A 47,175-nucleotide genomic window follows, 5' to 3' on the forward strand; every position below is an offset into this window, starting at 1 on the left:
AAATATATTGTAGTAGAAAAAATATAAGGGCATTGTATACAAACGAAGGTTGGCGCTTCCGGCAGATCAGGCAAAGGCTTATCTCGAAGAAGGAAGAAAGCCTGAGGAGCAGAACCAGATCTTCCGGGAAATCGATTATTTTATAAAGTTCTACCATCCGGTTCCAAGAGTCTATCTGGCTTATGACAGGAGAGGCTATTATGGTATAACAGATTCGGGACTCCGTCTGACGATCGACCAGAATATCCGCAGCAGATACAACGGCAGAGAGTGGGACAAATAAAGAGCAGACAGATGATTCCAGACCGGATCCGGGAAATGGTCCGGGAGGCGGACAGCAGCCAGGACAAATGAGCGGCGGAATGGAGGCTGAAGACCAGGGTGCAACGCTCACGATTAATGGTGGTAACCTTTATGTAAATGCAAATGGTGACGGGTTAGATGCCAACGGAGATATTCTGATCACCGGCGGGAATCTGACGTTGCATGGACCGGAAGATGGAGGCAATGGAACGCTGGATTATGCATCCGAGTGTAAGATTACCGGAGGAACCTTTGCAGCAGTAGGAAGCAACGGTATGATCCAGAATCCAAGTGAAGATTCCGAGCAGCCAGTTATCTGTCAGAGTCTGGATTCACAGGTAGAAAGTGGAACTGTGATTTCCGTAAAAGATGAGGAGGGCAATGTGATCACAGAGATCAAAATCGAGAAAAATGTGCAGTGGTATGCATTCTCTTCTTCGAAATTAAAGGTCGGAAAAACCTATACAATCTGTATCGGAGATCAGGAAACAGAGGTGACTCTGGAGAGTAATTATACAGAGCTTTAAACTTAAAAAATTCTAAACTTGTCGGAAAAGACTGTTTTCTCATGAAGAAATATGTTAAAGTAAGGCTGAAATATGCGTAAAAAGGAACAAACATTAACGAGATGTCGTTTAAGGAAGGAAGAACCATAGACATATGATGAGAGAAGACAGGAAAAGAGCGGAGCAGCGCCAGAAAAAAATGGCGAGGCGCAAGCGGGAAGTACGAAGGATGAAAAGAAAGCTATATAAGGCAGGCATTCTTGCAGCAGCCGGAATTATAGTTTTAGCTGTGATCCTGATGCTTTGTGGAAGCGGCAGTGCAAAGAAATCTGCAAAAAAGACATCCTCTGCCAAGACAAAGACGGAGACAAGTGAAGAGACAGAAACAAAGACACCAGAAGAGATAGAAGCGGAGAAAGTTCAGGAGGTGCTGGATTCTGACCAGTATAAAGACCAGCTGGGCGAATTATATAAGAAAAACCCGGAGACGAAGGAAATCATTTTGAACAGAGAAAAGTATTCCGATGATTTGCTGACATGGCTGTTTGATCATCAGGAAGCACTGCAGTGGGTGATTGATTATCCGGAACAGTCAGCAAGATCAGAGGAAGAACTCAGTTCACAGGGACTTCAGGCAGTTGATCTGAAAGATTACAGAATCCAGAACCATATTCCGGTATATTTCCAGTGGAGCGAAGTATGGGGATATGCATCTTATGGTTCCGAGAATATCGGAATGGGTGGATGCGGACCGACCAGCCTTTCCATGGTGGCGACAGGACTTACGGGTAATACTTCATTTACACCGAAGTATGTGGCAGATATGAGTGTAAATATGGGATATTATGTAGACGATGTTGGAACGGACTGGACACTTATGACTGCAGGAGCTTCAGAGCTTGGAATAAACTCTGCGCAGCTTACCAACTGGTCAGAAGACACTCTCAAATCCGAGCTTTCGGCAGGACATCCGATCATCTGCAGTATGGGACCGGGGGATTTTACAAACCAGGGACATTTTATCGTCCTTTCCGGGCTGACAGAGGATGGGCATGTACTGGTCAATGATCCGAACAGTAAGATCAACAGCCGTAAGAAATGGGATCTGAATACAATTATAAATCAGATGAATGCAGCGTGGTCATTCTGGGTATAAAAATTTGGGAAAAGTGCAGGAGAATTGGAGAAATTCCCTTGCGCTTTTTCTTTATTTATGATATAAATAGATATTGTCGAGAGACAAAATGGGTGGATTCCCGAGTGGCCAAAGGGGACAGACTGTAAATCTGCTGCAATTTGCTTCGGTGGTTCGAATCCACCTCCGCCCATTGATGCGAGGTTGAAAAGACAGTGCAGAGCGCGTATGCTTTTCGCGGAAACCGTTTGAGCATCTCTTGCCGTAGTGGCGGAACTGGCAGACGCCCGGGACTTAAAATCCCGTGGGTAGTGATACCCGTACCGGTTCGATTCCGGTCTACGGCAGTGTTTGAAAAGCAGGAGAAACGTTGAATTTACAGCATTTCTCCTGCTTTTTGTTTAACCGGGATTCTGTTAAATACACACATATATTGTGAGTTGAACAGCGTCAGGTGAGATGCCGGAGATATGGAAGATAGGCAGGGAGAAATCCAGTGGAATGGAGAGAATACCAGATATTTTCGAAGTGAACCGGAATTGCTCCGTCTGATACAATCCGTATTTGCCGGCGTAGAGGCAGAAAAGTAGATACAGAAAGGAATGGAGGCATAAAAATGGGAGCATATCAACTGAAAAATGAAGAACTTACACTGACTGTTATTTCAGCAGGCGCAGAAATGAAATCGCTAAAAGACAATAAGACAGAGCAGGAATATCTGTGGCAGGCAGATCCGGAATTTTGGGGAAGAACGTCACCGGTTCTTTTCCCGATTGTAGGAAATTATGCGCAGAAGCAGTCGGTATACGAAGGAAAGACATATACGCTGTCACAGCATGGTTTTGCAAGAGATATGGAATTTGATCTGGAGAGTCAGACAGAAAATGAAATCTGGTTTATGCTCAAAGATATAGAAACGACATTGGAAAAATATCCATTTCATTTTATCCTGAAAGTAGGATACAGACTTTCCGGACGTCAGGTGGAAATAATGTGGAAAGTAGAAAATACAAATGATAAGAAGATGTATTTTTCGATCGGAGGGCATCCGGCATTTAACTGCCCTTTGAAAGAAGGAGAAAAGCAGGAGGATTATCAGCTGGTATTTGATACAGAAGGACCGCTCACGAGTAGCATCCTGAATGAAGAAGGTGCACTTTGTCCACGGACAAAAGTCTTAAATCTTTCAGGGAAATGTCTGAAGCTTGAGGAACATTTATTTGATGAGGATGCACTTATTATTGAAAATCATCAGGCACAGAGGGCAGGACTGGTGGATCCTTCGGGAAAGGTATATTTGGAAATAGAATTTGATGCACCGCTTTTTGGAATCTGGTCTCCGGCGAAAAAACATGCGCCATTTGTATGTATTGAGCCATGGTATGGAAGAAGTGACAGAGAAGATTTTGACCATACACTGGAAAAGCGTGAGTGGGGAAATGAACTGGAACCGGGAGCAGTTTTTGAAAAGAGCTACAAGATTCTGGTAAAATAGCCAAGAGGGTTGCGTTTCAAAGCCCAGACTGATACAATGGAAAAAATACATGGAATTATAAAAAGGAAGAGGAGAACATAAGATGAACTTTTTGGAAGAACGTATTGTCAAAGATGGAATCGTGAAAGAAGGAAATGTTCTTAAAGTGGACAGTTTTCTGAATCATCAGATGGATATTGAATTATTTGACCAGATCGGAGCGGAATTCAAGAAGAGATTTGCAGATAAGAATATCAACAAGATCCTGACAATCGAAGCTTCTGGTATCGGGATTGCCTGTATTGTAGCCCAGCATTTTCATGTGCCGGTTGTATTTGCGAAAAAGACACAGAGCATCAATCTGGAAGGGGAGATGTATGTAGCAGAAGTCGAATCATTTACCCACAAATGCAAGAACCAGGTAATTGTGGCAAAGAAATTCCTTTCAGAGGAAGATAATGTGCTCATTATTGATGATTTCCTTGCGAATGGATGTGCGCTGCAGGGGCTGATTCAGCTGGTTACAGAGGCAGGTGCAACTGTAGAGGGAATTGGAATTGTAATCGAAAAAGGATTCCAGTCCGGCGGAAGAATCATCCGCAACCTGGGTTATCCGTTGGAATCACTTGCGATTGTAAAAGCTATGAACAGTGAGACGGGTGAGATCACTTTCAGAGAGCAGTAAAAAGTGCAAAAAGACGCATATGCCTGAACAAAAATTTTGTCGGGCATATGCGTCTTTTGCGTATATGATGAGCTAAGTGCAGATTTGTATTTTCACAGTGATCTGCATTTTTGATATACAAAAAGAGAGTGATATTTGTTTTAGCTGATCCACGAGCGGTTATAGAAAAACATGGCAAGTGAAGAGCAAAAGATAACAATATATCCAATCACGCTGAGCAGGTTTAGTCATTTTGCTCCATCCATTCATTTAAAAGCCTGCAATAGCGGTCGGTATCTTCAATGAAGCATACATGACGGCAGTCATCAAAAAGTTCCCAGCGTGAATTCGGGATACTGTCATACATGGTCTTTGCAACCAGTGGAGTGCACAGATCGTTGGTTCCGTTGATGATAAGTGCCGGCTCTTTGATATTTTTCAGTTTGTCACGGTACTCATAGTTGCTGAGATTTCCGATTGGCGTGTATTCATTTGGTCCCCACGCGGTGATATAAGAGTCTGTTCCAATTTTTTTTGGACGGCGCAGGCATTCAGGATCGGTGTCTTTTGGTACGCCGGCGGCATGAAGAAGCATAAAGCGTTCATTGGCTGCGAGATATGCCGGATCGTCAAAATTGCCGGTTGCTTCAGCCTTAGCAATGGCGTCCTGATCTTCCTGGGACATGAATTTGATCATCCGGTGTTGTTCCTGGGCCCACAATTTGGCAGATGGGTGGGTGCTGGAAAGAATAACGGATTTGATCCCTTCTGGTTTGTGATCGCATAAGTATTCGATTGAGAGCATTCCGCCCCAGGACTGTCCGAGAAGATGAAGTTCATCAAGTCCGAGATACTTTCTGAGTTCGATTAGTTCATTCATCCATGTTTTAGAACACCAGAGTTCTGAATGTCCTTCTACATAAGAATTACCGCAGCCGAGCTGGTCGTAGGAAATAATTGCACGACCTTCATCAGCAAGCTGGTCAAGTACTTCAAAGTAGTTATGTGTAGAACCAGGTCCTCCGTGAAGCAGAATGAGTGGTTTTTTATTGCCGGAGCATTCGCCTGCAATACGGTAGTAGGTTTTGTATCCAAGATAAGGCATGTAGCCTTCTGTAATTTTCATATTTAATCCCTCCTATCAGTACACTGAGTTTCTTCATTATAACATCAGAATGAAGTAAGGGAAAGAAAAAGTGGAAAAATAAAAAAATAAAAAAAATTATTGACAAACAGTTGAATGATGAATATAATAATAAGAGTCACGCGGGTGTAGTTCAATGGTAGAACACCAGCCTTCCAAGCTGGATACGTGGGTTCGATTCCCATCACCCGCTTTTGTTATGTTTTAAATCAGGAGCCCGGTCGCCAAAGTGGTGACCGGGCTCTTGATTTATAGAGAAAAATTTAGTCATTTTCGACTGGTACGTTAAAATGTCGGCTCGATTATAAGGGTAAACATTTCGTTCATCCCTTGCGTCCTGCTGCCAGATATGCTATATTCAAGACACAAAGAGGGAAACCGCAAGCGGCTCCCCCCCCCCAATTGTATAGTTGACTGTTATTTATGAACAGCCGTCACTATTTGCGGTAGTGGCGGCTATTTTCGTTTACCCTTGAAAATCTCATGTTGCCTTGTTTGCTGTCATCATGGTAAGATACAGACAGGGAAACCAAAGCCAGGCGGCTACCCTCTGTTATGGAGGGATAAAAAACACTCTCCAGACGAAAGAAAGGAGGGCGATACGATGGTTACATATTCTGATCTGATTCAGTTTAGTATATTCATTGTTGCCCTTGTAGGTCTTTGTTATGAGATTTTCAAGGGTAAAAGAAAATAGCCGCCAACTACTGGGAATAGTTGACGACTGATATTAGTAATAGTTGACACTATTTGCGGGGAGCCGCTTGCGGTTTCCCTCTTTATGTCTTAAATATAGCATATCTGGCAGCAGGACGCAAGGGGTGAACGAAATGTTTACCAGTGTTCAAGCCTATAGAAATAATTAGGATCTGACTATTTCTCAGAATCACGTGCTATTCTTTCATCTACAGCTTTTTTGATATATCCGTTGACTGATTCACCGGCTAGTTGTGCCGCTTCTGCAATAATTTCTTTTTGTCCTTTAGGGAATGTAACGTTTATCCGGGAGTTTATATCGGTAAGATTGTAAGGATGTTTTGGCGATTTGGTACTTTTTTGGTACTTACCTTGATTTTTCATCCCCACCATGCTATACTAACACCCGTTACCAAACCCGAAAAAACCAAGGTCTTACAAGGGTTTCGCCGATTTCCGGCGTAAGGTCATATACTTACAGTATATGCCTTCCGCGGCATTCGTCAGATGTCCATGCAAGCATGGCCGCCAGACTCATTGCTGCGCGAAAATGAATCGAGTGTTCGTGACCTTCCACTCGTAAAACAAAACTAGAGGAGAGAATTTCATATGAAGAACAAGAATGTAGCATTTATGACTCAGGCAGCGATGATCGCTGCAATCTACGTGGTGCTTACTTATGTATTTGCACCATTTTCATTCGGAGAAGTACAGATTCGTATTGCAGAAGCACTTACGATCCTTCCGGTATTTACACCGGCAGCGATTCCGGGACTTTTCGTTGGATGTATTGTTGGAAACATTCTCGGAGGAGCAATCCTGCCGGATATCATTTTCGGAAGCATTGCAACTTTGATCGGAGCATTTTTCACTTATCAGTTTCGTAACAAAAATCGTTTCCTTGCACCGTTACCACCGATTATTGCTAACACAGTGATCGTTCCGTTTGTACTTCGTTACGGATATGGAGTAGAACTTCCGATTCCGTTTATGATGCTGACAGTTGGTGTCGGAGAAGTTGTTGGATGTGGTGTGCTTGGATTAGTCCTTTATACTGCATTGAATCGTTATAGAAATGTAATTTTTAAAACAGCATAAGAAGATGTAAAAAGAGGGCAGACTGAAAAGCTATTCAGCCTGTCCTCTTTTTATACTATTGTCGTGTATACAATCGTAGAATTTTACAAATTTGAGTGGAGATATATTTATGGAAAAGTGGATATGAATCTTCTATAATATAAAAAGAGAAACTGTAACCAGATGAAAGTTTGACAGTAAAGGAAAAAGGGAGAAATATGAAATATACAGTTGTTGTTGCTGATGATGAGGAGGAAATCCGCAGAAGTCTTGTTCGCAGGGTAAAGTGGGAAGAGATTGGTTTTGAAGTAGTCGGGGAAGCTGAAAATGGTGCAGACGCACTGGAACTGGTTGAAAAGCTGGAACCAGATCTGCTCCTTACCGATATCAAGATGCCATTTTTATCGGGGATTGAGCTGGCACGGGCGGTCAGGGAAGTTCGTCCGATGGTACAGATCGCATTTTTAAGTGGATTTGATGATTTTACCTATGCGCAGCAGGCAATTCAATATAATATTGTAAGCTATATGCTGAAGCCGATTTCAGCAAAAGAGATCGAGGCGGAACTGATAAAGATTAAAAAATCCATAGATCAGCGTGTGGAAGAATTTACAAAAGAAAGAAAAGAGAAACTGGACAGCCGCAAGACGGAATTTCTTATTCCGCTTTTGCTCGACAGTTTTCAGAATGAACGGGTGTCCGAAGAGACACTTCTTGAGCGGGCAGAGGCATGTGAGCTGATCCGTAATCCAAAGCCGGATAATATGCAGTACGTGGTGCTTGTAACCGGAATCCGTGATGCAAATGGAAAGGATCAGACAAGCTATAGCAGTGTAAATGCAGTTGATATGATCCTGAAAAAATATGTTCATTATATAAGCTGCCATCTGGAAGGAAGAGTGGTATCGCTGATCGCGACGACTCCGGGAGGCATGGGTAAATATTTACATATTATTGTAGAAGAAATTGTCCAGAGTGTGGAGCGTATTATGGGATATTGCTGTCAGGTCGGGGTAAGCAGGAGTGTGAATACTCTTGGAAAATGCAGAGAGAGCTATCTGGAGGCAATGAATGCGCTCAGTTATTCCAGAAAGGATAAAAGCAGTGTCTATTTCATTTCCGATGCAGAGCACGGATCGGGATTGGAACAGGGAGAAATACAGGAAATTACAGCAACGATGGAGAATTTTTTACGTGGTGGAATGGCAGAGGATCTGGAGATTTATCTGGATGATCTGGAAAAGAAACTGCGAAATGGAGGCAAGAATACACTGGTACTTAGTACGATACTTCTGACCGAGATCGGGGCGGCAGTATATAAGGTTATTTATATGGCAATCGGGGAATGTGGTGTAGAAGTTCTTCAGAAAAAATATTCCATGCAGCAGATGCGTGAAATGGAACGTATGGCAGAGAATTTTCAGATCATAAAAAGGCTGTGTATGGAGGCTAAAAAAATGCTTATGGATCAGAGAAAGAAGAGCAGTGAGGTGATCTGCGAGCAGGCAGTGCAGATCATACAGGACCGCTATGCCCAGCAGGATCTGTCTGTTATGATCATCAGTGAAGAGATCGGAGTGTCGCCGAATTATCTCAGCAGTCTGATAAAAAAGACGACAGGCAGTTCACTGGTTGAGATCCTGACGAAAAAACGAATTGAAAAGGCAATGGAGCTTCTGCAGTGTACAGGTATGAAGATCGGTGAGATTACAGAGTTGTGTGGCTATAAGGATCAGTATTATTTCAGCCACTGCTTTAAAAAGCTGACGGGAGTATCACCGAACAAATACAGGAGGGAACATGAACAGGCGTAAAAAAGAAGCAGATCAGCACAAGGGATGGAATATATCTATTTCCGGTGTGTTTATTGCAATGGTAATGGGAATCGTCCTGATTTCGGTAGTGGCTGCAACGCTTATTTTTGTTCAGATTTACCGGAATGCAATGGAGCAAAGCGCAGTGACGAGCAGTTCCCAGAGCTGTGAACAGGTACAGAATACGGTTGAGAATTATACACAGGATATGCGGATCATACTGGAACGGATCGTGGCGAGAATGCGTCATGAGAATAATCATTCTGAGGAATATATCCAGAATCTGGTAAATATCCGTTCCGATGTAGTAGCGGTAACAATTTGTGGCGAAGATGGGGAGCTTCTGCGTTACTGGAACAGAGGGCAGAAGCTGAAAGAGAATTATCGTATTGTTCAGAGTACCGAAATGGAAGATGACGATGGCAGGCTGCATATAACCAAACCATATGTGGAATCTTTGTTTGAGGGATATTATCCATGGGTTGTAACCGTTTACCAGAAGATTCAGAAAGAAGACGGAACCAGTATACAGGTAAATATTGACATCCGTTTTTCTGACATTGCCAATTATGTTGATGATGTAGGAATCGGGCAGCACGGCTATGCCTATATTGCGGACAAAAAAGGCAATCTGATCTATCATCCACAGCAGCAGCTCATTTATTCCGGGTTAAAAGAAGAGAAGGGAATGGATTTAAAAGAAGGGACACATATTCAGGAACAGGTGATCTATACTGTGAAAAATCTCGAGAACTGTGACTGGAAAATTGTAGGTGTCTGCTATGTAGATGAAATGATTACGGAGAAGGTAAGCAGTGCGGTATCCAGACTTCTGATCGTTCTGTGTCTGGTTATGGGAGCAGTATTTCTTCTCGGATGGGCTTTTTCAGAACTGTTCTCAGCACCGGTAAGGCAGCTTGCCGATGATATGCACCGGTTTGAAAAAAATGCGGAAAATTTTGTATTTGAGCCGATGGCGGGAACTACAGAGATCACGACTTTATCCAACTCGTTTGAACACATGGTTGCGAAGATCCAGAAGCTGATGGAGCAGGTCAGACAGGAAGAAATCACACTGCGGAAAACAGAGCTTAAAGCGCTTCAGGCGCAGATCAATCCACATTTCCTGTATAATACACTGGATGCGATTGCATGGATGTGTGAAGACGGGAAAAATGAAGATGCAGAAGAGATGGTTACGGCACTTGCAAGGCTGTTCCGTATCAGTATCAGTAAAGGGCATGAGCTGATTCCGATCGAAAAAGAAGTGGAACATGCAAAGAGTTATCTGAAGATTGAAAATTATCGGTATAAGAACAAATTTACCTATTCATTTGAGGTGGAAGAGTCGTGTCTTTCGTATCTTTGTAACAAAATTACTTTGCAGCCAATTATCGAGAATGCAATTTATCATGGTGTAAAGCAGATGATCGATGAGGGTGAGATATGGATCCGTATTTTTGAGGACGGAGAAGATATTATTTTCCAGGTGGAGGATAATGGAATCGGTATGACGGAAGAACAGTGTCAGGAGATTCTGCGCAAAGAGCTGGGAGACCGTACCGGAATCGGAATCAAGAACGTAAATGACCGGATCAAGATTTATTTTGGAAGCAATTATGGACTGAATATCACAAGTGAGCTGGATGAAGGAACCTGTGTGACGATTCGTATGCCGAAGGTCAGGGAGGAAGAATATGAGAAAAAGTAGAAGAAAACCATTTATTGCAATTGGTGCAGGTGTAATCCTACTTGCAATTCTGTTTTTTGTCCTGACGGGTGACGGACTCTGGGAAGGAAGAGAAGGCAGTACAAATAGTGTCATCGAGAAGAAAAAAGTAGTATTTCTGACAAAATCCATGGATTCTTCTTTCTGGCAGTCCGCATATGCGGGAGCCGGTGCGGCAAGTGCGGAATATAATCTGGATCTGGTGTGCGAAGGACCGGATGGAGACGGTGAGGAAGATTATGAGGCGCAGAATGAAATGATAGACCGGGCAATCCGGGAACAGGTAGATGCACTTCTGTTTTCTGCCATTGATTTTGAAAAGAATGCGGAAGCAATCGACCGCGCGGCAAAGGCAGGAATCAGGATTGTGGTTGTGGACAGCCCAGTAAACAGTAAGGCTGTGGAATGCTATATTGGTACAGACAATTATGAAGCCGGATGTATGGCAGGGAAAGAAGTGCTTGGTAATCAGGCGGAAAATCTGAATATCGGGATCGTAAATTTTGATAAGAGTACGGAGAACGGGCAGCTTCGTGAAGAGGGGTTCCGGGATACGGTTCTCAAGGATGACCGGGCAAATATTACGGCGTCCATCAATGTAAAGTCTACGATCACAGATGCAAGAGAGGGCACCGAGAGGATGTTGCTTGACAATCCGCAGATCAATGTGATCGTGACATTTAATGAATGGACAACACTTGGAGTCGGTGATGCGGTAGAAGCGCTTGAAGCCGGAGAGCGGACGCAGGTTGTTGCGTTTGACAGTAACGTAAAATCCATTGGAATGCTGGAAAAAGGAAATGTAGATGCGCTGATCGTCCAGAACCCATATGCGATGGGATACCTGGGGATTGAGCAGATCAATACACTGCTGAATGGACAGAAGCCGGAAAAGAAGGAGACGGCAACCAGCAGTATTCTGGTGACAAGAGAAAATATGTATGATGATAAGAGCCAGAAGGCGTTATTTTCATTTGAAGAAAAGTAACGGGCAGAATGTTCGTAGCTGTTAGGAAGTATAGAAGCTGTAGTCTGAAAAATATTTGGGCTGCAGCTTTTTCATTTCATAGGAAATTCCAAAGGAATTTCCTATGAAATAAAAGGCACTGCGTGCCGGAGATGCGCACTCGCACGAAGATGAAGAATGTCGCAAGCGGTCTACGCTCCGCTTCGGTCGTTGCTTAACGAGCGCCACTGGCGCTCAGCAACGCGCTCGGCGCGAGAATGTGCTGAGGCACATTCTTTCTTATGTTATATAGAGATAATAGGATTGTTCACGGATAAAGAAATCCACCAATGAAAGAAATATCAATAATCAATAGAGAGTATGAGTTTTACCAGAAAATACTTTGAAAAATTTCTTAAATTACCGAAAAGTATCGAAATAAAGAGATGTTTCCGGGAAACTTGTAATTCATGGGTGTCTGTGATATTCTGCATACACGCAGCTCACGTTCTGTAGAGCAGCAAAAGTATCTATTAACCAAAGCGTGTCTTATTTTCGGCAGCTCGTATCAGGGCAAATATCCGATGATAAAACAACAGGACGATAAAAGGATTTTGCTTTACATCTTATGGCCATATGATAAAATAATTTTATAAACAGATTACTGGCACATCTCCTTTTAATGTCTGATTTTAAACGAAAGAAAAGGAGAAATGTGTATGTCAGAAAACAAAATAATGGAAAATGAAACGCAGCAGGAAGATTTTATCATGCATCCAACGGTGGATTTTTGTTTCAAAGAACTGATGGCAAATCCGGAAGTCAGGAAAGGATTTATCGCAGCAGTTTTTGGAATCGATCCTGAGAAAATCGAGGAAACAAAACTTCTGCCGACAATTTTAGAACCAGAATATGCGGATGAAAAATATGGGATTCTGGATGTGCATGTGAGTATGAAAAGCGGGGAGCAGCTAGATTTGGAAATGCAGGTAGTTACAACTTTGTACTGGTTTCAGAGAACGGTATTTTATTTATCGAAAATGGTTACAGGTCAGATGAAAAAAGGTGACAGCTACAGCAAACTTCAGCCATGTATCCATATAGGGATACTGGATTATTGTTTTTTCAAGGATGATGACCGGTTTTATCACCATATTGGGTTATGCGATAAAGAGACAGGAGAAATTAGCACAAATTTATTGCAAATGCATATTTTTGAGTTGCCGAAATTACCACCGGAATCTCGGAATGAAACAGATCTTACGCATTGGATGCGTTTCTTCGGAGGAAAACGAAGGGAGGATTTTGTCAAGATGGCTGAAAAGGACAAATATATTGATGAAGCATATAAAGAGTTGGAGCAGTTGAGTGCGGATGAGAGGAAACGTCTGGAGTATGAGGCAAGAGAAAAAGCATTAAGAGATCATATGATGTTTGTGGAAAGTGCGCATGAAATGGCAAGACAGGCAGTAGAGAAAGAATTTGCAGAAGCAAGGCAGAAGTTTGAAGCAGAGAAGAACAACTTTGAAGCAGAGAAGAGTAACCTGGAAACAGAGAAGAACAACCTGGAAACCGAGAAGAATAATCTGGAAACAGAGAAGAACAACCTGGAAACCGAGAAGAATAATCTGGAAGCAGAGAAGAACAATCTGGAAACAGAGAGAAGCAATCTGGAATTAGAGAAAAGTAATCTTGCAGAGAAAAAACAAGACTTTGAAAATGAAAGGCGTAGCCTTGCAGAAGAAAAACAGGAATTAAAACAAGAGATAGCTGAGGCTGGTGATAACGGAATTCAGAGAATGGCGGAGCTTAATCAGCGACTGATAAAAGGAAAACGTATGGATGATCTGGTAAAAGCATCGGCAGACGAAGCTTATAGACAGCAGCTTTTTGAAGAATTAGGCATTTGAAACATTTATCGAAGGAATTAAGTAAAAATTCGCGACATACCAAAGTAAAAAATACTGCACCGAAGCTCCGGGGCAGTATTTTTTGCGCAAACGTTGAAATTCACAAACCTCTCGTAGTTTTTTACATGGGTATTTTATTCCCTTCTTGTTATACTCATATCATCAAGTAAACGTTATACAAGGAGGAACGAAATTATGAAAAGAAGAATTGTAGCAGCGATGCTCGCAGGTGTGATGGCACTGGGAATGCTTGCAGGATGCGGGGGCTCCGGCAAGAGTGATGGTGGAAGCAGCGATAAGAAATCTTCAGATGCCAATATTGCAGTATTCTATTATACCTATTCTGATACTTACATTGCATCTGTCCGTACAGCACTCGATGCAAAACTTGACGAGATGGGCGTTGAATATCAGGACTATGATGGAAACAGTAACCAGACAACACAGAACGAACAGATTGATACAGCAATCCAGACAGGTGCTACAGCACTGATCGTTAACATCGTTACATCCGGTTCTGTAGATGCTTCTTCACAGATCGTTGAAAAAGCAGAAGCAGCAGGAATCCCGGTTATCTTCTTTAACCGTGCAGTCGAAGATGACAAAACAGAAGGCGATGTACTTGGAAGCTATGACAAGTGTGCATTCGTAGGAACAGACGCTCCGGAAGCAGGACATATGCAGGGCGAAATGATCGGTAACTATGTAGTAGAACATTTTGATGAAATGGATCTCAACGGAGATGGAAAGATCTCTTACGCAATGTTCATGGGACAGCTCGGAAATGCAGAAGCTATTTACCGTACACAGTTTGCTGTAGAAGATGCAGACAAGATCATCACAGACGCTGGCAAACCGGCACTGGAATACTTTGATGCTTCTAACAGTGACAAATACCAGGTTGACCAGGATGGTAACTGGAGTGCAACAGCAGCAAACAACTATATGACAACCAACCTTTCCCAGTACAACGAAGGAAGCAATAACATGATCGAGCTTGTTATCTGCAACAACGACGGTATGGCAGAAGGCGCAATCTCTGCTCTGAATGATAAGGGATACAACCTTGGAACAGGCAAAGACGGAAAGATGATTCCGGTATTTGGTGTTGATGCTACAGATGCAGCAAAACAGCTGATCGGAGATGGCAAGATGACAGCAACTGTTAAACAGGATGCAGATGGTATGGCAGCTTGTATCGCAGACCTTGCTAAGAATGCAGCAGATGGAAAAGATCTGATGGATGGAACAGATTCTTACAATATTTCTGATAAAGTAAGCAACAAGATCTTCATTCCTTACCAGGAATACTCAGGAAAATAAAAATGTAAAAAATAAAGGTGGCGGCCAGGTGGTTGGCCAGCCACCTTTTCTAAAGTTGTGACGCAGCCGGATGGAACTGCATAGTGGCAGGTTCGAAAGGTATGCGAGATTAGAAGATGAGAGACAGGAGGACAGCTATGAAACAGGATGTTTTACTGCAGATGACGGATATCTGTAAAGAATTTCCGGGCGTAAAAGCATTAGATCATGTGTCCCTGACAGTTAAAGCAGGCACTGTCCATGCACTGATGGGTGAAAATGGAGCCGGAAAGTCAACACTGATGAAATGCCTTTTCGGAATTTATGACAAAGACAGTGGCAAGATTGAGCTGGAGGGAAAAGAGATTAATTTCAAGAATTCGAAAGAAGCTCTTGAAAATGGAGTTGCAATGGTTCACCAGGAACTGAACCAGGCGCTCAAAAGAAACGTCATGGATAATCTCTGGCTCGGACGTTACCCGAAGGTGGGCGGCGTCATGGTAAATGAGAAAAAAATCTATGACGACACAAAAAAAGTATTTGAAGAATTGAAAATTGATGTAGATCCGAAAAGGATCATGAGTACGATGCCGGTATCACAGAGACAGATGGTAGAGATTGCAAAAGCAGTATCTGTGAATGCAAAAGTCATCGTATTTGATGAGCCGACTTCTTCCCTTACAGAGCAGGAAGTAGAGCATCTGTTTGATATCATTGAGATGCTGAAAAAGAGAGGATGCGGAATCATTTACATTTCACATAAAATGGCAGAGATCAAACGGATTTCAGATGAAATTACGATCATGCGTGACGGAACCTGGGTAGCAACCGAGAAAGCAGATGATCTGGAGATGGACGATATCATCCGCCTGATGGTTGGACGTGAGCTTACCAATCAGTTCCCGCCAAAGACAAATAAACCGGGCGACGTAGCGCTTGAAGTGGAACACCTTTCCGGAATGTATTCGATCCTGAATGATGTTTCCTTCAAAGCAAGAAAAGGAGAAATTCTTGGAATTGCCGGACTTGACGGAAGTGGACGTACAGAAACTCTGGAGACAATTTTTGGAATTGCAACCAGGAAATCAGGAACGATAAAACTTGACGGAAAACAAGTCAGCAATAAGAATGCACAGGATTCGATCAAGAACGGATTTGCACTTCTGACAGAAGAGAGAAGAGCAACCGGTATCTTCGGCATCCTGAACATTCGTGAAAATACCGTTATCTCCAGCTTAAAGAGACACAAAAAAGGATTTTATCTGAGTGAAAAATCCATGAAAGAAGATACGCAGAAATATATTGATGCGCTGCGGACAAAGACACCGTCGCAGGAGACCAAGATCCGTGCACTTTCCGGTGGAAACCAGCAGAAGGTTATCCTTGGAAGATGGCTTCTTACCGATCCGGAAGTACTGCTTCTGGATGAGCCGACAAGAGGAATCGATGTCGGTGCAAAGTATGAGATCTATCAGCTCATCATCGATCTTGCGAACCGCGGCAAAGTAGTTATTGTAGTTTCTTCAGAAATGCCGGAGCTTCTCGGAATCTGTGACCGTATCATGGTTATGTCCGGTGGAAGACTTGCCGGAGAGATTAACGCTGAAGAGGCAACACAGGAACTGATCATGACTTACGCAGCAAAGTATGTGTAATTTTCAAACAAAAAGAAGGAGGCTTCCCAGATGAAAGCATTTGCAAATATAAAATCACGCTATGCAGAATACAAAGCACTGGATTCCGCAGATAAAGCAAAAGCGTGGAAAGAAGGACTTATCAATAATGCGATTTATCTTCTGATCATTATCGCAGTTATTTACACTTACACACAGAACAGCAGATTCCTGAGCGTGGCATCTATTGTTAACATTATCTCGCTGTCTGCAGCGAACATTCCGATCGCATGTGGTATTGCAGGAACGATCGTACTTACCGGTACAGACCTTTCAGCCGGACGTGTTGTAGGTCTTACAGCATGTATTTCTGCATCACTTTTGCAGTCAGTAACTTATGCAACCAAAATTTTCCCGGATCTTCCGGTTCTTCCGATACCACTGGTTATTCTGATCGTAATCGTAGTCGGAGGTATTGTTGGATGGGTAAATGGATTCTTCGTAGCGAAATTCCACTTACATCCATTCATTGTAACACTGGCAACACAGCTGATCGTATACGGAATTCTTCTGATGTACATTATGCTGAACGGTAACAACGGACAGCCACTTTCCGGACTGGACAAATCCTTCAAGGATTTTGTAACAGGAAGTTTCTTAAAGATTCGTGGCGTTCCGATCCCGAACTATGTATGGTACGCTTGTGTCGTAGTTGTATTCATGTGGTTCATGTGGAATAAGACAACATTTGGAAAGAATATGTTCGCAGTTGGTTCCAACCCGGAAGCTGCCAATGTATCTGGTGTAAATGTTATGAGAACAACCATTCTGGTACATACACTTGCAGGATGTATGTATGGTATCACTGGATTCATTGAATCTGCACGTATCGGTTCCAACCAGGCAAATACAGGTCTGAACTACGAGTGTGATGCGATTGCTGCCTGTGTAATCGGTGGTGTATCTTTTGTAGGTGGTACCGGTAAGATCAGCGGCGTTGTTTTAGGAGTGTTCATTCTGAGAATCATCTTCGTTGCACTGCAGTTCCTGGCAGTAAGCCAGAATATGCAGTATGTGATCAAAGGTCTGATTATTCTGATCGCATGTGCAATTGATATGAGAAAATATCTGGTAAGAAAATAAAAAGAAAAGGCTGGGAAATGTTATGGACGAGAATAAGATGCCGGAGAATGACGGATGGAAGAAAAATGCAAGACTGGCGATTTATGCAATGGCCGGGTTTTATCTGCTGACACTGGCATACCAGATGTTCAGGGCGATTTCCACAAGTCATGGCAATGAGCAGCTGATTATGATCGTGGCGACGATTCTGTTTCTGATCGTAGGCGTTGGGTTGATCGGGTTTGGAACTATAAATGTCTACAAAAATATGAAAAAGAATCAGAGTACAGATAAAGATCGTAATGAGGAATAGCTCATAACGAGGACGAGACCTCAAAACAAAAAGACAGGAGAATAATAGCACCCCCCTGTCTTTTTGTGTCTATAAAGAGGAATAAAAACATTGGAGGAAAAGATGAAAACAAGAAAAAGGTATGTCCGTGCCGGGGCTGCCTGCCTTGCGGCATTGCTCACGGTACAAGGAATGACATTGCCTGTGGCGGCAGGTGAAGAGGTGAAAGTAAGATCCAATTCACAGACACAGATGAGTTCAGATCCGGAAGCGGTTTACGTAAGCAATTATGGGAAATCGACGGATCAGAGAACGATCAATTTTGACAGTAATTGGAAATTCAATCTGGGAGATGTGGAAAATGCGCAGACAGCAAATTTCGACGACTCGAAATGGCGCCAGGTTTCGCTTCCGCATGACTACAGCATTGAACAGGATTATTCAAAATCTATGGAAGCAGAAAGTGGATATCTTCCAGGGGGAACAGGATGGTACCGGAAAAGTTTTACTATAGATAAAGCTGCGGAAGGAAAAGAGATCCGTGTTGATTTTAGCGGTGTTTATATGAATGCATCTGTATGGGTAAATGGAGAAAAGCTTGGAACACATCCATACGGATATACACCATTTTCATTTGACATAACAGACTATGTGAAATATGGTGAGGAAAATACAATTGCAGTAAAGGTGGAGAACAAGACGCCTTCAAGCAGATGGTATTCCGGAAGTGGTATTTACAGAAGTGTAAATCTGACCATGACAGAAAAGGTTCATGTGGATCTTGAGGGGACGCAGATTACGACTGAGAACCTGAAAGCAGAACAGGGTGGAACTGTCAATATGGATGTTCGCACACAGGTTGTGAATGATTCTGAAAATGAACAGACAGTAACCTTGACGCATACAGTATTTCCGAAAGGCAATGAAAGTGCAGCGATCGGAACAGTGACAACCGAAGCTAAAACGGTTGCATCCGGAGAAAGTGATGAAATCGAAATAACACTTGCGGCACAAAGTCCGGCGCTCTGGAGTGTGGACAGTCCGACACTTTATACTGTAAGAACAGAAGTAAAGCTTGGAGAAAATACAGTAGATGTTTACGATACAGAATATGGTTTCCGGTATTTTGATTTTGATAACAATACAGGATTTTCGCTGAACGGACAGAACACAAAACTAAAAGGTGTATGTATGCATCATGATCAGGGAGCACTTGGTGCAAAGGCAAATGCCCGCGCAATTGCAAGACAGATTGAGATCCTGAAGCAGATGGGGTGTAACACGATTCGAGTGACACATAACCCTGCAGCTGATGAGCTGATCCAAGCATGCAATGAGCAGGGGATGTTGGTGATCGATGAAGCTTTCGATACCTGGCTTTATGCAAAAAATGGAAACAGTAATGACTATGCAAAATGGTTCAATCAGACAATCGACGGGGAAAATCAGATTTTAGGTGCAGGGGACGGTATGACCTGGGCACAGTTTGACCTGACAGCAATGGTGAAGAGAGGATACAATGCACCATCAATCATTATGTGGTCTCTTGGAAATGAGGTTATGGAAGGAATCAGCGGTGGCGTTTCAAATTATCCGGCAACTGCACAGAAGCTGGTGAACTGGGTAAAAGAGCTGGATGCAACAAGACCGATGACAACCGGAGATAACAAGCTGAAAGCCAACTGGAGTGAAGCAGAAAGTATTGGCAATACATTAAATGCAGCAGGCGGAACCGTTGGATTTAACTATTGCGCAGGCTGGCAGTATGACAACTGGCATAAATCGCATCCAGAATGGCTGATGTACGGTTCTGAGACTGCTTCTGCGATCAACAGCCGTGGAATCTATAATCGGATCAACGGTGGAAGCCAGACTTCCGACAAGCAGCTTACATCCTATGATAATTCTGCTGTAGGCTGGGGCAGTGTAGCAAGTGATGCATGGTATACAACGATTACAAGAGATTACCTTGCAGGGGAATATGTCTGGACCGGATTTGATTATATCGGTGAGCCGACACCTTGGAATGGAACCGGAGCAGGATCAGTAGGAAGCTGGCCGGCACCGAAAAACTCTTACTTTGGTATCGTGGATACCGCAGGCTTTGCGAAAGACAGCTATTACTTCTATCAGAGCCAGTGGAATGATCAGGTGCACACTTTACATGTACTTCCGGCATGGAATGAAAATGTAGTCTATAAAGACAACAGTGGAAAGGTTCCGGTAGTTGTATATTCGGATGCAGCATCGGTCGAGTTGTTCTTTACACCTGCAGGTGGAGAAAGACAGTCTCTTGGAAAGAAAGCATTTACACAGAAAACAACAGCGGCAGGTTATACCTATCAGATTTACGAGGGAGAAGATAAGAACGGAACCGAGCATAAGAATCTTTATCTTACCTGGAAGGTTCCGTATGCGGATGGAACACTGGAGGCCGTTGCATATGACGCAGATGGAAATATCATTGAAAATACAGACGGACGTTCCAGCGTGACAACGACTGGCGAAGCTGCAAAATTGCAGATGTCAGCAGACAGAACCGAGATCGCTGCGGATGGAAAAGATTTATCTTATGTGACAGTTGATGTGACAGACCAGAATGGAAATGTTGTTCCGGATGCAGAAAACCGTGTTACATTTAACGTAGAAGGTGATGGAGTTCTGGTTGGTGTAGATAACGGAAGCTCTCCGGATCACGATTCTTATCTTGCAGATAACAGAAAAGCATTCAGTGGGAAAGTTCTGGCGATTGTACAGTCTACGAAAACGGGCGGTTCATTTACCGTGACAGCGACCGCTGATGGGCTGGAAAGTGCAGTGGCAACTGTTACAACTTATTCTGTAGCAGATGGCACACCGGAAGAAGAAAAAGAGATTGACAGTTTTTGGATGTCAAAGACCTATTATGTCAAGACTGGAAATATCCCGGTACTTCCGACAACGATTGAAACCCGTTATACCGATGGAAGCAAAGAAAGTAAAGCAGTGACATGGGATGCGATCGGAGAGGAGCTGGTACAGCAGTCAGGAAACTTTAATGTGCAGGGGCAGATTGAAGGACATCAGGTAACGGTCAATGTAAATGTTATTGATGAAGTTGGAGGACTTCTGAATTACTCAACCTCAACACCAGTTGGAACTGTACCGATTCTTCCGGAATCCAGGCCGGCGGTTCTTACAGACGGAACCATTCTGACCGCTTCATTTGGAGTAAACTGGGATGACATATCGGCGGATCAGTTTGCAGAAGAAGGAATTGTTACGGTAAACGGAACAGCAGATGTACTCGGTGATGAGATTCCGGTAAGTGCGACAATCCGCGTACAGACAGAACAGATCACGATTGGAAGCAGTGTCTCAGGAAAGGTAATGAACCTGACGCAAAGTATTCCGGAAGGCGAGCAGTCGGATACACTTTCTGCAATTGTGGACGGATCAACAACAATCAGTGATAACACAAGCGGAGGAGCAAACCCGACTGCATGGAGCAACTGGCAGAGTTCTCAGAACGGTAATAATAAAGCGGAGATCACATTTGAATATGCAACCCAGCAGAGACTTGGACAAATTGTGATGCATTTTGCAAAAGACAGCGGAAGTATGCGTTATCCGGATGCAGGAACAACAGAGATTCTGGTTTCAGAGGATGGAACCAACTGGAACAAACTTGTGGTAACGGAGACAATCGGGGAAGAAAGTGGACGGGTAAAACCATATACTTATGATTTTACACCGACGACAGCGACCTTTATCAAATTTAAACTTACGAACGCAAGTGCAACGACAGGAACCAGATGGAAACCATGTACTGCACTTACGGAGATCGAGCTGAAGGTGGCACAGGGAACCTTTGTATCAAATACGACAGCAAACCTAGAAGAAGTGATTGTAAATGGCAATCCGGTACCGGAAAGTGCACTGGCACAGGGAAGCTATTCTACACCTGCTATTTTTGCAGAGGTAGAGGCAAAAGCAGCCGATAATGCGTCAGTGACTATTCTTCCGACTTTCAACAATATCAAGAAGATCATTGTAGAGTCAGAGGATCACAATACAAGAAATGTATTTGAAATCCGTCTTGGAGAAGAAACTGAAGAGACACCAGAATCCGGTGACAGAGATTATCCGGTTGGAAGGCTCACTGCATTTGCAGAAAGTGAGTATAATGGCAGTGGAACAGAAGGACCGGCAGAGTACGTTTTGGATGAAGATGAAGGAACGCACTGGCATACAAACTGGCGTACAAATGAAGCACAGGATGTAGAAAAACGCTGGATTGGACTGGAACTGGAAGAACCGGCAGTTCTGGATGCACTTCGCTATTATCCGCGTGGCGGCAACATGAATGGATTTGTCAGTGAGTATAAAGTACAGTACAAGCTGAATCAGGAAGATGAATGGACCGATATTGCAGGCGGTACCTGGGACAGGACGCTTGAATGGAAAATAGCAGAATTTGACGAACCGGTAGAAGCAAAATACGTGAGACTGGTGGGAATCCATACTTATGCAGAATCTGGAAATGATGCACACATGGCAGTTGCAGAACTTCGGGTCCGTGAGGCAGACAAGCGTGTAGATATTTCGGCAGAAGACAGCCAGATCACGGTGTCTGTTCCAGAACAGATAGAGGTTGCGAAAGCAGACGAACAGAATCCGGTATATCCACAGGTAGAGGTTAAGAAAACGGTAGACGGCGCAGAAGAGACTTTGAGGTACGGAGTGGATTATCTGCTGTCCTATGAAAATAATACAGCTTTCGGAACAGGTAAGGTGATTATTACCGGAATTGTAAATTATCGTGGAGCTGTAGAATGTACATTTGAAATTGTGAAGAAAGATCCGCAGCTGAGTGCTGTGTATATCCAGAGCCAACCTGGAAAAGTAGTTTACAAAGCAGGAGAAAGCTTCGACCCGACCGGCCTTTCGCTGAAACTGGTATACGATGATGATTCAGAGGAAGAACTGGTATATGGCGAAGAGACGGCAGGACTGTTTGTTTTTGAGCCAGGTCTGGAGACTGCACTTACAGAAGAAGTAAAAGAGGTTACTGTGACTTATGGTGGAAAATCAGCAGTTGTGTTTATCGGAGTAGAAACACCGGAAACACCAGGACCTGAAAATCCGGGAAAACCAAATCCGGGAAAACCAAATCCGGAAGCTCCGAAACCAGGAAGTGGGTCTAGCAGTGGAAATGGAACAGGAAGTGGATCAAATTCTAATAACGGAAGCAATGGTGGTAATAATATAGTAAATAACATCACAAATAATAACAACAATAACAATAGCAATTCTTCCAATAAGAATTCCGGAAAAGTGCAGACAGGAGACAGAAATAATCTTGTATTCCCTGTAATCGGAATGGCAGTAGCAGTTCTGGTAATTGCCACTGTTTTAATAATCAGAAAAAAGAAACGTCTTTAAAAATGTAGAAGACATTTAAAGGACTCCCGGCAAGGTAAAGTTTGCCGGGAGTTCTTATTATTTTAAAGGAACTTTCTATGAGATAAAAGGTACTGCGTACCGGAGATGTGCACTTTTTTTGTCCCCCATATCCCCCAATCTCAAAAAATTCTTAAGAAAGTCCAGCCCTATCTCTTAAAAAATCTCTGTTAATCTTGTATAGTATAGAGGAGGTGAAAAAAAGATGGCAAAAATATTAGTATGTGATGATGATAAAGACATTGTAGAAGCAATAGATATTTACCTGACGCAGGAAGGATACGAAGTCCTGAAGGCGTATGATGGCGATGAAGCGATCAGGGTACTGAAAAATAATGAAGTTGATCTTCTGATCATGGATGTGATGATGCCGCGGCTGGACGGAATCCGGGCGACACTCAAGATCCGGGAAAACATGAGCCTCCCGATCATTATTTTATCCGCCAAATCAGAGGATGCAGACAAGATTTTAGGACTGAATATCGGTGCAGATGATTACATGACCAAACCGTTCAATCCGTTGGAGCTGGTAGCAAGGGTAAAATCCCAGCTCAGACGTTACACCCAGCTTGGAAGTACGGCGAGATCTGACAACCAGAATGAGTTCCGGACCGGGGGACTTGTGATCAGGGATGATCTGAAAGAAGTAACTGTGGATGGCGAAAAAGTGAAGCTGACACCGATTGAATACAATATATTACTGTTACTCGTTAAAAATCAGGGGAAGGTGTTCTCTATCAATCAGATTTACGAAAATATCTGGAATGAAGAAGCGATCGGAGCGGACAATACCGTTGCCGTACATATCCGCCATATCCGGGAGAAAATCGAAATCAATCCGAAAGAGCCACGTTACCTGAAGGTAGTATGGGGTGTCGGATATAAGGTAGAGAAGATCGGTTAGGAGGTCTTATGAATAACAAATGGTATCAGAGCGCACCATGTAAAGGAATCCTGATCATACTGGAACATATTTTAGCGGTGGTGATGATTACATGTCTGGTTTTTACATTCAGTTATCCGGGCGATGATCTGGCAGGAATCCTGTTTGAAAAGCCACATAAGAAGTATGATCAGTCAAAAGGGTTTACCGACAAGCTGATGAGTGCTGCAAATGATATTACGGCTGCGGAAGGATACGACAGCCATTTTGAGACAGAAGGAAAATATGATGAAAACAGAATTGTAGATCTGAAAGAATATGATTCAGATTGTAAGATTTCAAATGAAAATGTAAATGGGCTTGCATACCGTCTGGGTGATCTTGTGAATTACTGGGAAAACGATCAGGAGATGTACTACGCAGACGGAACCAAAATGGCAGATGGAGACAATGATGAGGAGATCATCGTCTGCCAGAAGGATGACGGAACTCATCACTATTACTATGAAAAAGAGTTTCGTCGAGAATTTAAAAACGGAAATCTTCAGTTTGGTAACATGGATGAGGCAAAAGACGAATATTCACTGGAGAGCACCGGAGAAGTGATTGATTCTATGATCAATGGCTGGGTAGACAGCTCCGCAAGTATTTACCGCAATATTCTGGACAGTGAAAACCGTCAGGTCTACACAAAGTGCTGGCGGTATGACGGAGAAAAAGTTTCCGAAAAATGTGCACCGGTGGGAGCTGAGAATCTCCTGGAGATTGTGAACAAGGATTCCAGATGGAACGGCAAACTAAGTGATGCGATGTCCATGCTTGGAAATACTGTGGACAGTATACGAGCTGAGTTTTCAATCTGGCAATATGTGACCGAAGAATATAAAGAAGGGAATACCAATCTCGCTTACATGATTGTTGATCTGGATAATAAAAAAGTTTATACCAACCGGCTGGCATATCAGAAGTTTGATGAGTGGGAAAAGAATCTGGACAATCTGAAAAAACTGGGAGTGTATGCAGTTGCCACACCAAAGCTTACTGAGTACCGGAGTAATATTGATATGGACGGATCACAGTGGAAATCACTGATCGGTGGCAATATGTGGACGGATAATTATGAATGTGTGTTCGCGGTAGATACTTCCTATCCGATCCAGGATGATTTTTATCAGGAGAGCAAGATTTATCAGGAGTATGCACCGCAGGTAAGATTTACCTTCTGGATTGCGATTGCAACCGGATTTGCAATGCTTGTAATTCTGGCATGGCTGACAATTGTTGCAGGCAGATCAAACCGGGAAGAAGGCATTGTGTTGAATCGGATCGACAAAATGAAGACAGAAATCTTTATTCTTTTGTCGGTTGCAGTTATGGTGACATGCATTTACGGGGAAATCAGTTTAAGTTATAGTCTGCTGAACGGAGTCCGGTTTAGCGGAGATGGTTTCAATGACACATCGGTACTGATTTTTGGAGGAATTGTTGCGGTAAGCTTTTGCATGACAGGACTTACTTTATGGCTTGGAATGGTAAGAAGGATCAAGGCAAAGACTTTGTGGAAGAACAGTATTTTATGTCTGATCATCAAATACGTCCGGATTGGGATCCGGCATCTGGGGGAGGTCTGGAAAGCTGCGATTTTGTTTGGAGTACTGGTTGTAGTCCACTGGATCGCGATCGCCATGTGGGAGCCGGGAATCTGGCTGTTCGTAATGCTTGCGGCAGAGGCAGGGGCATTTTTCTACCTGATGCGAAGAGCCATCGGAAGAGCGCGGATCATCAAAGGGGTAAAAGCAATCGCAGACGGTCAGGTTGACTATCAGATTCCGTTAAATGGACTCAAAGGCGGACAGCTTGAAGCAGCAGTCAGCATCAATAAGATTGGAGATGGACTGGACCGGGCGGTAGAAGAGAGCGTAAAAAATGAACGCCTCAAAACGGATCTGATCACAAATGTATCCCATGATATCAAAACGCCGCTTACATCAATCATTAATTATGTGGAACTTTTAAAGAGAGAGGATTTTGAGGATCCGAAGATCCGGAATTATCTTCAGGTTCTGGAAGAAAAATCATATCGTCTGAAGACACTTACCGAGGATGTAGTAGAAGCTTCCAAGGTAAGCAGCGGAAATATCAGTCTGGAAATGATGAACCTTAATCTGGTTGAGCTGGTCAACCAGACCTGCGCCGAATTTGAAGAAAAATTTGAAGCAAGGAATCTGAAAATGATCATGAATCTTCCGGCTGAACCGGCAACAATCTACGCAGACGGCAGACGAATGTGGAGAGTTCTTGCAAATGTATTTAACAATGCGGCAAAATATGCAATGGAGGGAAGCCGTGTCTATGTGGATCTGGTTCAGACAGGTGAGGAAGTACAGCTTACGATCAAGAATGTATCAGAGCAGCCGCTGAATATTTCGGCAGATGAGCTGACAGAAAGATTTATTCGCGGAGATGTATCCAGAAGCACGGAAGGAAGCGGGCTTGGTCTTTCGATTGCACAGAATCTGACAAAGCTTCAAGGGGGAAAATTCGAGTTATATCTCGACGGAGATCTGTTCAAGGTACTGATCTGTTTCCCGGTTCCAAAAGAAACGGAAGATGTCTATCAGGAAGTCGAACAGTAACAGGTAAATATGGGGCGTAAGGGAAATTTCCCTTGCGCTCTATTTTATTTCGCTTTACAATAAAAACTGGATTCGTACATATAACCTAAAATGTAAGGGGAAATTAAAATGGAATCATTGAATAATATCTTAAAAAAGAGTTTAAATAAAGAATTTTTATCAGCAATAATCAGCAACCCACGTGAAAAAGGCGGAATTGTAAAGATTAAGATCCGCCCTGTGGAGCATAAAGACAATATTTTGTATCAGTGCGAAGAACACCGGAACAACCAGGTATTTCACCACAATCTGAATGAAGAAGAAGCGGCAGGATATATTGAAAATGCCATGCAGGAATTCAAACAGATGCAGATGGAGACCAGAAAATTCCGCTATCAGGTTCTGGTCAGCAAAAAAGGGAAAATGACGATTCAGAGACGGCTTCAGACCGGGAGGTTTAAAGAGATTGATCTGTCACACAACCGGAAGAAGCATTATATCCTGGAGGAAGGAAAAGCAGTTCCATTTTTACAGGATCTGGGAGTTATGACAAAAGATGGGGAAATCGTGCGGACAAAGTTTGATAAGTTCCGCCAGATCAACCGTTTCCTGGAGTTTATCGAGGATGTACTTCCGGAGCTTCCGAAGGACAGGGAAGTAACGATTCTGGATTTTGGATGCGGCAAATCCTATCTGACATTTGCAATTTATTATTATTTGCATGAGTTAAAGGGTTATGATATCCGGATCATCGGACTGGATCTGAAGACGGATGTCATTTATGCATGCAACCAGCTTGCAAAAAAATATGGCTATAGAAAACTGAAGTTTATGGAAGGAAATATTGCAGATTACACCGGCTCTGATGAAGTGGATATGGTCGTGACGCTGCATGCCTGCGATACCGCTACCGATTTTGCACTAGCAAAAGCAGTTGGCTGGAAAGCGAAGGTCATTCTTTCGGTTCCGTGCTGTCAGCATGAAGTGAACCGCCAGATTGCAAATGAAACACTTGCACCGCTGTTTTCTTACGGACTGATCAAAGAGAGAATGGCAGCTCTTGTCACGGATGCTATGCGTGCAGAATATCTCAAGAGGGAGGGATATGACACACAGATCCTGGAGTTTATCGATATGGAGCATACACCGAAGAATATTTTGATACGGGCCATTTACACGGGAAATAAAGGAAAAAATACAGAGACAATCCGCGCATGTGAAGAAATGCTTCACATCGATCCAATGCTGGGGAGATTATTGGATCAGCAGAATGAAGAGGGAGAAAAAGGAGTATAAATTTAGCAGATTAAGATAAAGGGGACTATAATTACAATGTTTAAAAAGATAGCAATAAAGACAGGGGTACTGACTACTGTATTTATTCTTGCAGTTATCGTATCCAGTTATGTGACGAACAGAGGCAACACTGATATGAGTGCAGATATGGGAGGTGCAACACTGCCAAGAATATCCTTTATGACAGAAGGCTATGAAGTGAACTCACTGCCGGGATATAAAAGCGATATGACGCTTACTTCGATGCGTGATACACTGACACCCGTCACAAATAACCAGCTGGATATGAACATTGCAAAATATGATAACCAGATCCAGAAGGTTTACTGGCAGGTATATACACTGAACGGGAAAAAATGTATTCAGGAGGGAACCATTAAAGACGTTCAGGATACAGTAACTTTAAATTTCAGGAATACGAAGATCCTGAAAGAAGAGAGGATTTTGAAAGTAACCTTGTACCTGGATAATCAGAATATTTATTTTTATACCAGGATCAAGAATTCGGCAGATTGCAACTATAAGGCAAGCCTGGATTTTGCAAATAATTTTCACAGTGCGGCGCTTGAAGGTCAGGGCGATAAGATTGAAAGCTATCTGGAGACAGATACAGATTCCGATGCGGACAGTTCCACCTATCAGGAGGTCACACTTGCATCTACACAGGCACAGGTGCTTTGGGGATCACTTGCACCGCAGGTATCCGGAAATGTGTACTGGGAAATTAAGGAATGCAATGAGAATTATACATCGCTTGTCCTCAAATATCAGGTAAAATGTGCCGGGGATACGGATTATGCAGACCGGCTTTACAGTGTAAAGGAATTCTTCCGGATCCGCACCGGCGAAGACGCACAACAGTATCTGCTTGATTATGACCGCACGATGAATCAGAGATTTGATGGTAAGACAACTGCGCTGAACCAGAAAGGTGTTCTTGTTGGGATTGCGCCGACGGAACTGGAGTATGAGACTAATACAGATGGAACCATTGTAGCATTTATAGAGGATAACCAGCTCTGGCATTATGATAAAAAAGCGGATGAAATGTCGCTGGTATTCGGCTTCGCAGATGCGGAAAACATGGATGTGCGTACATTATGCGATCTGCATGATATCCGCCTGATTTCAGTAGATGAAAAAGGCAATACCACATTTACTGTAGTGGGGTATATGAACCGCGGTGTACATGAAGGGCAGGTAGGTGTAGCAGTCTATTATTTTGACGCAGAAAAAAATTCAGTTACGGAAAAAGCGTTTGTCCCTAGTGAAGACGGATATTATCTGATGAAAGAGGATCTGGGTAAATTTGTATATTACAGCAATTCTGATGAAAATCTTTATGTAATGATAGATGGTACGTTGTATCTTGTGAATCTGAAGGACAACACCAGAGAGGTGCTGGTGAAAGATCTGGAGGAAGGGCAGTATCAGGTTTCACCGGATGGGCATCTGCTTGCTTACCAGAGTGAGGGCGGAAAGATCAATGAGTCACAGAAGATCATTGTCCTGAATCTGAAGACAGGAAAATCCTTTGATATTACATCCGAAGGAGATGAATATATCAAACCGATCGGATTTATCCGTAATGATTTTGCCTATGGAACACTCCGCGGAAGCGATGTGGGAACCAATGTATCCGGACAGAATGTATATCCGATGTATAAGGTGGATATTATCACGCAGAAGCAGGTGGTTGCAAAGACCTATGAGGTACAGGATTTTTACATTCTGGATGGCTATGTGGCAGACAATATGATGACACTTAACCGGGTGAACAGAAATGAGAATACCTATATTTCAACGACAGCAGATTACATTACCAACAATCAGGAAAAGGAAGAGAGCAATATCACAGTAGAGACCTACAATGATGATCTGAGGGGAACCCTGGTTCGTCTGACTTATGAAAATGGAATCAAAGACAGCAAAGCAAAAATTTTAAAACCAAAGCAGGTATTGTTTGATAAACCGATGGTTGTCAGCTTTGATAAGCCGAAGGTAAAGAATCAGTATTATGTATATGCACTTGGCAGTCTGCAGGGTGTGTATGAAAAAGCATCTTATGCGATCCAGGAAGCGGAGAAGATAAAAGGCGTGGTCATTTCTTCGTCGCAGGAATATGTGTGGGAGTCCGGAAATACGCCGAATATTTATGAAGTAAATAATATGGATGAGTTCCGGGCAGGAGAAGGTGAGAGTACACTTGCAGCGTGCCTGAACCGGATTCTTAAGCTGGAAGGCGCAGAAGATATAAATGCATCAAAAGAGCTGGAAAATGGAAAGCCGCCGGCAGAAATCCTGACAGAAGCAATCGGTGGAGAAGGGTTTGATCTGACTGGATGTACACCGGAAGAAATCCGCTATACGATCAGCCATGAGACACCGGTGATCGCAATGCTCAGTGCGGATCACGCGGTACTGGTCATCGGATACACGGATGCGAAGTATGCTTATCTGGATCCGGCAGACGGAGAGCGTCATTCCGCAACACCGGATGAGATGAAAGGTCTTGTAAGCGGCAGCGGAAATGTATTTATCGGATATGTAAAGTAAAAAATAACCGGATGGAGGAAGAAAATGAAAGATGAAAAATATTTAGAACTTCTGGCGGAAAAGTACCCGACAGAGCAGGCTGTGTGCCGGGAGATCATCAACCTGAAGGCAATCTTAAGTCTGCCGAAGGGAACCGAGCATTTCATGAGTGACTTGCACGGAGAATATGAAGCATTCTGTCATATATTAAATAACTGTTCCGGCGTGATCCGGGAAAAAGTGGATCTGCTGTTTGGAGATACCTTATCTGATCTGGACAGAGAAGAAATCTGTACCCTGATCTATTATCCGGTTGAGAAGCTTGCGCTGATCAAAAAAGAAGGGAAGAACAATGAAGAATGGTATCGTGTGATCCTGGGAGAACTGATCGAGATTGCAAGATTATTTTCTTCCAAATACACCCGTTCTAAAGTAAGGAAAGCGATGCCGAAGGAATATGCATATATCCTGGACGAGCTGATCCATGTGCAGAAGGATGAGGATGACAACCAGCTTATCTATCACCGCAATATTTTGGATACACTTCTTGAGCTTCAGAATGCGGATGAGTTTATCGAAGTACTGGCAGGTCTGATCAAACGTCTTGCGGTGGATCATTTACATATTGTCGGGGATATTTTTGACAGAGGTCCGTGTGCCGACCGGATCATGGATCTGCTGATGACGTATCATTCGATCGATATTGAGTGGGGAAATCATGATATTCTCTGGATGGGAGCTGCGGCAGGGAACAGAGCGTGTATTGCCACTGTGATCCGGAACAATCTGAAGTATGATAACATGAAGATCCTGGAGAACAGTTATGGCATCAGCCTTCGGAATCTGACTTTATTTGCAGAGAAGATTTATCCGGGGATTGATCCGATGAAGGCAGCTTTAAAAGAGATTTCTGTACTCCTTTTTAAACTGGAAGGTCAGGTGATCCTGCGTAATCCGGATTATAAGATGGAGGATAAGCTTCTGCTTCACAAGGTGGATGTGGCACGTCAGACGGTGGAAATTGACGGAAGAGAATATGACATTAAAGAAGAGACTTTCCCGACAGTCAATTTTGCGGCAGAAAATTTGGAGGATGTATACCGGCTCACCGAAGAGGAAGAGCAGGTAGTCGAAGGTCTTGAGATGGCATTTGTGAACAGCATCCGTCTGCGCCAGCACATTGATTTTCTATATAAAAAGGGAAGTATGTACCGGATCTTTAACAACAACCTCCTGTATCATGGCTGTGTGCCACTTGATGAGAGTGGTAACTTTGAAGGAGTTGTATTTGGAAAGAAGCGTTATCGTGGAAGGGATTATCTTGACTATGCGGAGCATATTGCGAGAAGAGCCTGGTCAAAAGATGCGAAAGAAAAAGACAAAGACTTTATGTGGTATCTGTGGTGTGGTAGAAAATCACCTTTGTCAGGCAGAAATATCAAGACCTTTGAGCGGACTTATGTGAAGGATGAGGCAACCTGGCATGAAGAGTCGAACCCATATTACAGATTTTATGAAGAAGAAAAGGTCTGCAATATGATTTTACATGAGTTTGGCCTTTATTCTGAACGATCACATATTATCAATGGGCATACCCCGGTCCGGACTTCCAAAGGGGAGCATCCGGTTCGTGCGAACGGAAGACTGATGGTGATCGACGGAGGATTCTGCAAGAGTTATCACAAGACGACCGGTATTGCCGGTTATACACTGATCTTCAATTCCCACGGAATCCGGATCAAGTCACACCAGCCATTCCAGAGTGTATTTGCGGCACTGACGGAAAATAAAGATATTGAGTCAAAATCGGAGCTGGTAGAGACTGAGAAAGAACGTCTGATGGTACGGGATACGGATACAGGAAAGAAGATAAAAGAAGATGTCGAAGCGCTGAAAATGCTGCTTCGGGCTTATCGCGAGGGAGATCTGGAGTAGAGATTTAAAAGAATAAAATAAAAGCTGACATTCTAACTAATTAAAATTAGTATAAATTGTCAGCTTTTTTATACGCATTTTTCAAAAGACAAGTGTTTTAGATGCTTAAAGGGCACGCTATTTTGTCATAACAACAGCACCATCATCTGTGATGCGGACCATGTATTCTACCTGAGCAGAAAGTCCGTCATCTTCAGTATAAACAGTCCAGTCATTATCTTCATCAACGAAGAATTCCGGGCTGCCTTCATTGATCATTGGCTCGATGGTAAAGATCATACCCGGAACCAGAAGCATTTCACTTCCTTTTGGTGTTACATAGCTTACCCAAGGTTCTTCGTGGAATTCAAGACCAACACCATGTCCGCCAATCTCCTCTACAACAGAGTAGCCGTTTTCTTTTGCGTGGGTGTTGATCGCATCTGCGATATCTCCGAGATGATTCCATGGTTTTGCCTGCGCAAGTCCAAGTTCGACACATTCCTGTGTGACACGGACCAGTCTTTCAGCACGTTCGCTGACCTTGCCGATTATGAACATACGGGATGCATCTGAGAAATATCCGTCCAGAATGGTAGATACATCTACATTGATGATATCGCCTTCTTCCAGGATGATATTTTCATCCGGAATACCATGGCAGATCTCGTTGTTGATCGAGGTACATACACTCTTCGGGAATCCCTGATAATTAAGCGGTGCCGGAATTCCGCCGTGTTCGGTTGTATAATCATAAACTAATTTATCAATTTCGGCTGTACTCATGCCTGCGTGGATATGGGCTGCTACATGATCAAGTACGGCAGTATTGAGATCTGCACTTTTCTGGATTCCTTCAATCTGAGGAATGGTCTTGAGCATATCTCTTGTCGGAACGATTTCTCCTTTATCTGCATGATATGCGATCTTTTCTTCGATCATAAGATGGCATTTTTTGTATTTTTTTCCGCTGCCACACCAGCACAATTCATTTCTTTCCATGAGAATACCTGACTTTCTTTTATAAATTTTTACGTGCAGAGTCTGATGTGATCACAAAAACCAGATGTATGCCTGCACTAACTGTTTCACTTCTATAATATATCCATTTCAGGTCAAAAAGTCAATCTGTGCAGGACGTATTTCGCCAGATGCAGTCCAAAATGACAGAACTGGATGTGGTATGTATCCGTTTTGAAGCAGAACTATTGCTTGTATAGGACTCTGGAATCGGTTATAATACAAAGGGATTATAACTGAAAATAACAGACTGATATTGGAAAGACGAACAGGGAAAGGATGGACAATTATGTTTAGAATTGGAATGCTTACCAGTGGTGGAGATTGTCAGGCACTGAACGCGGCAATGCGCGGTGTCGTAAAAGGACTTTGTTCAAAACGGAATGATGTGGAAATTTATGGATTTCAGGATGGATATAAAGGACTTATTTATTCAAATTTTGAGATGCTGACAGCAAAAGATTTTTCGGGAATTCTTACGATGGGTGGAACGATTCTCGGAACTTCCAGACAGCCATTTAAACTGATGCGCGTACCAGGACCAGACGGGATAGATAAGGTCGAAGCAATGAAACATACTTACCATAAGCTGAATCTGAACTGTCTGGTAGTCCTGGGAGGTAATGGAACACATAAGACTGCGAATCTGTTAAGAGAAGAAGGACTGAATGTGATCACACTTCCAAAGACGATCGACAATGATCTGTGGGGAACGGATATGACATTTGGTTTCCAGAGTGCGGTAGATATTGCAACGGAGGCGATTGACAGGATCCACACAACAGCAACCTCACACAGCCGTGTGTTTATTGTTGAGGTTATGGGACATAAAGTAGGATGGGTGACACTTCATGCCGGAATCGCAGGCGGAGCAGATATCATCCTGCTTCCGGAGATACCTTATGATGTAGACAATGTAGTTCGTGCGATCAAGAGCCGTACAGAAGCAGGAAAGCATTTTACGATCATTGCGGTTGCAGAAGGTGCGATCACAAAAGAAGATGCAGCCCTTCCGAAGAAAAAATTAAAAGAAAAACAGGAAAAGAAGGACTATCCGTCTGTAGCATATGAGCTGGCAGAGAAGATCCAGAACCGTATGGATCAGGAAGTTCGTATTACTGTGCCGGGACATACACAGAGAGGTGGAAGTCCGTGCCCGTATGACCGTGTGCTTGCAACCAGACTGGGAGCAGCAGCAGCGGATCTGATCTTAAAAGAGGACTACGGATATATGGTAGGAATTAAAAACGGCAGCATCCGCAAGGTTCCGCTTGGTGAAGTTGCCGGTAAGCTGAAGATGGTAGACCCGAAGGCGGATATCATCAAAGAAGCCAAGATTGTCGGAATCAGTTTTGGTGATGAGTAAAGGAGTAATTTAACATGTCATATACTGCCCTGTATCGTAAATTCCGTCCTGCGGAATTTGAAGATGTAAAAGGACAAGATCATATTATCACAACACTGAAGAATCAGATAAAGGCAGATAGAATTGGACATGCATATCTGTTCTGTGGCACAAGAGGAACCGGAAAGACTACTGTAGCGAAGATTTTTGCAAAAGCAGTCAACTGTGAACATCCGGTAGACGGAAGTCCCTGCGGGGAATGTGCCATGTGTAAAAATATTGCAGCCGGTATTTCCATGAACGTCATTGAAATCGATGCGGCTTCCAACAACGGTGTAGACAATATCCGTGAGATCAGGGAAGAGGTATCCTACCGTCCGACAGAGGGACGATATAAGGTGTATATCATCGATGAAGTGCATATGCTTTCTATAGGTGCGTTTAATGCCCTGTTAAAGACGCTGGAAGAACCACCGGAATATGTGATCTTTATCCTTGCAACGACAGAGGCACACAAGATTCCGATCACGATTTTATCCAGATGCCAGCGCTACGATTTCAAGCGAATTACGATCGATACGATCGCGGCGCGTCTGGATGAACTGATGAAAAAAGAACAGGTTGAGGTGGAAGAAAAAGCGATCCGTTATATTGCGAAAGCGGCGGACGGATCCATGCGAGATGCTTTAAGTCTTCTGGATCAGTGCATTGCATTTTACCTTGGGCAGAAGCTGACCTATGATCATGTCCTTGAGGTTCTTGGCGCTGTGGATACTGATGTGTTCAGCAGACTTCTCAGACAGATCATCAGTCAGGATGTGGGAAAGGTCCTTGCTACGGTGGAAGAGCTTGTGATGCAGGGAAGAGAACTGACACAGCTTGCAGCAGATTTTACCTGGTATCTGCGCAATCTTCTTCTGGTGAAGACTTCGGATAATATGGAAGATGTACTGGATGTATCAACAGAAAATCTGGCACAGCTGAAAGAGGAAGCACAGATGATTGAATCCGGAGTGCTGCTCCGGTATATCCGTATTTTTTCCGAGCTGACAAATCAGCTCAAATACGCAACACAGAAAAGAGTGCTTCTGGAAGTAACACTGATCAAGCTTTGCAAACCGCAGATGGAGAGTACGAAGGACAGTCTTCTGGATCGGATCCGTGCACTGGAAAAACAGGTAGAAGAAGGAAATTTTGCAGCTGCGCAGCCACAGGAGAGGGTTGTTTATGTAAATGGTGAAGCACCAAAGCCACAGTCAAAACCGCAGCTTCCGAAAGCACTGAAGGAAGATGTAAAGCAGGTGGCATCAAATTTCAGGAAGATTGCAAACGAAGCATCAGGAATGCTTAGAGGCTATCTGAAGCAGGCAAGACTCAGCGTGGACAATCAGGACAGACTTCTGATCGTTCTGCCGGATGAGATCAGCGCCAGCGTGGTAGGAAGCGAAGAGCATAAGCAGGAATTAAAAGATCTGATTGAGAAAAAAATCGGCAAGACTGTGGAGATTGATGTGCGTCAGGTGGAAAACGGACGCCATTTTGAAGACAGTTTTGTGGATATAGAAAAAGTGATCAATATGGAGATCACGATTGAAGATGAATAATAATTAGGAGGAGTTATAGTTATGGCAAAAAGAGGAGGATTTCCGGGAGGCGGAATGCCGGGAAATATGGCAAATTTAATGAAGCAGGCTCAGAAGATGCAGAAGCAGATGGAAGAGCAGGCAAAAGAGATGGAAGAGAAAAGTTTTACAGCAACTGCAGGCGGCGGAGCTGTTGAAGTTATTGTAAACGGTAAAAAAGAAATACAGAAAGTAAAACTTCAGGAAGAAGTTGTGGATCCGGATGATGTAGAGATGCTGGAAGACCTGATCATGGCAGCAGTCAATGAAGCACTTCGTCAGGTTGATGAGGCCAATACTTCCGCTATGAGCAAGCTGACTGGCGGACTTGGCGGAATGCCGGGAATGTTCTAGAACGGGAGTGTAAAAGATGGATTATTACAGCAGTCAGATCAGTAAATTGATCGAAGAATTATCAAGACTGCCTGGTATCGGAGCAAAGTCAGCCGGAAGGCTGGCTTTTCATATCATCAATATGCCGAAGGAACAGGTAGAACAGCTTGCAGCGACACTGGTAGATGCAAGAAATAATGTAAGATACTGCAAGGAATGCTGCACGCTTACTGATAAAGAATTATGCCCGATCTGTGCCAGCGAGGAGCGGGATCATAAGACGATCATGGTTGTGGAAAATTCCCGCGATCTTGCAGCTTATGAAAAGACCGGAAAATATAACGGTGTATACCATGTACTTCACGGCGCAATTTCTCCGATGCTGGGGATCGGACCTGGAGATATCCGGTTAAAAGAACTGATGGAGCGTCTGCAGGGAGATGTAGACGAAGTGATCATTGCAACCAATTCCAGTCTGGAAGGGGAGACCACGGCAATGTACATCAGCAAACTGATCAAACCGACAGGAATCAAGGTCAGCCGGATCGCAAGTGGTGTGCCGGTTGGCGGCGATCTGGAATATATTGATGAAGTGACGCTTCTGCGTGCACTGGAAGGACGTACAGCACTTTAGGTAACTTAAGGATTGCGAGGAGTGCCGGAAACGTATGCATTTGAAAGAAGTAAAGATATGAGAAAGAAGAAAGTAACCTCTTCGGATATCGCATATGCGGCAGGTGTGTCGCAGGCAACGGTATCCATGATCCTGAATAAAAAATATAATGTATCATTTTCAAAAGAAACGATTCGTAAAGTGGAACAGATCGCAGAAGAGATGGGATATGAAGTACCGAAAAGAAAGACACGCAGAGAAAGCAGAAAAGAAAAACTGATCGTCGTATTTTGTTCCAACCTCACGAACCCTTATTATGTTATGCTGCTTCAGGGGATTGAATCCCGTGCAAAGGAGCAGGGATATGGACTGTTTGTGTGTAATACCCAGAGGGATCTGAAGATGGAGGAGCGGTATCTCAGGATGATGCATGAGCTGAAACCGCTTGGTATTATCTATACCTGCAATCCAAGCCATTGTTTTATGGATACGATAGAAGAGCTGGCAGAAAAAATTCCGATCGTAATTATCAATAACCAGAATGAGCATCTGAATGTGGATGCAGTGGAACTGGATAATTCCAAACTCGGAAGGATGATGGCAAAGCATCTTCTGGAACTGGGGCATCGGAAAGTGGCATATATTGCACCACCACTTACAACCAGACAAAAGCAGCGCTCAAAAAGGGTGGAAGGATTTCTGAAAGAATTTGATGCCGTTGGATTAAAAGGCAATGTGATCATCAAGGCAGCAAATGAGTCGATCGATATGAACATCCCGAATATCGACTCGGAGTATAAGATCGGATATGATCTGACGAAAGAGCTTTTGAGAGAGCATAATGATATTACTGCAATCGTCGGATTAAATGATATGATCGCATTTGGGATCCTGGATGCACTTCACGAAGAAAAATATAAAGTTCCGGCAGATATTTCCGTAATGGGATGTGATAATACACTGTTTGCGAAGATGCATAAGGTGTCGCTGACAACGATCGAGCATTTTGTCATTTTCAAAGGACGGGATGCCTGTGATATCATTATGAAAAAGATTCTTTCACAGAACAGCCAGTATTCAGAGATCCAGCCGATCAGCACCTATCATGTAGAGTATGAACCCCGTCTGATCGTGCGTGGAACGACGTCCTATGCGAAAACAAAAAAAGGGAAAAATTAGTTTAAATCCAAAAAATATTAGTAATATTTCATAATTTAGGTCTTTAAAAACACTATAAAATAGAGGATTACTCAAAAACAGTATTGAAAAATTACTAATAAAATAGTTAATATTAACATGAAAAATTACTAATAAAAACATATGGCTATTGACCTGCCAGAGTAAATTGCGATATAATTTAACCAAGTCAGGCAATCAGATAAAAAGAGGGATTCCTGATAACGGAAAATACGAATTTTCATGTTCATAAGGAGGAAAACGAAATGAGATTTTTCATCGACACAGCAAATGTGGAAGACATTAAAAAAGCTAACGATATGGGAGTTATCTGCGGAGTTACAACAAACCCGTCACTGATCGCAAAAGAGGGACGTGATTTTAAAGAGGTTATCGCAGAGATCGCATCTATCGTAGACGGACCAATCAGTGGAGAAGTAAAAGCAACAACTACTGATGCAGAAGGTATGATTGCAGAAGGTAGAGAAATCGCTAAGATCCATCCGAACATGGTAGTTAAAATTCCGATGACTGTAGAAGGACTGAAAGCTTGTAAAGCTCTTACAGCTGAAGGAATCAAGACAAATGTAACACTGGTATTCACAGCAAATCAGGCACTTCTTGCAGCAAGAGCAGGGGCTACATATGTATCGCCGTTCCTTGGACGTCTGGATGATATTTCTGTACGTGGAACAGAACTGATCGAAGAAATCGCTGAAATGTTTGCAGCGGCTGGAGATATTAATACACAGATCATCTGTGCGAGCGTCCGTAACCCAATGCATGTTACAGAATGTGCACTTGCAGGTGCTGATATTGCAACTGTTCCTTACAAAGTAATCGAGCAGATGACACATCATCCGCTTACAGATGCTGGTATCGCAAAATTCCAGGCTGATTACAAAGCAGTATTCGGAGAATAAGATTTACAATCAGAATAATTTACTGTCGGAAGAGCATGAATCTGCGCTTCCGACAAAGTGACTAAAAATAAACTATTTCAGGAGGCATATTTTCATGAACAAGTCAGAGCTTATGAAAACTGCAAATGAAATCCGTAAGAGCATCGTGACAGCAGTGCACGCTGCCAAATCCGGACATCCGGGCGGATCTCTGTCAGCAGCAGACATCTACACATATTTATATTTTGAAGAGTTAAATATCGATCCTAAGGATCCTAAGAAAGCAGACCGCGACCGTTTCGTTCTTTCCAAAGGACATACAGCTCCGGGATACTATTCTGCACTGGCACACAGAGGATTCTTTCCGGTAGAAGACCTCAAAACACTTCGTCATACAGGATCTTACCTTCAGGGACATCCAGATATGAAGCACATCCCTGGTGTTGATATGTCAAGCGGATCTCTGGGACAGGGAATCTCAGCTGCTGTTGGTATGGCTATTTCAGCGAAACTCAGCAATGATGACTATCGTGTATACACACTTCTCGGAGATGGAGAAATTCAGGAAGGACAGGTTTGGGAAGCTTCTATGTTAGCAGGATTCAAAAAACTGGACAACCTGGTAGTCATTGTAGATAACAACAACCTTCAGATCGATGGACGTATTGATGAAGTAAACTCACCATACCCGATCGACAAGAAATTTGAAGCATTCAACTTCCATGTAATCAATATCGATGGACATGACTTCGATCAGATTGCAGCTGCTTTCAAAGAAGCAAAAGAGACAAAAGGAATGCCGACAGCTATCATCGCCAAGACTGTAAAAGGTAAAGGCGTTTCCTTCATGGAAGACCAGGCTGGATGGCATGGAAAAGCTCCGAACGATGAAGAATACAAGATCGCTATGGAAGATTTAGAGAAAGCAGGTGAAGCATTATGTCAGAAGTAAAGAAAATCGCAACAAGAGAAAGCTATGGTAATGCTTTAGTTGAGCTTGGAAAACTGCATGACGATGTCGTAGTACTTGATGCTGACCTTGCAGGAGCTACAAAGACAGGAACATTCAAGAAAGCATTCCCGGAAAGATTTATCGACTGTGGTATCGCAGAAGGCAACATGATCGGTGTTGCAGCTGGTATCGCTACAACAGGAAAAGTTCCGTTCGCAAGCTCATTTGCAATGTTCGCAGCAGGACGTGCATTTGAACAGGTTCGTAACTCTGTTGGATATCCGAAGAACAATGTTAAGATCGGTGCTACACATGCAGGTATTTCCGTTGGTGAGGACGGAGCTACACATCAGTGTAACGAAGATATCGCTCTTATGAGAACAATTCCGGGTATGGTAGTGATCAGCCCGGCAGATGATGTAGAAGCAAAAGCAGCAGTATTTGCAGCATACGAACATCAGGGACCGGTTTATATGCGTTTCGGAAGACTTGCAGTACCGGTAATCAATGACAATCCGGATTACAAGTTTGAGATTGGAAAAGGAATCGTGCTTCGCGAAGGTAAAGATGTGACAATCGTTGCAACAGGACTTGAAGTAAGCGAATCACTTGCAGCAGCTGAAAAGCTTGCAGCAGACGGAATCGATGCAAAGGTGATCAATATCCATACAATCAAACCATTAGATGAAGAACTCATCGTTGCAGCAGCAAAAGAGACAGGAAAAGTCGTTACAGTAGAAGAACATTCTGTCATCGGCGGGCTTGGAAGCGCTGTATGTGATACACTTTCTGAAAAACTTCCGACACCTGTTCTGAAGATTGGGGTTATGGATACATTCGGAGAATCTGGCCCGGCAGTAGAACTGATCAAGAAGTACGGACTGGATGCAGACAGCATTTACGAAAAAGTAAAAGCATTTGTAAAATAATAAAAAAGGATTCTGAGAATCCATAATAAAAATGCCAGAACCGGTGTAAACCGGGACTGGCATTTTTGTTATGGATGAAAGTTCTTAATCCGCTGTGGGAGTGAGAAGGATACAGCACCAGACCGGTGGTGCTATAACCGGTTATATTTTGAGAGTGGCATATTTCCCGTTCTAGGAAAATATTTTCCGTATAATACAGCTTACGAGTCCAACTCCGCATAATGGAAGAAGGATTCCTTTCAGACCTCCATACAGCTGCAGACCGCCGGCAAGACCAGTCAGTGGTGATGGAGAAGAAGGAATCAGATTCCAGAACATTCCGGCAGCAACTACAGTTACACCGATGAACAGGAAGGAGAAAAGCCCCCGTCCGGTATCGACACGCTTTGTTCCCCTGTCGCCATAAGCGCAAGGTCCGGTCAGCGCCCACAGGAAGAAAATAATCTCCATAATCAGCAGAAATGCTGCGAAGCCAAGGAAGGCACCGAGCGTATAATTCCTGGCATTTACCGCTGTGGCAAGTGAACCGTATACCGGATAACTGCTCCAGAAATTCTTGAAAATAATAAATGCAATTGCGGCGATCATCAGAAGCGTTACGCCACGGGCTCCGATCTGCAGGAGTTTGCTGGTTACTTTTGCGCCGGTCTGCACGGTCTTTTTCACCGGAGTGGTGATGATCGAAGCGGATGGAGTGGAACGCTTTTTCCCGGAAGCTTTTGAACTGCCGTTTCCAGAGCTTCCGGAAGTACGTTTCCGGGCTTTTTCAGACCGCTTCTTTCGTGAATCCTCCGAAAGATCTTCGGTGAAAGAGTGTCCCTCCTTTTTTACTTCCTCGCTTTTGTTGATTTTATTTACATCTCTTTGAGATTTCTTTTTACGCCTTTTTACGGTATCCCGATCCGGTATGTCGTCCAGATCAATGATATCAAAGTCAGTATCGTCTGACAGGTCTTCATAAATCTGTTTCATGTTACAATCAGCCTCCTCATTTTAGTTTCGCCCTATTTTATACCAGGAATTTGAAAGAAACAATACGAATCACAGAAACATCACAAAATCATAAGGAATTCTTTAGAAAAGAATGAGGTGGAATGAAAGAAATTTTGGTATACTTAAAGAGTGTCGGGAAAAGTATACCGACAGAAAAAGAGGGAAACCCAAATGGAAAGATTACAGCAAACGATTACCGAGTTAAATGATAAATTAAAAAATGAAAATAAAACGCCGGAAGAGCTGGATGAAGAATTTGAGCAGTTTTATGAATGTATCAAAGACATTGCGACACATCCGGTTGTGCTGAGGATGAAGCTTTATCCGCACCACGGAGTGACGAACTGCTATCAGCATTGTCTCCACGTTTCTTATTATAATTATATCTGGTGCAAGGCACTGGGGCTGGATGCAGAATCGGCAGCAAGGGCCGGGATGCTCCACGATCTGTTCCTATATGACTGGCATACCCACGCCAAACGGACAGGAGACCGTTTTCACGGAATGACTCATCCGAAAAGGGCACTACAGAATGCCGAGAAATTTTTTGAGCTGAACAGTACGGAACGGGATATTATCATCAACCATATGTGGCCGGTCACACTTTTTTCTGTGCCGCGGACAAAAGAAGGATGGATTACGACACTTGCTGACAAATATTGCGGCAGTTTTGAGACTGCACAGCGGAAAGAGAGCGATCCGGTAAAGAAAAAACGGGGAATGGACAGGATTGTCGAACGATTTTCCTATTTAGTAGACACAAAGCGATAAAAAGTGTGTTTTCCATATGATACGATAGCCTAAACTACAAAATATGCAGAATGAGGTGAGAGTATTATGGAAAACAAATTTCCAAAAAATGTACGCCAGATAGGAAATGTGAGTGATACTCCGAAGATTTACGTGGAAGATTATGTAGATACATTTCTGAATCAGATTTGTGATAAAGCGGACAATAAACAGGTGGGAGCATTCCTGGTCGGGAAGAAAGAAGAAACAGAAGGGCAGGAATGTATCTATATTTTCGGGGCGATCTGCATGGAGATTTCCGAAGATGAAAATGAGACCATTTCGCAGGAAAATTTTGAGAAAGCAAAGCAGGAAAAACAGGAATATTTTGAAGAAGGCACACTGATTGGCTGGATGCTTTGCAGACCGGGCGTACGAATGCTGATCGACGGAAAAATATTTAAAGCACATGAAAAATATTTTTCCGAAAAAAATACCGTTTTCATATTAAAAGACAATGCGGAAATGGAAGAGCAGTATTATTGCTACAAATATAAAGAACTGATGCAGATTGGCGGGCATTATGTGTATTATGAAAAAAATGCTGCAATGCAGAGCTATATGATCACGGCGCGGAAAAAGATTGGCGTGACTCCCAGCGAAGTTGTGGAAGATAAGGCTGCAAAAGACTTTCGCAATCTTGTGAAAGAAAGAATTGAGGCGCAGGAACAGAAAAAATCTTCCGGACTGACGTATGTGGCAAGCGTGTTTCTGGTGATCGTGGTTCTAATCATGGGCGTAACAACGCTGAATAACTATGGGAAAATGAAAAGCGTTCAGTCGTCGCTGGAATTTATCCGGGATTCGCTCTTGAAACAGGACGGAAATAAAACGCAGAAAACCAATGGTACGGTAAAAGCGGCGGATGATCAGAAAAGCGAGGAATCTGTTCAGTCGGATCAGACAACAAATGATCCACAGACAGAAGTGCAGCAGGAACCGGAAGCACAGCAGGGAGAAGAATCAGACACGTCTTCCGCTGAAGAAGAGAAGACCAGTGAACCGGCAGCAAGCACAATGCAGGAGATGACGGAAGATATTTATATTGTAGAAAAAGGGGACACCCTTGCTAAAATCAGCAAAAAGGTATATGGAGACAGCGGACATGTGGATGCAATCTGCAGAATGAATGGACTGTCGGATGGAAACCTGATTTTTATCGGTCAGAAACTGATTCTGCCTTAGTTTTCTGTACATATGAATAAAAACTGTGGTATACTAACAACAAACTAACGACAGGAAAAGGACAGGTTATGGATGTGATTGTAAAGGTACGCGATCCGGAAGAAAACCTGGAAGAGAAGATAAAAGCGTACAAAGTGAAAAAAAGAATAAAGACGGCAGCAACAGTTCTGGCGTTTGTATTTGCCCTGATCAGCAGTTACCTGCTGGTGGAACTGCAGACCTATACAAACTTACGGACATTGCAAAGCTATAAGAATAAAGAGACAGAATCGGCTGACCTGAAGTATCTGCAATATGCAGACGGAATGCTCAAATACGGACGGGATGGAATTGCCTACATCAACAAAAAAGGTGTAGAGCAGTGGAACCAGTCTTATCAGATCAAGGATCCGGTTATCCGGATTTCGGGAAAAGCAGCTGCGGTTGCAGAGCGCGGCGGAAATGACATCTATGTCATGGATGAAAAGGGTGCAAAAGGAGAAATCCATACGAACTACCCGATCGAACAGATTGCTGTTGCGGAGAATGGAATCGTCAGCACGATTCTGAATAATGAAAATTCGCCAATGGTTGTGTGCTATGATGCGACAGGGAATGTACTGGTAGAGCACCGGGCTTCTCTTACCGGAACCGGATATCCGATCGGAATTGCACTTTCGCCAAATGGGACAAGACTTCAGATTTCTTATTTGTGTGTAGTGGATGGCGTAGAAGCAACCAGAGTCGGTTATCTGAATTTCGACAGTACCGATGAGGCGAACAAAGAATATCAGGTTGCGGATGATATTTACAAAAATATAATCGTTCCGACTTCATTCTTTATAGATGAGAAGAAATCTGTTCTGGTCGGAGATCAGTCATTTATGATCTATAAAGAGACGGATAAGCCAAAGCTTTCAAAGACAGTAAAGCTTGACAAGCAGATTAAAAGCTTTTTCCATGATGATGAGTATCTTGGCTTTATACTGAAAGAAGAAAGCGGAGAATATGAACTGCGTCTGTATGATATGGAAGGAAATCAGAAATTATCCAAGACATTTACCGGAGAATATGGAAATGTAAAGGTTGCAGATGGAAATGTTATCATGTATGACGGAACATCGTGCCTGATTTATTCCGGACTTGGTGTGAAGCAGTTTGAAGGAACGACGGAATATGAGATAAAAGAAGTGATTCCGATCTTTGGAATCAACAAGTACCTGGTGATGAATGCAGACGGACTTGCAGAGGTACGGCTTGTAAAATAGGAGTAGAGTATGGAAGTAAACATTTTATTGGTGATCGTTGGAGGAATTATAGCAATAGGGGCAATCGTGGGATTTGCAAAAGGTGCTGTCCGAATTGCGGTATCGCTTGGGGCGACGATTCTTACACTGGCAGTTGTATATTTTGCGACACCGTATGTGAGCAAAGCGATTTATTCACTTACGCCAATTGACGAGATGGTCGAGCAGCAGTGTATAAAGACGATGACAAAAGCATTTACAGGGGAAGCAGATACAGAGTCCGGGCTTACGGAAGAACAGGTGAGAGGGATTCTTTCGGCAGCGGGCGTTTCCGAGAAGACACTGGAGGCTGCCGGAATTACAGTGGAAGATATTGTAAATGGAAATGTATCCGACGAGATGCTACAGCAGTATGGAATTTCGCCTGATATTTTCAATGGACATGCATCAACTGAAGAAGTCAAGCAGTCGGTCATGGAAGCAGAAGTTCCAAAGCAGATGCAGATAGCAGCAATCGAGGGTGCAGATCTTCCGGATGTATTTAAGAATCTTCTTCTGGAAAATAATAACAGTGAAGTTTATCAGAAGCTTGGGGTAACGACATTTGCGGAATATGTAAGCAAATATTTTGCAAAGCTGGTTATCGAGATTATCGCGTTTCTGATAACATTCCTGTTTGCAACCATTGTGATAAGAGCGGTTGTGTTTGCGCTTGATTTTGTGACAGCACTTCCGGTTCTGGGAATTCTGAACAGACTGGCAGGAGTTCTGGTAGGGTCAACGATTTCATTTATTATAGTAGGGATCCTGTTTATCGTAATTACGCTTCTGTATACAACAACGATAGGAAAGCAGGCAATGGGAATGATCAGAGAAGATCAGATTCTTAGTTTTTTATATGATAATAATATAATTATGAAAATTGCAACAATGTTGAGATAAAAGGCTTGACAATAGAAACTGATAATGGTATTATAAAAATCCGTCACGGAAAAGTGGTGGATTTTTATTTGTAATAAGGGATGTAAGATAGTCCCCTGAAAAATAAAAATAAAAAACCTCAAAAAATGTGTTGACAAAGTGAAATACACATGATAATATATAGAGGTTGTCGCTGATAACAATAAATGAGCGATAAAAAATAATTTAAAAAAGTTGTTGACAAACATGAAACACTTTGATATAATATAAAAGCTGTCGCATGAAACGGCAACAACAAAAAAGAACATTGATAACTGAACAATAGACAACAAACCCTGAAAATTCTTTAAAGAGATTTTTCAAGAACGGACATCGAAAGATGTCAAACCAGAACAGTAAACAGGAACGAAATTGCTAGCAGTGATTTTGAACTGGATACAAACACTTTTAACGAGAGTTTGATCCTGGCTCAGGATGAACGCTGGCGGCGTGCTTAACACATGCAAGTCGAACGAAGCACCTGGATTTGATTCTTCGGATGAAGATCCTTGTGACTGAGTGGCGGACGGGTGAGTAACGCGTGGGTAACCTGCCTCATACAGGGGGATAACAGTTAGAAATGACTGCTAATACCGCATAAGACCACAGGGTCGCATGACCTGGTGGGAAAAACTCCGGTGGTATGAGATGGACCCGCGTCTGATTAGGTAGTTGGTGGGGTAACGGCCTACCAAGCCGACGATCAGTAGCCGACCTG

Annotated in this window: 37 protein-coding genes, 3 tRNA genes and 1 rRNA gene; 37 read left to right on the plus strand and 4 right to left on the minus strand. The window is 43.1% G+C overall.

The genetic code is table 11. The features are described 5' to 3' along the window. The first annotated feature begins 31 nt into the window (after positions 1-31). The 7 genes from ACYQ5K_RS04930 (at position 32) to ACYQ5K_RS04960 (ending at position 4,103) form a co-directional block, all read left to right on the plus strand. A complete protein-coding gene (locus tag ACYQ5K_RS04930; protein WP_459777315.1) occupies positions 32-283 on the plus strand; it encodes a VTC domain-containing protein in 252 nt (83 codons plus the stop codon). Between the two features lie 67 nt (positions 284-350). Further along, the gene (locus tag ACYQ5K_RS04935; protein ID WP_173688703.1) at positions 351-830 is read left to right on the plus strand and encodes a carbohydrate-binding domain-containing protein; all 480 of its coding nucleotides are present in this window, start codon (positions 351-353) and stop codon (positions 828-830) included. A gap of 208 nt (positions 831-1,038) precedes the next feature. Continuing rightward, the gene (locus tag ACYQ5K_RS04940; RefSeq protein ID WP_173688702.1) at positions 1,039-1,965 is read left to right on the plus strand and encodes a C39 family peptidase; all 927 of its coding nucleotides are present in this window, start codon (positions 1,039-1,041) and stop codon (positions 1,963-1,965) included. Positions 1,966-2,055: 90 nt separating this feature from the next. After that, positions 2,056-2,137, plus strand: a tRNA-Tyr gene (locus ACYQ5K_RS04945). 68 nt (positions 2,138-2,205) lie between these two features. Then, a tRNA-Leu gene (locus ACYQ5K_RS04950) sits at positions 2,206-2,291 on the plus strand. A 269-nt stretch (positions 2,292-2,560) separates the two neighbouring features. Beyond that, positions 2,561-3,439, plus strand: coding sequence for an aldose 1-epimerase family protein (locus ACYQ5K_RS04955; RefSeq protein WP_173688701.1), 879 nt, complete (start codon positions 2,561-2,563; stop codon positions 3,437-3,439). An 82-nt stretch (positions 3,440-3,521) separates the two neighbouring features. Next, entirely contained in the window at positions 3,522-4,103 is a 582-nt protein-coding gene (locus ACYQ5K_RS04960) for a xanthine phosphoribosyltransferase (RefSeq protein ID WP_459777308.1), read from the plus strand. Between the two features lie 223 nt (positions 4,104-4,326). Here ACYQ5K_RS04960 and pepI read toward each other — a convergent pair whose 3' ends face one another. Further along, positions 4,327-5,208, minus strand: coding sequence for a proline iminopeptidase (gene pepI / locus ACYQ5K_RS04965; protein WP_459777309.1), 882 nt, complete (start codon positions 5,206-5,208; stop codon positions 4,327-4,329). A gap of 140 nt (positions 5,209-5,348) precedes the next feature. Here pepI and ACYQ5K_RS04970 point away from each other — a divergent pair. Both ACYQ5K_RS04970 and ACYQ5K_RS04975 read left to right on the plus strand, forming a co-directional pair. After that, positions 5,349-5,419, plus strand: a tRNA-Gly gene (locus tag ACYQ5K_RS04970). A 411-nt stretch (positions 5,420-5,830) separates the two neighbouring features. Further along, on the plus strand, positions 5,831-5,923 hold the full coding sequence (locus ACYQ5K_RS04975; protein WP_227120655.1) for a putative holin-like toxin: 93 nt from the start codon (positions 5,831-5,833) through the stop codon (positions 5,921-5,923). A gap of 176 nt (positions 5,924-6,099) precedes the next feature. On the opposite strand, the gene ACYQ5K_RS04980 is transcribed toward ACYQ5K_RS04975, so the two are convergent. Beyond that, positions 6,100-6,315, minus strand: a complete 216-nt coding sequence (locus ACYQ5K_RS04980) for a hypothetical protein (RefSeq protein WP_459777310.1) — start codon at positions 6,313-6,315, stop codon at positions 6,100-6,102. A gap of 216 nt (positions 6,316-6,531) precedes the next feature. Here ACYQ5K_RS04980 and ACYQ5K_RS04985 point away from each other — a divergent pair, with 216 nt between their 5' ends. The 15 genes from ACYQ5K_RS04985 to ACYQ5K_RS05055 all read left to right on the plus strand — a co-directional run bounded on the left by ACYQ5K_RS04985 (position 6,532) and on the right by ACYQ5K_RS05055 (position 32,433). Then, positions 6,532-7,020 carry a QueT transporter family protein gene (locus tag ACYQ5K_RS04985; protein ID WP_459777311.1) on the plus strand — a complete coding sequence of 163 codons (489 nt, stop codon included), beginning with the start codon at positions 6,532-6,534 and terminating at the stop codon, positions 7,018-7,020. A 197-nt stretch (positions 7,021-7,217) separates the two neighbouring features. Then, complete coding sequence (locus ACYQ5K_RS04990) at positions 7,218-8,813, plus strand: response regulator (protein WP_459777312.1); 1,596 nt, start codon at positions 7,218-7,220, stop codon at positions 8,811-8,813. Then, positions 8,800-10,524, plus strand: coding sequence for a sensor histidine kinase (locus tag ACYQ5K_RS04995; RefSeq protein WP_173688695.1), 1,725 nt, complete (start codon positions 8,800-8,802; stop codon positions 10,522-10,524). Before ACYQ5K_RS04990 ends, ACYQ5K_RS04995 begins: the two co-directional genes overlap by 14 nt. Further along, positions 10,511-11,530, plus strand: coding sequence for a substrate-binding domain-containing protein (locus tag ACYQ5K_RS05000; protein WP_173688694.1), 1,020 nt, complete (start codon positions 10,511-10,513; stop codon positions 11,528-11,530). The genes ACYQ5K_RS04995 and ACYQ5K_RS05000 overlap by 14 nt, the downstream gene beginning before the upstream one ends. Before the next feature lie 677 nt (positions 11,531-12,207). Then, a complete protein-coding gene (locus tag ACYQ5K_RS05005) occupies positions 12,208-13,398 on the plus strand; it encodes an Rpn family recombination-promoting nuclease/putative transposase (RefSeq protein WP_195231085.1) in 1,191 nt (396 codons plus the stop codon). 195 nt (positions 13,399-13,593) lie between these two features. Then, positions 13,594-14,721, plus strand: coding sequence for a galactose ABC transporter substrate-binding protein (locus ACYQ5K_RS05010; protein ID WP_195231086.1), 1,128 nt, complete (start codon positions 13,594-13,596; stop codon positions 14,719-14,721). A 137-nt stretch (positions 14,722-14,858) separates the two neighbouring features. Further along, complete coding sequence (locus ACYQ5K_RS05015; protein ID WP_055249308.1) at positions 14,859-16,355, plus strand: sugar ABC transporter ATP-binding protein; 1,497 nt, start codon at positions 14,859-14,861, stop codon at positions 16,353-16,355. Positions 16,356-16,385: 30 nt separating this feature from the next. Then, a complete protein-coding gene (locus tag ACYQ5K_RS05020; protein ID WP_173688691.1) occupies positions 16,386-17,456 on the plus strand; it encodes a galactose/methyl galactoside ABC transporter permease MglC in 1,071 nt (356 codons plus the stop codon). 22 nt (positions 17,457-17,478) lie between these two features. After that, positions 17,479-17,748, plus strand: coding sequence for a hypothetical protein (locus ACYQ5K_RS05025; protein ID WP_173688690.1), 270 nt, complete (start codon positions 17,479-17,481; stop codon positions 17,746-17,748). A gap of 102 nt (positions 17,749-17,850) precedes the next feature. Next, positions 17,851-23,151, plus strand: a complete 5,301-nt coding sequence (locus tag ACYQ5K_RS05030; RefSeq protein WP_459777313.1) for a sugar-binding domain-containing protein — start codon at positions 17,851-17,853, stop codon at positions 23,149-23,151. A 223-nt stretch (positions 23,152-23,374) separates the two neighbouring features. Further along, on the plus strand, positions 23,375-24,073 hold the full coding sequence (locus tag ACYQ5K_RS05035; protein WP_195231090.1) for a response regulator transcription factor: 699 nt from the start codon (positions 23,375-23,377) through the stop codon (positions 24,071-24,073). An 8-nt stretch (positions 24,074-24,081) separates the two neighbouring features. After that, a complete protein-coding gene (locus ACYQ5K_RS05040; protein ID WP_459777314.1) occupies positions 24,082-26,688 on the plus strand; it encodes a sensor histidine kinase in 2,607 nt (868 codons plus the stop codon). Between the two features lie 108 nt (positions 26,689-26,796). Further along, entirely contained in the window at positions 26,797-27,963 is a 1,167-nt protein-coding gene (locus ACYQ5K_RS05045; protein ID WP_173688686.1) for a class I SAM-dependent methyltransferase, read from the plus strand. A gap of 36 nt (positions 27,964-27,999) precedes the next feature. Next, positions 28,000-30,519: a hypothetical protein gene (locus ACYQ5K_RS05050; protein ID WP_173688685.1), complete on the plus strand. Its 2,520-nt coding sequence runs from the start codon at positions 28,000-28,002 to the stop codon at positions 30,517-30,519. A 24-nt stretch (positions 30,520-30,543) separates the two neighbouring features. After that, complete coding sequence (locus tag ACYQ5K_RS05055) at positions 30,544-32,433, plus strand: fructose-1,6-bisphosphatase (RefSeq protein ID WP_173688684.1); 1,890 nt, start codon at positions 30,544-30,546, stop codon at positions 32,431-32,433. A 117-nt stretch (positions 32,434-32,550) separates the two neighbouring features. Here ACYQ5K_RS05055 and ACYQ5K_RS05060 read toward each other — a convergent pair whose 3' ends face one another. Continuing rightward, on the minus strand, positions 32,551-33,414 hold the full coding sequence (locus ACYQ5K_RS05060) for a methionyl aminopeptidase (protein WP_173688683.1): 864 nt from the start codon (positions 33,412-33,414) through the stop codon (positions 32,551-32,553). 307 nt (positions 33,415-33,721) lie between these two features. Between ACYQ5K_RS05060 and ACYQ5K_RS05065 the strand changes: the two genes are divergently transcribed. The 8 genes from ACYQ5K_RS05065 to ACYQ5K_RS05100 all read left to right on the plus strand — a co-directional run bounded on the left by ACYQ5K_RS05065 (position 33,722) and on the right by ACYQ5K_RS05100 (position 41,304). Then, a complete protein-coding gene (locus ACYQ5K_RS05065; RefSeq protein ID WP_173688682.1) occupies positions 33,722-34,798 on the plus strand; it encodes a 6-phosphofructokinase in 1,077 nt (358 codons plus the stop codon). Between the two features lie 14 nt (positions 34,799-34,812). Beyond that, complete coding sequence (gene dnaX / locus ACYQ5K_RS05070; RefSeq protein ID WP_173688681.1) at positions 34,813-36,381, plus strand: DNA polymerase III subunit gamma/tau; 1,569 nt, start codon at positions 34,813-34,815, stop codon at positions 36,379-36,381. A 21-nt stretch (positions 36,382-36,402) separates the two neighbouring features. Beyond that, positions 36,403-36,753, plus strand: coding sequence for a YbaB/EbfC family nucleoid-associated protein (locus ACYQ5K_RS05075; protein ID WP_195231097.1), 351 nt, complete (start codon positions 36,403-36,405; stop codon positions 36,751-36,753). Positions 36,754-36,769: 16 nt separating this feature from the next. Then, positions 36,770-37,366 carry a recombination mediator RecR gene (gene recR / locus ACYQ5K_RS05080; RefSeq protein ID WP_173688680.1) on the plus strand — a complete coding sequence of 199 codons (597 nt, stop codon included), beginning with the start codon at positions 36,770-36,772 and terminating at the stop codon, positions 37,364-37,366. Positions 37,367-37,423: 57 nt separating this feature from the next. Further along, positions 37,424-38,524 (plus strand): LacI family DNA-binding transcriptional regulator, encoded by a 1,101-nt coding sequence (locus ACYQ5K_RS05085; protein ID WP_173688679.1) that lies wholly within the window; start codon positions 37,424-37,426, stop codon positions 38,522-38,524. 263 nt (positions 38,525-38,787) lie between these two features. After that, entirely contained in the window at positions 38,788-39,444 is a 657-nt protein-coding gene (gene fsa / locus ACYQ5K_RS05090) for a fructose-6-phosphate aldolase (RefSeq protein WP_055249322.1), read from the plus strand. 94 nt (positions 39,445-39,538) lie between these two features. Further along, complete coding sequence (locus ACYQ5K_RS05095; RefSeq protein WP_173688678.1) at positions 39,539-40,375, plus strand: transketolase; 837 nt, start codon at positions 39,539-39,541, stop codon at positions 40,373-40,375. Beyond that, positions 40,363-41,304, plus strand: a complete 942-nt coding sequence (locus tag ACYQ5K_RS05100) for a transketolase family protein (protein ID WP_173688677.1) — start codon at positions 40,363-40,365, stop codon at positions 41,302-41,304. The genes ACYQ5K_RS05095 and ACYQ5K_RS05100 overlap by 13 nt, the downstream gene beginning before the upstream one ends. A gap of 171 nt (positions 41,305-41,475) precedes the next feature. Here ACYQ5K_RS05100 and ACYQ5K_RS05105 read toward each other — a convergent pair whose 3' ends face one another. Further along, positions 41,476-42,276, minus strand: coding sequence for a hypothetical protein (locus tag ACYQ5K_RS05105; protein WP_055297637.1), 801 nt, complete (start codon positions 42,274-42,276; stop codon positions 41,476-41,478). Positions 42,277-42,468: 192 nt separating this feature from the next. Here ACYQ5K_RS05105 and ACYQ5K_RS05110 point away from each other — a divergent pair, with 192 nt between their 5' ends. From ACYQ5K_RS05110 to ACYQ5K_RS05130, 5 genes are all read left to right on the plus strand, one after another. After that, complete coding sequence (locus tag ACYQ5K_RS05110; RefSeq protein WP_055297638.1) at positions 42,469-43,068, plus strand: HD domain-containing protein; 600 nt, start codon at positions 42,469-42,471, stop codon at positions 43,066-43,068. 66 nt (positions 43,069-43,134) lie between these two features. After that, positions 43,135-44,271 carry a LysM peptidoglycan-binding domain-containing protein gene (locus tag ACYQ5K_RS05115; RefSeq protein WP_173688676.1) on the plus strand — a complete coding sequence of 379 codons (1,137 nt, stop codon included), beginning with the start codon at positions 43,135-43,137 and terminating at the stop codon, positions 44,269-44,271. A gap of 68 nt (positions 44,272-44,339) precedes the next feature. Next, the gene (locus ACYQ5K_RS05120; protein WP_173688675.1) at positions 44,340-45,518 is read left to right on the plus strand and encodes a DUF5711 family protein; all 1,179 of its coding nucleotides are present in this window, start codon (positions 44,340-44,342) and stop codon (positions 45,516-45,518) included. A 9-nt stretch (positions 45,519-45,527) separates the two neighbouring features. After that, entirely contained in the window at positions 45,528-46,439 is a 912-nt protein-coding gene (locus ACYQ5K_RS05125; RefSeq protein WP_195231107.1) for a CvpA family protein, read from the plus strand. A 425-nt stretch (positions 46,440-46,864) separates the two neighbouring features. Further along, positions 46,865-47,175 (plus strand): 16S ribosomal RNA (locus ACYQ5K_RS05130); the annotation flags it as partial.

The sequence above is a fragment of the Allocoprococcus similis genome (genome assembly GCF_054660775.1).

What these genes read in the sequence shown, in the direction of transcription:
- ACYQ5K_RS05060 (WP_173688683.1), bottom strand. Translation starts at nt 33,414, where the DNA reads ATGGAAAGAAATGAATTGTGCTGGTGTGGCAGCGGAAAAAAATACAAA.
- ACYQ5K_RS05040 (WP_459777314.1), top strand. Translation starts at nt 24,082, where the DNA reads ATGAATAACAAATGGTATCAGAGCGCACCATGTAAAGGAATCCTGATC.
- ACYQ5K_RS05065 (WP_173688682.1), top strand. Translation starts at nt 33,722, where the DNA reads ATGTTTAGAATTGGAATGCTTACCAGTGGTGGAGATTGTCAGGCACTG.
- ACYQ5K_RS05125 (WP_195231107.1), top strand. Translation starts at nt 45,528, where the DNA reads ATGGAAGTAAACATTTTATTGGTGATCGTTGGAGGAATTATAGCAATA.
- ACYQ5K_RS05035 (WP_195231090.1), top strand. Translation starts at nt 23,375, where the DNA reads ATGGCAAAAATATTAGTATGTGATGATGATAAAGACATTGTAGAAGCA.
- ACYQ5K_RS05015 (WP_055249308.1), top strand. Translation starts at nt 14,859, where the DNA reads ATGAAACAGGATGTTTTACTGCAGATGACGGATATCTGTAAAGAATTT.
- ACYQ5K_RS05030 (WP_459777313.1), top strand. Translation starts at nt 17,851, where the DNA reads ATGAAAACAAGAAAAAGGTATGTCCGTGCCGGGGCTGCCTGCCTTGCG.
- ACYQ5K_RS05045 (WP_173688686.1), top strand. Translation starts at nt 26,797, where the DNA reads ATGGAATCATTGAATAATATCTTAAAAAAGAGTTTAAATAAAGAATTT.
- ACYQ5K_RS05085 (WP_173688679.1), top strand. Translation starts at nt 37,424, where the DNA reads ATGAGAAAGAAGAAAGTAACCTCTTCGGATATCGCATATGCGGCAGGT.
- ACYQ5K_RS05050 (WP_173688685.1), top strand. Translation starts at nt 28,000, where the DNA reads ATGTTTAAAAAGATAGCAATAAAGACAGGGGTACTGACTACTGTATTT.
- ACYQ5K_RS05025 (WP_173688690.1), top strand. Translation starts at nt 17,479, where the DNA reads ATGGACGAGAATAAGATGCCGGAGAATGACGGATGGAAGAAAAATGCA.
- ACYQ5K_RS04985 (WP_459777311.1), top strand. Translation starts at nt 6,532, where the DNA reads ATGAAGAACAAGAATGTAGCATTTATGACTCAGGCAGCGATGATCGCT.
- ACYQ5K_RS05020 (WP_173688691.1), top strand. Translation starts at nt 16,386, where the DNA reads ATGAAAGCATTTGCAAATATAAAATCACGCTATGCAGAATACAAAGCA.
- ACYQ5K_RS04955 (WP_173688701.1), top strand. Translation starts at nt 2,561, where the DNA reads ATGGGAGCATATCAACTGAAAAATGAAGAACTTACACTGACTGTTATT.
- ACYQ5K_RS04940 (WP_173688702.1), top strand. Translation starts at nt 1,039, where the DNA reads ATGAAAAGAAAGCTATATAAGGCAGGCATTCTTGCAGCAGCCGGAATT.
- ACYQ5K_RS05055 (WP_173688684.1), top strand. Translation starts at nt 30,544, where the DNA reads ATGAAAGATGAAAAATATTTAGAACTTCTGGCGGAAAAGTACCCGACA.
- ACYQ5K_RS04975 (WP_227120655.1), top strand. Translation starts at nt 5,831, where the DNA reads ATGGTTACATATTCTGATCTGATTCAGTTTAGTATATTCATTGTTGCC.
- ACYQ5K_RS04980 (WP_459777310.1), bottom strand. Translation starts at nt 6,315, where the DNA reads ATGGTGGGGATGAAAAATCAAGGTAAGTACCAAAAAAGTACCAAATCG.
- ACYQ5K_RS05095 (WP_173688678.1), top strand. Translation starts at nt 39,539, where the DNA reads ATGAACAAGTCAGAGCTTATGAAAACTGCAAATGAAATCCGTAAGAGC.
- ACYQ5K_RS04990 (WP_459777312.1), top strand. Translation starts at nt 7,218, where the DNA reads ATGAAATATACAGTTGTTGTTGCTGATGATGAGGAGGAAATCCGCAGA.
- ACYQ5K_RS05115 (WP_173688676.1), top strand. Translation starts at nt 43,135, where the DNA reads ATGGAAAACAAATTTCCAAAAAATGTACGCCAGATAGGAAATGTGAGT.
- dnaX (WP_173688681.1), top strand. Translation starts at nt 34,813, where the DNA reads ATGTCATATACTGCCCTGTATCGTAAATTCCGTCCTGCGGAATTTGAA.
- ACYQ5K_RS04935 (WP_173688703.1), top strand. Translation starts at nt 351, where the DNA reads ATGAGCGGCGGAATGGAGGCTGAAGACCAGGGTGCAACGCTCACGATT.
- ACYQ5K_RS05120 (WP_173688675.1), top strand. Translation starts at nt 44,340, where the DNA reads ATGGATGTGATTGTAAAGGTACGCGATCCGGAAGAAAACCTGGAAGAG.
- recR (WP_173688680.1), top strand. Translation starts at nt 36,770, where the DNA reads ATGGATTATTACAGCAGTCAGATCAGTAAATTGATCGAAGAATTATCA.
- ACYQ5K_RS04995 (WP_173688695.1), top strand. Translation starts at nt 8,800, where the DNA reads ATGAACAGGCGTAAAAAAGAAGCAGATCAGCACAAGGGATGGAATATA.
- fsa (WP_055249322.1), top strand. Translation starts at nt 38,788, where the DNA reads ATGAGATTTTTCATCGACACAGCAAATGTGGAAGACATTAAAAAAGCT.
- pepI (WP_459777309.1), bottom strand. Translation starts at nt 5,208, where the DNA reads ATGAAAATTACAGAAGGCTACATGCCTTATCTTGGATACAAAACCTAC.
- ACYQ5K_RS05000 (WP_173688694.1), top strand. Translation starts at nt 10,511, where the DNA reads ATGAGAAAAAGTAGAAGAAAACCATTTATTGCAATTGGTGCAGGTGTA.
- ACYQ5K_RS05100 (WP_173688677.1), top strand. Translation starts at nt 40,363, where the DNA reads ATGTCAGAAGTAAAGAAAATCGCAACAAGAGAAAGCTATGGTAATGCT.
- ACYQ5K_RS05075 (WP_195231097.1), top strand. Translation starts at nt 36,403, where the DNA reads ATGGCAAAAAGAGGAGGATTTCCGGGAGGCGGAATGCCGGGAAATATG.
- ACYQ5K_RS05010 (WP_195231086.1), top strand. Translation starts at nt 13,594, where the DNA reads ATGAAAAGAAGAATTGTAGCAGCGATGCTCGCAGGTGTGATGGCACTG.
- ACYQ5K_RS05105 (WP_055297637.1), bottom strand. Translation starts at nt 42,276, where the DNA reads ATGAAACAGATTTATGAAGACCTGTCAGACGATACTGACTTTGATATC.
- ACYQ5K_RS04960 (WP_459777308.1), top strand. Translation starts at nt 3,522, where the DNA reads ATGAACTTTTTGGAAGAACGTATTGTCAAAGATGGAATCGTGAAAGAA.
- ACYQ5K_RS05005 (WP_195231085.1), top strand. Translation starts at nt 12,208, where the DNA reads ATGTCAGAAAACAAAATAATGGAAAATGAAACGCAGCAGGAAGATTTT.
- ACYQ5K_RS05110 (WP_055297638.1), top strand. Translation starts at nt 42,469, where the DNA reads ATGGAAAGATTACAGCAAACGATTACCGAGTTAAATGATAAATTAAAA.